This window comes from Campylobacter concisus, assembly GCF_002913865.1.
Lineage (GTDB): Bacteria > Campylobacterota > Campylobacteria > Campylobacterales > Campylobacteraceae > Campylobacter_A > Campylobacter_A concisus_AM.
In genome coordinates this window covers 1-57,671 of record NZ_POYX01000084.1, presented here as the reverse complement: position 1 = coordinate 57,671, position 57,671 = coordinate 1, and the positions used below count along the sequence as shown (strand labels likewise).

Here is a 57,671-nt window from a genome sequence, read left to right as displayed (position 1 = left end):
GCGTTGATAAGAAAGCTAGTAAGGGTTACAACAGCGACTGAAACTGGGCTAGCGATGATACCCATTTGTGAAGCTATCGAGCTTGCAGCCATAGGACGCTCTGGGCGGATGCCGTTTTTGATAGCGATGTCATAAACGATAGGAAGCACAGTATAAACAACGTGTCCAGTTCCGCATAAAATAGTAAGCGTACATGTTACAAATGGAGCTAGGATACTTACATATTTTGGATTTTTTCTAAGTATGGTTTCTGCTATTTGAAGCATAACGTCAAGACCACCACTAGCTTGAAGTGTAGCACTAGCCACAACAACGGCTAAAATGGTTAGCATAACATCGATAGCAGGCTTGCCAGGCTCGATGTTAAATCCAAAAACTAAAACTATAAGACCGATACCGCCTAGCATACCAAGCGCTATACCGCCTTTTTTAGCTCCGTAGAACAAACAGATAAGGACGATGAGAAGCTGGATAGCAAACTGCACGCCTTCACTTAAATTCATGAGAAAATCCATGAAACCTCCTAAGTTAAATGTAAATTTAATGTTGATTATATCTCTTATGAATTGAGATTAAACTTATATTTTAAGATTAATTTGACAAAAGTGAGAGTTTTGCATTAGTTGAAAGCTTGCTGATAGGTTATCTTGGTCTAAATTTTTGTATCATCGCCACTCTTTCTAAATTTATAAATTTTACTTTGTATAAACTATAAAATCTAAATTTTTCATTCTTTGTTTTTAAAAATTATTAATATAAAAATTTAAGTTTTATTTTATATACTTGTAAAAAGTTGCGGGGCGCTATCATCTGTGTTAAAATCTACGAGATAAATTTAAAAGGATAAATTTGAAAGAAAAAACTAAAGAAGCGATATCTTTATCTATAAGCAAAAGCAAATTTAGCCAAAATAAAAGAGTAATCTGGTCGGTGATCGGCATTATTATTTTGGCGATAGAAATTTATATTGCGATTTTTATTAAAGGTGGTTTTATAAGGCACTATATCGGCGATGTGTTAGCTACTGCGATGCTTTATGCGTTTGGGCGAGCTATATTTAGGGTGGCTCCTATAAATTTAGCCATTTGCGTCTTTGTCATTTCGCTTTTTATAGAAGCCGCGCAATATCTCAAAATTCTTGAAATTTTAGGTGTGAAAAGCTCAATATTGCGGATAATTTTTGGTGGGACATTTGACTTGACAGACATTATTTGTTACTTAGCTGGCTGCATTTTAGCTTATCTGTTTGAAAATTTATCTATGCAAAAAAGCAAAACATACTAAATTTATACATTTTATATATGCCGTTTAAATTACAAGATAAAAATAGGCTAGCTCATTTAAATTTAGATAGGCTAGCCAAAATTTTGCTCTATTTTAGCTCGCCACAGTTTTTCGCGATATTTAGCGATGTTTTAAGTGGCACATTTAGCGTGTAAATTTCCTCCATTGTCTTTTGTGTCGCCTTGCCAAATTCTTGCGCAAATTCGTCTTTGACCTCGAAAATTAGCTCGTCATGGATCTGAAGCAGCATTTTTGCGTTTTCATCTAAATTTGCTCTAACTTTTACCATCGCCATCTTGACAAGATCCGCCGCTGAGCCTTGAAAGACCGTATTTACCGCCTCGCGCTCAAACATAGCTATTTGCATAGGCGTGGCACTTTTAAAGTCAAAGTAGCGCCTTCTGCCAAGTAGCGTCTGCACAAAGCCATCGTTTTTAGCTGAAATTTTTATGCTCTCCAAAAACTCTTTGATCGTCGCAAACGCCTTAAAGTAGCGCTCTATATACTCTTTTGCCTCGGCTCTTGTGATATTTACTTGATTTGCCAGTTTGCTTGAGCCCATGCCATAAATGAGCCCAAAATTTATACTCTTTGCCACGGCTCTATTTTGCCCGTCACTGCTACCAAATATGCTAATAGCCGTCCTTGCGTGGATATCCTCGTCATTTTTAAACGCCTCAAGAAGTGCAGGATCACGGCTAAAGTGAGCTAGCAGCCTAAGCTCGATCTGGCTGTAGTCAAGCCCCACAAAGCTATAGCCTTCGCGCGCCTCAAAGCACTCTCTGACGTCCTTTGCGAGGCTGCCACGAGCTGGGATATTTTGCAAATTTGGATTTTTGCTTGAAAGTCTGCCAGTACTCGTGCCAGTTTGCAAAAAGCTCGTGTAAATTCGTGAGCCCTCGTCCTTTTTCGCAAGCGCTAAAAGTGGCTCGCAGTAGGTGCTTTGCAGTTTATATAGCTCTCTGTAAGCTAAAATTTTTTCAATCACCGGATGAGCGTCTATGAGCTCAGCTAGCACGCTCTCATCGGTGCTATATCCTGTTTTTGTCTTCTTTTTGCTTGGAAGCTTTAGATGCTCAAAAAGTATGACACCAAGCTGTTTTACTGAGTTTATGTTGAAATTTTCGCCGCTTAGCTCGTAAATTTCACTTGTTAGCGCCTTTAGTTTGGTGTCGTTTTCAAGGATGAGCTTTTGCATTTTGGCTTCGTTTATCTTGATGCCGTTTTGCTCCATGTCAAAAAGCGTAAGGATAAAAGGAAACTCGTGCATATCGGCAAGGGTGAGTAAATTTTTATCAAGCGTGTTTTGAAAAGTTTTATAAAATTTAAGCGTTATCCAAGCGTCCTCAGCGGCGTATTTAGCGGCATTTTCTAGAGGCACATCGCCAAAAGTCTGCCCCTTTTTGACCATATCTTCAAATTTGATCGTGTCGTAGTCATAGAGCCTCTTTGCTAGCGCGTCCATGCCCACACTCGAGTTTGGATCGCTAAGCCACGCAAGTATCATCGTGTCTTTGAAATTTGCAGGCGGATTTAGCCCAAGGTTGTTTTTTACTATCTCAAAATCATATTTTAAATTTTGTCCGATCACGCAGCCTTTATAAATTTGCCCTACCGCCCAAGTGGCAAATTTTAGGCCTATTTGCTTTGGCGCGCCTAGGTAGTTGTGAGCTACTGGCACGTAGTAGGCGTCCTCGTCGTTAAAGCAAAAGCTAAAGCCAACTATCTTTGCGCTCTTGCTATCAACGCCCGTGGTCTCGGTGTCGAAGGCGACGATGGTCTCTGGGGTGATGTCGGCAAGCAGTTTCTCAACACTGGCTTCATCAAGCAGTAAATTTGCTCTAAAGCCAAGTTTAAATTCAGCATTTTCCTCTTTTTGCAAACTCTTAAGAAGCCTGTTTAGATCGTACTCTTTTAAAATTTCTGAGATGTTTATCAAAGGATTTTGCTCTGGGAATTTAGAGTGCTCAAGATCAAGCGAAGTGATCGCGTCATCAAAGAGCGTGGTTAGTTTTTTGCTCAAAAATGCCTCGTCTCTTGCGGCTGCAAGCATATTTTTGGTGCGCTCGTTTCTAACAAGGGCTAAATTTTCATAAACTCCCTCTAAGCTGCCATACTCAGCTAAAAGCTTTTTAGCTCCCACTGCGCCGATGCCTTTGACGCCTGGGATGTTGTCTGAGCTGTCTCCTGCGATGGCTAAAAAGTCTCTCACCTGAGCTGGATAGACGCCATATTTTTCAAAGCAGCTAGCGCTATCGTGGTCGATCTTGCTTTGCGGGCTGTAGATGCTCACTTTGCCGTCCTCTATGAGCTGGTAAAGGTCCTTATCGTGCGTGACTATTCGCACAAATATATCTTTATCTTTGCAAATTTTAACCGCGCTTGCGATGATGTCATCGGCCTCGTAGCCCTCACGGCTAAGGCTGTAAAGCCCCATTTTTTCTATCATATCTATACAAACTGGCAGCTGCTCTTTTAGCTGAGCTGGCGGCTCGCTCCTATTTGCCTTGTACTCGCCCAAAATTTCATGACGCAGGGTCTTGCCCTTGCTATCAAGTGCGAAGATGAGGTAGTCGCTTTGGTACTCGTCTTTTAGGCTCGCTATGAAATTTGCAAAGCCACTTATCATGCCACTTGGTTTGCCCTCGCGATTTTTAAGCCCACTCATAGCGTAATAAAGCCTAAAAAAGAAGCCAAAAGTATCAATAATCGTAAGTGTTTTCATTCTCTATCCTTTTGCGTCATTTTATGAAATTTAGGCAAAAATTTGGCTGATTTTCTAAATTTATGATGTGGCAAGAAAAAAATAACATTTTGAATACAAAACAAATTTTAATCATTTAAAAGATATAATCCACCCTAAATTTAAAAACAAAAAATAGATAAACTTAAGGTAAAAAATGTTTATAGATAGCGTGAAATTAACCCTAAGCTCAGGCCATGGCGGAGCTGGTGCAGTAAGCTTTCGCCGCGAAAAGCACGTCATTTTAGGCGGTCCAGACGGCGGTGACGGCGGTGACGGCGGAGATGTCTATTTTGTCTGTGATAACAACACCCACACACTGGCAAACTACAAGGGCAAAAGGGCGATGAGAGCGAGCGACGGCGAGGCTGGCATGGGCAGACGCATGACTGGCAAAAAGGGCGAGAGCTTAGAGCTCATCGTGCCACCAGGAACGGCGGTCTATGACGCGCAGACAAACGAGCTACTTTGCGACATGGTAGAGGAGGGGCAAAGGACGCTATTTTTAAAAGGTGGCAAGGGCGGACTTGGAAATTTTCACTTTAAAAACTCTATCAACCAAGCTCCAGAATACGCTCAAAAGGGCATGCCAGAAGAGAGCGTAGAGGTTAGGCTCGAGCTAAAACTGATAGCTGACGTGGGACTTGTAGGCTTTCCAAATGTCGGCAAATCAACCCTAATTTCAGCCGTCTCAAACGCCAAACCACAGATCGCAAACTACGAATTTACTACGCTTACGCCAAAGCTCGGACTTGTTGAGGTCGATCAGTTTAGTGGCTTTGTCATGGCTGACATCCCTGGTATCATCGAGGGAGCTAGCGACGGACGCGGCCTTGGCGTGCAGTTTTTAAAGCACATCGAGAGAAATAAAATTTTACTTTTCATGATAGATAGTGCGAACTACAGAAGCATGAGCGAGCAGTTTAGTGTGCTAAAAGAGGAGGTCGCTAAATTTTCAAGCGTGCTTGCCAGCAGGGACTATGCTATCGCTATAACAAGAGTCGATGCGGCTGAAAATTTAGATGAAAATATAAGCGAATTTATGAAAAGTATAAATTTAGAGCCAAATCAAGTTGGTAAATTTGTCTATAAGCAAGATATTTACAGCTTTGACGCGAAAAAGCCATACTTTATTTTGCCGATCTCATCAGCGACAAATGAGAACATCGACGAGCTTAAATTTGCACTGCTTGAGCTACTAAAAAAAGAGCTTTGAGTTGCGACTTTTTAGTGCTTTGAACTTAGAAATTTAAGAGTATAAAATGAAGAAAATTTTTTGCATTATGCTATTTTGCTTTGGTGCATATAGCTGTGATCCAGCGGATCCAATATATATGTTTTTGAATTTTAATGATAATAATCGCGACGGCGCGCTAAATTTAGATGAGTGGATGACCTGCAAAGCGCCCCAAGCCCTAAAAATAGCGCCAGATCTATGCACAAGGCAGGAATTTAAGAGGCTTGATACAAACCGCGACGGCAAAGTTAGCGTTGATGAGCTAAGAAATTTAGTGTTTCAAAAGATTGATTGGAAAGAAGATCCTTGCGCCTTCTGGCCGCCGAATAGCAAAAACGTAGATCAAAATAAAAGTCGTTGAAATTTAAAGGAAAGTGATGAATGTAGTTTTTATGGGGACGCCTGATTATGCCGTTAGGATACTTAGGCACCTAAAAGAGGCTGGCTTTAATATAAAAGCGGTCTTTACCCAGCCTGATAAGCCAGTTGGCAGAAAGCAAATTTTAACCCCAAGTGAGGTCAAAATTTACGCGCAAAAAGAGCTAGTAGGCGTGCCAGTCCTTACGCCAAAGACACTAAAAGATGAGGCAGTGGTTGCCGAGCTAAAGGCATTTGAGCCTAAATTTATCGTAGTGGCAGCTTATGGCAAAATTTTGCCTAAGAGCGTGCTTGACGTGGCGACTTGTATAAATTTACACGCTTCGATCTTGCCAAAATATAGAGGTGCTAGCCCCATTCAAAGCGCGATCCTAGCAGGCGAGAAGCAAACTGGCGTCACAGCTATGCTAATGGACGCTGGCCTTGATACTGGCGATATGCTAGACTTCATCTACACGCCCTGCGAGAGCAAGATGTCAAGCGAGCTTTTTAGTGAGCTAGGCGAGCTTGGCGGTGAGCTAATCGTAAAAGTGCTTAAGAATTTTGAAAATTTAAAGCCACAAAAGCAAGACGAGAGCAAGGCCTCGCACTGCAAAAAGATAAGTAAGAGCGACGGACTTTTTAGCTTTGACGAAGAGGCGGGGCAAATTTATAATAAATTTCGTGCGCTCACACCTTGGCCAGGGCTTTATCTGGCAAGCGGACTAAAAGTTTTATCGCTTGAGCTAAGCGAAAAAAGTGGCAAAAACGGAGAAATTTTAAGCGTAGAAAAGGACCACGTTGTGGTTGCTTGCAAGGGTGGGGCGGTCAAAATTTACGAGCTTCAAGAGCCAAGCAAAAAGCCAACAAACGCAAAAGCATATATAAATGGTAAGCGCCTTAGCGTTGGCGATGAATTAAAATAAATTTAAAGGAGCGGTTATGAAAAATGCGCTAAGTATAGCAGGGGTTGATCCAAGCGGCGGAGCTGGAGTTTTAGCTGATATAAAGGTCTTTATAGCACACGGCGTATATGCGATGGGAGCGATCACAGCGGTCACTGCTCAAAATACAAAGGGCATCTTTGGCATGCAGTTAGTTGAGCCAAAGCTCATAGAGGATCAGATCAAAGCGATATTTGATGATATAAGAGTTGATGTGATAAAAATAGGCGTTGTCCCAAGCGTTGAGATCATCAAAAGCGTCTCAAAAACGCTAAGAGAGATCAAAAATTTACCGCCAGTCGTGCTAGATCCTGTCATGAGCTGTAAAAATGGTGACATCTGGCTAGAGGGCACTGCAAAAGACGCGATCGTGGAGGAGCTTTTCCCACTTGCGAGCGTGATCACGCCAAATATCTTTGAAGCGCGCGAAATTTTAAAGCGTGAGCTAAAGGGCGAGTGCGAGTTAAAAGAGGCTTGCAAGGAACTTTTGAAATTTGGCACAAAGAGCGTTTATCTAAAGTGTGGCGAGCTTGACGGCAAGTCGCTTGATATATTTTATAATGGCAAGGAATATGAAATCTTTAGCGACGAGCGCATAAATACGACTGCGACACACGGCTCAGGCTGTTCGCTCTCAAGCGCGATCGCATCAAATTTAGCAAATGGCCATAGTCTAAAAGAGAGCGTGAAAAACGCGCATGATTATATCTTTAACGCTATTAAAAACGCAGTTATTATCGGCGGCGGACAAAATCCGGTAAATCACTTCTATAAATTTAAGGTGTGATTTGAAGGTTGAGTTTATCCAAAGCATGCCTTCGACGCAGGAATTTTTGATAGACGCCCTAAAAAACGGCGAGATAAAGCCACCGCACATGGTCGTGGCGTATAATCAAACAAAAGGGGTCGGCAGCCGCGGCAACAGCTGGGAGGGACTTGGCGGAAATTTATTTATGTCATTTTGCATAAGCGAAGATGAGCTGCCAAGCGACATACCTCCGCCCTCGATCTCGATATATTTTTCTATGTTGATGCGTGAAGTCTTGAGCGAACTAGGCTCAAAGTGCTGGCTAAAATGGCCAAATGATTTTTACGTGGATGAGCGTAAAATAGGTGGCACTTTGACAAATAAAGTGGATGAAATTTACATTTGTGGCATGGGGATAAATTTAGCTAATGCGCCCGAAAATGCGGGCATTTTAGACATAAAAGCTAGCGTAGATGAGCTGGTTTGGGGCTTTGTTAGCATGCTTGATAAAAAGATTTTATGGAAGCCAATTTTTAGCAAATTTAGGATAGACTTTTGCAAGTCAAAAAGTTTTATTACGCATATTGCAAATAGAGCTGTTTCGCTTCAAGATGCTGAAATTTGCGAGGATGGAGCGATATTATTAAACGGGGAAAAGGTATATTCTTTAAGATGAGCGAGATAATAACAATAGCTAACCAAAAAGGCGGCGTTGGCAAGACCACAACGGCCGTAAATTTAGCCGCATCACTGGCGGTTGCTGAGAAAAAAGTATTATTAATAGACATCGATCCGCAGGCAAACGCGACGACAGGACTTGGTTTTAGCAGAAGCGACTACGAGTTTAACATCTATCACGTCTTAACAGATAGAAAAAAGCTCTCACAAATCGTACTAAAAACTGAGATCCCAACGCTTTTTTTAGCTCCGTCAAACATAGGACTTGTCGGCATCGAGCAAGAATTTAACGACCAAAGTAAGGACTATAAACTAATCCTTAAAAACAAAATTTCAGAAGTTGTGGGCGACTATGATTTTATCATTATCGATAGTCCTCCAGCACTTGGCAGCATCACGATAAATGCTCTTAGTGCAAGCGATAGCGTGATCATCCCGATCCAGTGCGAATTTTACGCACTTGAGGGCTTGGCGCAGATACTAAACACTGTAAAGATCATCAAAAAAACGATAAATCCAAAGCTAAATATAAAGGGCTTTTTGCCGACAATGTTTAGCTCGCAAAACAATCTCTCAAAAGAGACTATTGCAAATTTAAAGCAGCATTTTGAAAATAAGCTCTTTAAGAGTAAGGACGGAAAAGACGAATTTGTAGTCGTTCCAAGAAATGTCAAACTAGCTGAAAGCCCAAGTTTTGGCAAGCCGGTGATACTTTATGATATAAAATCACCAGGCTCGATCGCATATCAAAATTTGGCATATTGCATTTTAAACTAAAAAATAAGGAAAAAAATGGCGAAAAAAGGTGGATTAGGGCGCGGACTTAGCGCGATACTTGAAGATGTAGAGCAAGCCTACAGCAAAGAGATCGCAAATTTAAAAGACTCTGAGATAGTCGAAGAGATAAATATAGATGAAATTTTACCAAATCCTTACCAACCAAGAACGCATTTTGACGAAGAGGCTTTAAAAGAGCTAAGTGCCAGCATCAAAAGGCACGGACTAATACAACCAATAATCGTCATCAAAAAAGATGACGGTTATATGCTAATAGCTGGTGAACGTAGATACCGTGCTACAAAGATGCTTGGAGCAAGCAAGATAAAGGCGATCATCGCTGATATCAAGTCTCAAAATTTAAGAGAGCTTGCGCTTATCGAAAACATACAACGTGAAAATTTAAATCCAATCGAACTTGCAAAGTCATATAAAGAGCTTATAAACGAGTATAAGATCACACAAGATGGCCTAGCAAACATCATCCACAAGAGCAGAACTCAGATAACAAATACGATGAGACTTTTGCTACTTAGCGACTATACGCAAAGACTTTTGCAAGAAGATAAGCTCACGCAAGGCCACGCTAAAGTCATCGTAGGACTTAGTAGCGAAGAAGAAAAAATGGTTGTTGATACGATCATCGGACAGAAACTAAGTGTTAGAGATACAGAAATCTTAGTAAAAAAGATAAAAAATAAAGAAGAAGTAAAAGAGCCAAAACCTCAAATTTCAGAAGAAATGAGCAAAAAATTATCAAATTTACAAGAAATTTTTAAAAATTTAAAGATAAAGACGAAAGTAAAATCTAAAAATTTAATATTAGAATTTAGCGACATTTCGCAGGTAGAAGAATTTATCGCTAAGCTAAAATAGAATTACAAATTTATTTTTATTTTTAGTATTTTATTGTAAAATCAGACTTTGATTTGAATATTAAATAAAACTTAATAACAAAATAAGGAGAGTGGATGTTAGAAATAGATGTGCCATTGATGCTTTTAACGGCTATCGTTTTCTTTGTCTTGATCGCCATTTTAAATCCTTTGCTATATAAGCCAATGCTTAAATTTATAGATGACAGAAATGCTTCTATAAAAAATGACGAAGAGAGCACTAGCAAAAATGCAAGCGACTTAAGCGTTCATGAAAAAGAGATCGAAGAGATCATACAAAATGCAAGATCTGAGGCTAACAAAATAAGACAAGAAGCCTTAAATTTGGCAAAAGAAGAGTCTTTAAAAGATATCAATGCGGTAAAAAGTAGTTTAGAGGCTGATTATAACGAATTCCTAAATGCTCTAAGCTCTCAAAAAGATAGTCTAAAGTCAGATCTATCAGCTAAACTACCTGAGCTTAGAGCTGCTTTAAATGCTAAGCTCTCTAAAATTTAAAGGAAATTTATGAAGATAAAAATTTTATTTTTTCTAGCACTTCCATTTCTAGCATACGCTAGCGAGCATGGTGGAACAAACTACGACATAGTCGAGAGAACGCTAAACTTCTTACTTTTCTTTGGTATTTTGGTCTATTTTGCTGCTAAGCCACTAAAAGCTCTTTATCAAAGCAGGATCGATAGGATCGCAAATAAGCTTGAGAGCATCCAAGAGAAGCTTCGTGAGTCAAAAGCTAAAAAAGATGATGTTTTAAAGCGTGTAGAAGAGGCTAAGCAAAATGCAAATGCTCTAATCGAAACCGCGAAAAAAGAGGCTGTAAATTTAGCTGCAAAAGTTAAAAAAGAGGCTCAAAACGATATCGCAAATATCGAAAAAGGCTATAAAGAGCAAAAAGAATTTGAAGAGCGCAAGATGACAAAAGGCGTTGTAAATGAAATTTTGAGCGACATTTTCTCAAGCGATAGCCTAAAAGTCGATCAAAAAGAGCTTGTAAATATCATACTTAAAAAGGTTAGCTAATGAATGAAGTAGTAGCTAAAAAATACGTAAAGGCGATCTTAAACGACGTAAAGTCCAATGAACTTAATGCATTTGTTGAAAATTTATCAGAACTAGCTGCCGCTTTTGGAAGCGATAAATTTAAGAGCATTATAAGCTTGCCAACTCTAAAAGCTGCAAAAAAGGTAGAATTTATACTTTCTCTAGTAAAAAATTCAGACGCCAAATTTGCAAATTTTATAAAGCTTCTTGGTGTAAACAAAAGGCTAGAGCTTATCCCAGCGATATTAAACGAGATGAAGATAGAACAATCTTTGCTTGAAAATACATATCGCGGCGAGGTTGTTGGAAATTTTGATCTAAGCGTCGAGCAGCTAAAGGCTTTAGAAGAGAATTTCTCTAAGAAATTTGACTCTAAGATCAAGCTTGATAGCTCAAAAAGCGATTACAACGGTGTAAAAGTTGAGTTAGATGATTTAGGTGTCGAGGTAAATTTCTCTATCGACAGACTAAAAAGTCAAATGAGTGAATATATATTAAAAGCAATTTAAAAAGGAGTGAAAGCGTGAGTGCAAAAATTAAAGCTGACGAAATTAGCACGATAATCAAAGAGCGTATTGAAAATTTTGATTTAAGTGTTGATGTAGAAGAGACCGGTAAAGTCATCTCAGTCGCTGATGGCGTTGCTAACGTTTATGGTTTGAAAAACGTTATGGCTGGCGAGATGGTTGAGTTTGAAAGCGGCGAAAAAGGTATGGCTCTTAACCTTGAAGAGAGTAGTGTTGGTATAGTTATCCTTGGAAAAACTAGCGGTATCACAGAAGGCAGCTCTGTAAAAAGACTTAAAAAACTTCTACGCGTTCCAGTTGGTGACGCATTGATCGGCCGTGTTGTAAATTCACTCGGTGAGCCAATCGACGCAAAAGGTCCAATCGAAGCTACTGAATCTCGCTTCGTCGAAGAAAAAGCAAAAGGTATCATGGCTAGAAAAAGCGTTCATGAGCCACTTCAAACAGGTATCAAAGCTATCGACGCTCTTGTGCCAATCGGTAGAGGTCAAAGAGAGCTAATCATCGGTGACCGCCAAACTGGTAAAACGACAGTTGCTATCGATACTATCATCAACCAAAAAGGTCAAGATGTTATTTGTATCTATGTAGCTATTGGTCAAAAACAATCAACCGTTGCTCAAGTCGTTAAAAAGCTTGAAGAGTACGGCGCTATGGACTACACGATAGTTGTAAATGCTGGTGCTAGTGACGCAGCTGCGCTTCAATACCTTGCTCCGTACGCTGGTGTAACAATGGGTGAATACTTTAGAGATAACTCTCGCCACGCGCTAATCATCTATGATGACTTGTCAAAACACGCGGTTGCTTATCGTGAGATGTCTTTGATCCTAAGAAGACCACCAGGCCGTGAAGCTTATCCAGGCGACGTTTTCTACCTTCACTCAAGACTTTTAGAAAGAGCAAGTAAGCTAAATGACGCACTAGGTGCTGGATCTTTAACAGCTCTACCTATTATCGAGACTCAAGCTGGCGACGTTTCTGCTTATATTCCAACAAACGTTATTTCTATTACAGATGGTCAAATTTTCCTTGAGAGTGACCTATTTAACTCAGGTATCCGCCCAGCGATCAACGTTGGTCTTTCTGTTTCTCGTGTCGGTGGTGCAGCTCAGATCAAAGCTATCAAACAAGTTTCTGGTAACCTAAGACTAGACCTTGCTCAGTACCGCGAGCTACAAGCATTTGCTCAGTTTGCAAGTGACCTTGACGAGAGCTCAAGAAAACAACTAGAGCGTGGTCAAAAGATGGTTGAAGTACTAAAACAACCTCCATATTCTCCACTCCCAGTTGAGAATCAAGTAGTTATCATATTTGCTGGTGCTAAGGGCTATTTAGATGACGTTGCAACTACAAATGTAACAAAATTTGAAGCTGAGCTATATCCATATATCGAGGCAAAATACCCTGAAATTTTTGAGCAGATCAGAACTAAAAAGGTTCTTGATAAAGAAGTAGAAGAAATTTTACATAAAGCGTTGAAAGATTTTAAAGCGACTTTTGCCGCTAACTAGGGCTAAGATATGTCAAATTTAAAAGATATAAAACGAAAGATCAAGAGCGTCCAGAATACTCAAAAGACAACGCGTGCGATGAAGCTTGTCTCTACAGCAAAGCTTCGCAAAGCTGAAGAGGCTGCACGCTACTCTAGAGTTTATGCACTTAAGATCAATGAGGTTTTATCGGAGATAGCTTATAAGATCAATCAATACGCTTCAGTTATGACTGAGAGTAAATTTTTTAACACAACAAAGAGTGTAGAAAAGGTTGATATTATATTTGTTACCGCTGATAAAGGGCTTTGCGGTGGCTTTAATGTCCAGACTATAAAGACAGTTAGGCGCATGATCGATGAGCTAAAAGCCAAAAAGATTAAAGTTAGACTAAGAGCTGTTGGTAAAAAAGGCATTGAATTTTTCAATTTCCAAGGCGTTGAACTACTTGAGACTTATGTCGGAGCTAGCTCTTCTCCTACTTATGAAAAAGCTCAAAAGATCATAAAAGATGCCATTGATGACTTTACAAACGGCATAACAGATAAAGTAGTGCTAATACACAATGGCTATAAAAATATGATTTCTCAAGAGATTAGAGTAAATGATATTGTGCCTATTGAGCCGTCTAAGATAGTTGCGGTAGAGACAAATTCTTTGATGGAATTTGAACCAGAAGACAACTATACTAAGATTATGGATGAATTGCTCAATAAATATTTTGAGTATAGTATGTATTATGCTTTGGTTGATTCTTTGGCGGCTGAGCACAGCGCTAGAATGCAAGCTATGGATAATGCAACAAACAATGCTAAAGAGCGCGTAAAACAGTTAAATCTTGCTTACAACAAAGCAAGACAAGAGTCTATTACCACTGAGCTTATCGAGATCATCAGTGGTGTTGAATCAATGAAATAAAAGGAGTATGAATGAAGGGTGTTATTAGTCAAGTTATGGGCCCTGTGGTCGATGTTGACTTTAATGACTACTTGCCGAAGATCAATGAAGCTATCGAAGTTTTCTTTGAGGTTGAGGGCAAGAAACATAAACTAATATTAGAAGTTGCTGCTCACCTAGGTGATAATAGAGTTAGAACTATCGCTATGGATATGAGTGAGGGTCTAACTCGTGGCTTAGAGGCTAAAGCGCTTGGTGCACCTATAAGTGTCCCAGTTGGCGAAAAAGTTTTGGGTAGAATTTTTAACGTAGTTGGCGATTTGATCGACGAGGGTGAGGGTATAAATTTTGATAAGCACTGGTCTATCCACCGCGATCCTCCTCCATTTGAAGAGCAAAGTACAAAGAGTGAAATTTTTGAAACTGGTATCAAGGTAGTTGATCTTCTAGCTCCTTATGCGAAGGGTGGTAAAGTAGGTCTATTTGGTGGTGCTGGTGTTGGTAAAACGGTTATTATTATGGAGCTTATACACAACGTTGCGTTTAAACACAGTGGTTATTCTGTATTTGCAGGCGTTGGTGAGAGAACTCGTGAAGGAAACGACCTTTATCACGAAATGAAAGAAAGTAACGTTTTGGATAAAGTTGCCTTGTGCTACGGCCAAATGAACGAGCCACCAGGAGCAAGAAACCGTATTGCGCTAACTGGTCTTACAATGGCTGAGTACTTCCGTGATGAGATGGGACTTGACGTTTTGATGTTTATCGATAACATCTTCCGTTTCTCTCAATCAGGCGCAGAGATGTCAGCTCTACTTGGACGTATCCCATCAGCTGTTGGTTATCAGCCAACTCTTGCAAGTGAAATGGGTAAATTCCAAGAGAGAATTACATCAACTAAAAAAGGCTCAATTACGTCTGTTCAAGCTGTTTATGTTCCAGCTGACGACCTTACAGACCCGGCTCCTGCAACTGTTTTTGCTCACCTTGATGCTACGACAGTTCTTAATAGATCGATCGCAGAAAAAGGTATCTATCCGGCTGTTGATCCACTTGACTCAACATCAAGAATGCTCGATCCTCAAATTTTAGGAGCAGATCACTATAAGGTAGCTCGCGGCGTTCAAGCTGTGCTTCAAAAATATAAAGACCTTCAAGATATCATCGCTATCCTTGGTATGGACGAGCTTAGCGAAGAAGATAAGCTAACAGTTGATAGAGCAAGAAAGATAGAAAGATTCTTGTCTCAGCCATTCTTCGTTGCTGAAGTATTTACAGGCAGCCCTGGCAAATACGTAAGTCTTGACGAAAATATCGCTGGCTTTAAGGGAATTTTAGAAGGTAAATATGATCATCTACCAGAAGCGGCATTTTATATGGTCGGAAATATAGATGAGGCTTTAGCTAAAGCTGAGAAACTTAAGGCTTAAATTTAAAAAGGAAGCGTAATGGATAAATTACATTTAGAGATCGTAACTCCTCAAGGTCAGATATTTAATGATGACGTGAGTAGTGTAGTGCTTCCAGGTAGCGAGGGTGAGTTTGGTGTTTTGCCAAACCACGCCTCATTAATATCTCTTTTAAAAGCAGGTATTATAGATATAGAAGATAAGCATAAAAAGCACGATGTAGTTGCTATCAACTGGGGCTATGCAAAGATCGACGAGGGCAAAGTAGTTATACTAGCTGACGGAGCGGTCTATGTGTCTGGAAATAGCGAAAGCGAGCTTGCAAATTCATTAGAAGCTGCTAGAAATTTGATAGAGAGTATGAGTAGTGATACAAATGCTTTTGCAGCAACTATATCAAAAATGGAAAATGTAGTGAGAGCAAGATAAGTGGGCGGAATAGATATATTTTTAAATTACATTCAAAGAAGTAGTTTTATTACAATTATAGTTTTAACTTGGTTGTCAATATATTTTATAGTTAGTTTTACAATTCTCTTTTCAAGAATGGCTGGCATAGGAGCTTGGCAAAAACGCGAGCAAAATGCGCTTGAAGCACTACTTATGGGCGCTAAGAATATACCAAATGACTCGTCTTTAAAGAAATGCGCAAGCGGTAGAATTTCAAAAGAAAAGCTAAATGTTTGCATAAGCATTGCAGAAAAGAATGCTACAAGTGGGCTTACATGGCTTAGCGTAATAGCTTCTACTTCTCCTTTTATCGGTCTTTTTGGAACAGTTGTATCTATCTTGGAGACATTTTCACAGCTAGGAAATGGCGCAGGTTCATCTCTTGGAGTTATAGCCCCAGCTATCTCTGAAGCACTTGTTGCGACAGGTTGTGGAATTTTTGTTGCGATCCCAGCATATACATTTAACTTGCTTATAAAAAGAAAAGCTTACGAACTAATGAGCGTTATCGAGCGTCAAGCTGACGTTATGATAGCACTTAAAAAAGATGATGAGACGTTATAGATGGCTCTTAAATTTGACGACGAAACACCAGAGCTAAACATAACGCCTCTTGTTGATATCATGCTTGTTTTGTTGGCTATTTTAATGGTTACAATGCCAACTATAACATATCAAGAAGATATAACATTGCCAGATGGCTCAAAGGCAAAGACATCTACATCCAAACAAAAAGATCTTATAGTCTCTATAAATGCACAAGGACAAGTTAGGATAGATCAAAGTACAATGAGCCTTGCTGAACTTCCAGATAACATTGCGCTAATGAGTGCAAAATATGACAAAACCTCGCCTATATACATAAAGGCTGATAAAAATTTAAAATACGATGATGTTATGTTTGTATTAAAGACTTTAAAAGGTGCTGGTTTTAATAAAGTAGCTTTAGAGACAAACGGTTAAGATGCCAAATAAAGTTAAATTTCCAACGCTTAGTTCATTTTTTGTAGCGTTTTGTATTTACATTATCATTGTGCTTGCTTTGTTTATAAAGCTTACTTTTTTTAGCGAACCTCCTAAAAAATATACTGATGACAAAGATGCTATTATGGATGTAGTTATGGTTGATAGAGAAGTTGATCAAACCATAAAAGCACCAAAACAAGCAAAAGAAGTTGTAAAAGAGACCAAACCAGAGCCTAAAAAAGAGTCAGAAGAAGATAAACAAGAGACCACAAATAAGCCTGTTGTGCCAGATGAGCCATTGCCAACCCCAAGCTTGCCAACTCCTCCAAAAGAAGAGCCTAAACCTGAGCCTAAAAAACCAGAACCAAAGCCTGAAATCCCAAAACCTAGCGAAGAGCCTAAAGAGGATGTCAAACCAGAGCCTAAACCTACACCAAAGCCAGTTGAAAAGCCAAAACCAAAAGAGCCAAATATAAAAGATCTCTTTAGCGATATAGACTCTACTAAGCTTAAAAAAGATGATGGTATAAAAAAGGCTGAAAATAAAGTGCAAAGCCGCAAAAAAAGCGAGGCTTCTAGCTCAAAAGCTGCAAAAGAGGCTAGCGACATCATCAAGAGTTTAAAGATAGATCAAAACCCAACAGCTCCAAAGTCACAAATGACCGGCACTTATGATCCATTGATGGGAGCCATAACAAAACAAATTCAAAGAAGATGGCAAAGCTATAAAGCTGACTCTGCAAACCTTGCCAAAGTAAAAGTCATGATAGATCAAAGTGGAAATTTTAGCTATGAAATTTTAGAGCTATCATATAATGAAGAGTTTAATGCAAAGGTTAGAGAGTGCCTGGAAAAGCTTACTGCAGAGAAATTTCCATTTAATCCAGACAAAAGTACTACTTTTAATTTAAATTTAGAAGATAAAATAAACTAAAATTTATAAATTTACGGAGTAGAGATGAAGAAAATTTTTCTTTTTTTGTGCGTTGCTCTAGGGCTTTATGCTGCTGATGCGACCATATCTGTTATAAACCAAGGTGTTGCTTTGCCAAAGATTGCTTTGCAAGATGCAACTACAGCTGTTAGTGATGCAGGCTTTAAAGATAAATTCTTTAAGATCATGCTAGGCGACTTGAAAGTTAGTTCTGACTTTGAGGTTATCGAAGATCACGTGCCTTCAAGCTACGAAGGAACAGCAGCTACAAATACAATGAGCGACAAAGGTGTTGAACTTATCTTTAGATATGCTCTTGAGGGTTCTATGGGCTCACCTCTTACTTTAAGAGTAAAACTCATCGATGCAAAGACTGCAACTACAAGGTATGAGAGAGTATATAACATGCCTGATGGTGCTAAATATCCGTTTTTAGCACACAAAAGTATAGTTGAGCTAACAAATGAGCTAAATTTACCACCAGTTGGCTGGATGGAGAAATTTATCATCCTAGCAAAATACACTTCGGCTCGCCAAAGCTCTATTATAGTGGCTGATTACACGCTTACATATCAAAAGACAATCGTAAGCGGTGGTCTAAACATCTTCCCTAAATGGGCAGGCGCTGATCAAAGTAAATTTTACTATACATCTTATGTGAATAACAAACCAACTTTGTTTAGATATGACCTAAATTCAGGCACAAAAACGAAGATAATCGACAGCGTTGGTATGCTTATAGCTTCAGACGTTAGCAAAGATGGAAGCAAAATTTTATTAACTATGGCGCCAAAAGATCAGCCAGATATTTTTATCTACAACACAGGTAGTAAGAATTTAACTCAGATAACAAACTATCCAGGCATTGACGTAAATGGAAATTTTGTAGATAATGACAGCAGAATAGTTTTTGTCTCAGATAGACTTGGATATCCAAACATCTTCGCAACACCTGCAACCTCAGGCGGAAGTGTTGAGCAAATGGTATTTCATGGTAAAAACAACAACTCAGTAAGCACTTTTGAAAACTATGTAGTTTATTCAAGTAGAGAGGCTAGTGGTGGCTTTAATATCTATCTGATCTCAACTCAAACAGATTTTATTCGCCAGCTTACAGCAAATGGTAAAAATAACTATCCAAGATTTTCAAGTGATGGCCAAAGTGTTGTATTTATCAAAGAACTTGGCGGTCAAAGCTCGCTTGGCGTTGTTAGATTAAATGAGAACAGAAGTTTCCAATTTCCACTAAAAGTAGGTAAAATTCAATCTATTGATTGGTAATATTCTGATAATATTTAAAAAAAATATGTTATAATTCGACCAAATTTTTCAAAAAGGATAAGGAATGAAAAAAGTAGTTCTAGCAAGTGTTGCAGTTGCAACTTTATTGTTGAGCGGTTGTAGCTCTAAAAACCCTGAAGTTGATATGAATGCAAATTCAAATCAATCTGCAGATAACTCAGGTAGCATGAGTGATGCTGATAGATTAGCAGCTCTTATCGCTAACATCGAGAGCCAAGTTAAAAGTGTATACTTTGACTTTGATAAATTTAACATCAAAGCTGATCAACAAGGTGTTGTTAGCTCAAATGCATCAGTATTCAACCAAGCTGACGCTCAAGCTCTTTCTATAAAAGTAGAAGGTAACTGCGACGAGTGGGGTACAGATGAGTATAACTATGCTCTTGGTCTAAAACGTGCTAAAAGTGCTAAAGATGCTCTTGTAAGAAATGGCGTTAGCGCTGATAGAATCGCTGTAGTAAGCTTTGGTGAAAGCAACCCAGTTTGTACTGACAAAACAAAAGCTTGCGACGCTCAAAACAGACGTGCAGATTTCAAAGTACTTCCTTAATCTGTAAGTAAATAATGAATAAAAAAATAATCATTGCGGCTCTTCTTGGAGCCGCTTTCTCTATTGGTTCAGCTCAAGAAGTTTCAGCATTTGATGCAGGTAATATGGATAGCGCAAATCCATATGGACTAACAGATGATGAAAAGGCAACTCTAAGCAACAAAAGAAGCGTTCAAAATATTGAAGAAAACATGGATAATGTTTCAGAACAACTTCAAGGTTTGCAAAGCTTAATTGAGAGTATGAGTGCCAGGATGAATAAGCTTGAGCAAAGAATGAATGATATCGAAACCAAAGTCAATGGCGGTATAAGCGATTCTGGTGTAAGTTTGACATCATTAAAAGCTTATGTTGATGAGACTAGAGATATACAAGATAAAAACTATAAAAATATTACTGCTGCCTTAAATAAATTAGGTGCAATAATGGATAAAAATGCTGCTCAACCAAAGCAAAATGCAAATCCAAAACAACAAAATAAGCCAACTTCAAATTTCAGTGGCAAAAGCGACAAGGACATTTTAGCTGACGGCATTAAGCTTTTAAATTCTGGTAATAGCACAGAAGCAGCTGAATATTTCGAATACTTAAATAAAAAAGGCTATAAAACTGGTGCTTCAAATTATTATCTAGGCGAAGTTGCTTATAGTCAAAAATCATACAGCACAGCCATACAATACTATAAAAAAAGTATACAAAGTGAAGATAAGGCTGACTACACTCCAAAACTTTTGTATCACACAGCTATAAGCTTCGATAAGATCGGTGATACTCAAAGTGCAAATAGATTTTATAAGGCTTTAAAAGTAGGCTATCCAGATAGCAAAGAAGCCAAAGCTGCTCCCAACAGAAACTAAAATTTACTCTTTTTTAGATATAATCTCGCATTAATCAAAACTAAATTCCAAGGAGATTATTGTGAGTAAAGATCAAGTTATAACTATGTTTTATGAGCTAAAAGACGCTAATACTGGCGAAATTTTAGAGTCAAATATGCAAGAAGGTGGTCAAATTTCTTTTATTACAGGACATGGCCACATTATAGAAAAGCTTGAAGAAGAAGTTAGCAAACTAAAATCAGGCGACAAAGCTACTATAAACATTAAAGCAGCTGAGGGTTGTGGCGAATACAATAAAGACGCCATCCAATCACTTCCAAAAGAGCAATTTGCCGGTATAGACCTACATGAAGGCATGGAGCTTTTTGGTCAAAATGAAGATGGCTCAAGTGTTCGTGTCATCGTTAAAGAGATCAAAGACGACGAAGTGACAGTTGATTTTAACCACCCATACGCTGGCAAAGACTTGCTATTTAATGTTGAAATTTTAGAAGTTAGAGACGCGACTGAAGATGAAAAAGCAACTGGCATGGTAGCAGGTGCTCACACTTGCGGTTGTGGTGGACATGATCATGATCACGAGCATGAGTGCTGCGGTGGTCACGGACATGGCGAAGGTGGTTGCGGTTGTGGCGGTCACGGACATCATCACCACTAAGAAGCCAAAATGAAAAAATTTGCTTTTATTTTTGCGGGTCAAGGCTCGCAAAGTGTTGGCATGGGGAAAGACTTTTATGAAAATTTCTCTTCGGCAAAACTTCTATTAAATGATGCTTGCAACGACATAGGCATCGATTTTGAAGAGCTTTTATTTACGCAAAATGATAAGCTAGATAAGACCGAATTTACTCAGCCAGCTATCGTTTTAAACTCGCTTATGAGCTACCTGGCATTTTCAAATTTCATAAAAGCCAAGCCAGAATTTAGCTTAGGCCATTCACTCGGAGAATTTACAGCTCTTGCCGTTAGTGGTGCATTTAGCTTTGTTGAAGCGATTAGACTTGTAAATTTACGTGGTAAATTTATGCAAGAAGCCTGCATTGGCAAAGATGCTGGCATGATGGTGGTGCTTGGACTTAGCGATGAAGTCGTTGAAGAAATTTGCAAAGAAGCGCAGGATGAAGGCTTAAAAATTTACGCTGCAAACTACAACTGCGATGGTCAGATCGTTGTAGCTGGTGTGAGGTCTGACCTTGCTAAATACGAGGCAAAATTTAAAGAAGCAGGCGCAAAAAGAGCGATGCTTTTAAATATGTCAGTTGCGAGCCATTGTCCGATACTTGAGCCAGCTAGCGTTAAACTAGCAAACGAGCTTGAGGGCGTTTTGGCTGCAAATTTTGCCCCAGTCGTTTCAAATGTAAATGCAAAAATTTACACTGATAAAAAAGAGGCATTAGTTCTTTTAAAAGAGCAGCTAACGCATCCAGTTCGTTATAAACAAAGCATTAAAAACTATGAAAATGAGGTTGATTGCTTTATCGAGCTTGGTGCGGCGACACTAAAAGGCATAAACAAAAAGATCACAGAAAAACCGACATATAGCGTCACTGACATGGCGAGCCTTGAAGAGGTTGTGAAGATTTTGGAGGAGAGATGATAGCAATACTTGGAGCGATGCAAGAGGAGATCACACCTATCCTTGAGATGGTGGGAGAGTATAAAACCACAGAGTACGCAAACAATAAATTTTACGAGGCAAACTACAAAGGCAAGGACCTAGTCGTCGCCTACTCGAAGATCGGCAAGGTAAATGCGGCGATCACTGCGACCTTGATGATAGAGAAATTTAAGGCTTCAAAGCTGCTTTTTACAGGCGTTGCTGGCTCGCTTGATGAGAACTTAAAGATAGGCGATATGCTATATGCCACTAGCCTTGTGCAGCACGACCTTGACATCACGGCGTTTGGTCATCCATACGGCTTTGTGCCAGGGACAAGTATCTTTGTCAAGAGTGATGAAGGTCTAAATGAGCTAGCTAAAAATGTCGCTAGCAAAAAGGGCATGAGCCTAAATTCAGGCATCATCGCAACTGGCGATCAGTTCATCTGCGACAACGAGAAAAAAGAGTGGATCAAAAAGATATTTAACGCGAGTGCTACCGAGATGGAGGGTGCGAGCGTTGCGCTAGTTTGCGAGACACTTGGCGTGCCATTTTTCATCCTTAGAGCCATCAGCGACGGAGCTGGCAACGAGGCTGAGTTTGACTTTGATAAATTCTTGCAAGACTCAGCAAACGTGAGCGCTAAATTTATCCTAGAAATGGTGGAGAGCTTATGATAGAGCTTAGCAAAAGGCTACTAAGGCAGGTTGGTCAGACAAACGCTAGATACAAGATGATAGAGGGCGGAGATAAGATCTTACTCGGTCTTAGTGGCGGCAAAGATAGCCTCGCGCTCGCTCACGTGCTAAAACATGTGCAAAACGTCACGCCTGAGAAATTTGAGTTTAAGGCGGTGACGCTAAGCTACGGCATGGGCGAAGACTACGCTTATTTGACCGAGCACTGTAACGAGCACGGCATAGAGCACGAGGTGATAGATAGCTCGATATTTGAGATATCAAAGGAGAAGATCCGCAAAAATTCTAGCTTTTGTAGCTTTTTCTCGCGCATGAGAAGAGGCTATCTTTACACCTATGCGCTAAAGCATGGCTTTAACAAGCTTGCGATCGCTCACCACTTGGACGACGCAGCCGAGAGCTTTTTTATGAATTTTACTTATAATGGCGCGCTAAGGACGCTTGCTCCAAAATACAGAGCTAAAAATGGCATCGTCGTGATCAGGCCATTTATCTTTGTGCGCGAAAGACAACTTCGCGAAAATGCGATCAAAAATGAGCTAAGAGTTGTTGGCGATGAGGCGTGTCCTGCGATGAGATTTGACGTGAAGATGCCACACGCTAGATATGAGACCAAGCAGCTTTTGGCAAATTTAGAGAAAGAAAATCCAAAGCTCTTTACATCGCTTAAAGCAGCATTTGAAAACATCCACACAGATACATTTTTTGGTATCAACGAAGGCAGTGAAGAGTAAATTTAACTCTTCGTTTCTGCCCTTAAAGCTAAATTTACAACCAAATTTATTACAACGCATCCAAAAAGTAAAAACTCATTTTGAAGTAGGAACACTCCTTGCTTACTAAATATAAATTTGATAAGCAAGGATCGTAAATGAGCATTTTTAGTGTTAGCACGCAAAAGTATAGCTCAGTAGCTACTGAGGCAAAAGCAAGGAAACTTCAAAAAGAGCAGTCTGAAAGTGTCAAATTTCAAAACGCTCTTGCAAATAATGAAAAAACAAAAGACATTGCACAAAATTTACAAAGACTTGAACTCACAAAAGATACACAGCAAAGCATTTATAGCGTGAAATTTAAAGACAAAAACGAGCTTGGCTATCAAAGCGATAAGGCTGGCTTTATGGACGCTAGTTTTAATAAAGCAGCCGGCTTGCCACAAGACTTTAAGCTTCACAAAAGCACTATAAAAGAATTTCTAAACTTCGCAACAAAGCAAAATAATATAAATAGCGTCCTTTATAGCAACGCTAGCGGCAAGCTTTTTGACAATGATGTCTTTGAAAATATCGATATAGCAGACACGATAGGTCAGTATTACGCTATTTTTTCTCAGGTAATGGGCAAGAGTTTAAACAAAGATAGTTTTACAGATAGCGACCTAGCAAATCTACCAAAAGGCTACATCTCGCAAGGGATGAAAGGCATTGATTTTAACGCAGATTTGAGTGATAGATCAAATATTGATTTTTTAAATAGTCGCAAAAACGAGGTCGTGACAAACATCTTTAGTAGCGAAGATGAAATGAAGCTCGCATCAAATTTAAGCGAAGATCTATCAAAACTAGGCATAAAAACGAACCTCAAAAAGCTAAATTTTGCAAATTTAGAGCAGGAAAATAGTGGTGGCTTTAACCCAGACGTCTCTTACTATAAAACGGAGTCTGGTTACAAAAAAGAGGCTTTGTTTATTAGTTTTCTAAAGTCAGAAAACCCTGCGATCCTAGAAGGTGGAGAGACTGCGCTAAAGCCTGAAGTCTTGCTAAATAACGCTTTCATCGCTGCCGAGACAAAGGATCATAGAAACAAAAGCTTGAGCGATGTAGCTAGCCTTAAAAAGCTAGCAGAAGATAGAGAAAATTTTAAAAATTTAGTGCTTGAGCTACTAAAAAATAGCACCCTAAAGCCAAGCGAGGATAATATAAATTTAGCTTTTAATGAGCTAAATCAAATTTATGCCCTAGGTAGGCAAAAGTAGTTTAGACATCTCTTAAGATAGACATTTGCTCTAGCCAAAGTAGCTAAATTTACTAGGTAAATCTTTTCATAAAAAAGACGATATCTTTAGCATGAAGCTAAAAGGATATTAGATGATAAATGCACTTGGTAGCTACCCCTTGAATTTAGAGCAGAACATAAAGGTATCAACCAAAATTTCTACAAACCAAACAAGCTCTTTAGTTTTAGGCTACAAGGTAGATAAAGATGGCTACTTTATAGATGAGTTTAACAAGCAAGCTGGCATCCCAAGTGATTATAAAATTCACTCAAGCACGCTGGAGTCGTTAGTCAGATCAAACGACATAATGGATCCAGACATCAAGAATTTTAAAAGTATCGATATAGCTAAAACTGTTGGCAACGCTTATAGGTTGCTAGCTCAAGTAGTTGGCGAAGATACACTAAATTCAAAAGAAAGCTTTAGCACAGATGATATAAGAAATTTCCCTCAAGGCTTTTCTTATGATCGTCAAAGCCTACAAGTGGATAAAAAATACGCTAGTGCTAGTGAGTATTCTGCGGTAGAAGATAGCTTTGTGCATACGCCAACAAAGACCATAAGCACGCTCTTTTATAATGGCTCTTTATCTATCGGACCAGACAAGCAGATACATCCAAAAAAACGTAACATACATCTTTAACAACGCAAATGGCGGTAAAGAAAACACAGTCATTGGTATATTTATGGATCCACACGGAGAGAAATACACTAATAAAGATGGCTCTATAACCAAAGGCGGTCTTATAGCTGGTGTGCTAAATCACAACCTAGACATATACGAGGGCGAAACCACTGCGATAGGAAAATATGGCGGCTATGATAAAAATATAAACACCAAAGAATTTCAAAGATCATTTAATGCCTTTAATACTATGTGGCAAATGGCTTATGGGATAAATTTCTCAAAAGCAGATGATGGTGCTGTCTCTATGCTGCCTGATTATATGCAAGATTATGTAAGACACAGACAAAGCCTTGATAAATTTAGCGACCAAGAAGACGAACTCTCATTTAAAAAGATGATGGAGCATAATCTAAAAATGTTAAAGCTACTCTTTGGCGAGATAGACAAAGATGGCAAAAAGAGCAAAGACTTTATGGATAGCTTTTTAAAATTTAGTATGCCACCTTTAAATTTAGTAAAAGAGCTAAATGAAAACCCAGCTGGAAAATACTTAGTAGATATGCTTGGCATAAAAAGAGATGTTGATATAAAGGCGTAAGGGGAGCTGAAATGTTTATTACTACCTATAATGGATCGATGCAATATAAAGAAATTTTAGATGACTACATAGCTCATGGCAATAAAAATTTATCCGCAGAAGATGAGAAAGCTAAAGTTGATGCTTATATGCAAGGACCATTTGGTGTTGGACTAGATAAGATAATCGGTATAGAAGAAGGAACAGAAGACTGGATAACAAAAACCATAGATAAAATAGATAGTATGCTATCAAACAAATACTCTCCAGAAGAGCGAAGAGCTCTATACGGAAAATATCCAGAAACCATAGAAAAAGCGATAGATTGGGAGCTTCAAGGTTATATGGATTTTCTGAGGGATAACTCTATAGACGGCAAACCAACAATAGAAGGTAAGATGATAGGTCTTGGCAAAAAAGAAGAGGAGGCTGACCTAAGAGCATTTATGGACAGCATGTCTTCTCTATATCCAAACTATAACGATGAATCTCTTAACCTTTTAAAAAGAACTGATCTAGGCATAGATGAATTTAAGACTTTATTTGCCAAAGCAAGAGAAAAAGCTACAAAGGATGTTGAAGAGCAAAGAAAGCAGATAATCAAAGAAGAACAAGAATACAATGCAAATTTTGCTAAAGAGCAGGCTGAGAAAAAATTTAAACCTATGCAGGTTAAGAAGAAGTATGAGACCTATGATATAAACAAGGATCAGAAATTTCTCTATGCAAGAGAGCTTTTAAATTTCAAAGAAAAAAGAGGTATAGATGTCTTGGAGCTTATGCAAAAGATAGATAAGAAGCAAATTTTAAATAAGATGGCTTGATGGATAAAGCAGAACGAGCTTGTTACAGGATAACATAGCAGCGGCTTGTGCTAGATATAAAAATGAATTTAAACCTTTTTATCGACAACTTTTTTACCATTTTCTTCAAGTTTTTGCATGATACGAAGCACGTCGATACCTCGTTCTCTCTCAAGTTCTTGAAGCTTAAGTAAATATGAAAATTTCTCATCCTTAGTAATGTCATAAGTTTCAGTGTTTTTGCTTTCAGCTTGGATAGGAGTAAATTTTTTCTCTTTGGTGTCGTCTTCTTCTTCAACGCTCTCTATATCTTGAATGCCCTTTTCATTCATCTCTTTTAGTATATTGACAGTATTTTTAGCATCTTCGCCAGATAAAGTTATATTAAACCGCTCTTTTAGTGCATATTTAGCCCACTCCTCTTTAAACTCATCAACGCTCATATCACTATCAAGCAGATCAACAGTCCTTGAGTTTTGCATAAATAGTAGCTGGCTATTACCACGATATTCATTTAAAAATTCATTTACAGTGTATGGGGTATCTCTTAAAATTTTTGGCTTATCATTGTCTGGTTTTGCTTGCTGACCTTGTATATACTCTACAAACAAACCCTTGCTTTCATTTATGAAATTTTTAAGATCTGATAGCTGCTCGCTTGTAAAATCAGGATCATAGCCTCTAAGCTTTCCTATGATAGTGACTTTTGCTTCATCACCTTTTGTAAAGCCAGATAGCGGATATATATGCCTATCATAAGCCGCAGCTTGAGCTTTTCTATCAAGCCTTGCGTATTTAGGAAAGCTCATACCATATCCCATATTGTTATCAAGGATCTCGTTTATATCGTTAAATTTAAAGCCCATCTCACTAGCTATGTGTTCTCTAGACAGATAAGGATACGGCGAGCTAGAAATTTGCATTTTACTATCCTTGGTAAGTTTTAAACTACTCAACGATTTTCAAAATTTGTTTGAGTGAAAATTTCTTAGTTTGTAAATCGACCTTTCAACAATTTGGTTTATATATGACTTCTCTCGACACAAAATGCTCCCCTGTTGATAAAAATTTACGGCACAACTTTTGCTTACTCTTTGAAGCTAAATTTCAAGGAGTAAGCTATGAAAGTCTCTTATAACTCCATCTTAACAAAACAGCACTACCAAAAACAGACAAAAAACGAAGGCTTTGCAAATTTCTTGCCTAGCACTCCAAATATAAATTCGATCAACCAAACCACTATTCCTAAAAATGACTTTGTTTCATCTAGTAGTATCGACTCTCTTTATCAGGCCAAATTTACTTCACAAGAGGGCTATGGATATAGTGTAGATGCTAAAGGATTTATGGGAGCTGACTTTAACAAAGCTGCAGGTTTGCCACAGGACTTTAAAATCCACAAAAGCACGCTTGATGCGATAGTGCTACACAATCAAAAGCACCCAAACTTTACAAATATTTTAATGGATACAAGAAAGGATAATGCGCTATTTGGAGAGGATAGCTTTGCAAATATCGATCTAGCAGACACTATAAAGCAATACTATAAAATTTTTGATCAAATTTCAGCTGGAGTTATTAGTAAGGGTAAAGAATTTTACTCAAATGAAGATCTAGCAAAGATGCCAAAGGGCTACTTTTCAAAAGATAAAAAAATAGAGCATGTTGAATACCTAATGGGTAGGATGACTAGCGATGAGCTAGATGGACTAACCGATAGAAGCAATGAAAAGATAACTCATATCTTTAGAACAGCCCAAGATGCAGACGATGCACGTAAGCTAATAAATGATCTAAGTGATATAAATGTAGAAGTCAATGGAAATTTCCTTGACTTCTCTCCAGAAGTGATGACAACTGAGCATACTATCCCTTATATGTGGGTTAGTAGTGCTGGATATGACTTCAAGCCTGATATGTCTGTATATGACAATGAACAAGGCTATACAAAGGAGCAAATCTTTGTGGCATTTTTAAAAAACGAGCAAGGTCTTGTGTTGCAAGGTGGCACAACAAGGATCACTGACGAGGCTCTTAGTGTGTATAAAAACTATGAAATAATTACAAAACAAGATAGAAGTGAGATAGGCATACCAAAGGCTTATTATGATGAGATACTATCTGGTAAGAAAGATCTAAAAGATATACTAGCTAGGATTTTAAAGCTTAGAAATTTAGAGCTTAAAAAAGATCAAACGCTTGAGGGGCTAGCAAATAAAATAATGGATGTTTTAAAAGAATTTGATGAGAGGACGAAAGTAAGCCTAAAGCCCATCAAGTAAAATTTTATAAAGGCGGTTTATCTCATCGTCATTTAGCTCGATCGTGCTTTTTGTATCAAACAAATTTTTGATCTTGCTAGCGTCAAATTCGCTTCTATCAAGGCAGTGCTTGTGAGAGGGCAAAAAGCCACGAGTTAGGCAAAGCTCGCTTTCTATCTCCTCGTCGCAGATAAAGCACTCAAGCTCGCTGTGAAGCCTGCCTTCATATTCTAAAATTTTAACATAGCTTTCGATGATAAGGCGTTTTGGATTTTGCAGCTGCATCTGTTTGGCACAGCGATCAAGCTCGTTAAAGTAAATTTCATCGAGCTGCTCGACCTCTTTTAGATGATCATAAAGTAGGCGCATAAACTGCTGCCAAATGATGAGTTTGTCGCGCTCTAGCAACCATTTAAAGCCAAGGTGAAGTATGCTTCTAAGCTTTGGTAGAAATTTCGCCTCTTGCTCGAGCTCAAAGTCGATCTTGTAGCCAGTCATGATGTTTGAGTGACGAGCGCCAAAAAATCTATATGACTTTACGAGCAAATTTGGCGTTAGCACAAAGACTAAAAGGTCCTCGTCTCTGACCTTTTGCACGCGCAGGATGTAGCCTTGCATCTAGGCAAAAAACTCCCTTATGCGCTCTCTCATCACGCGGGCGTCTTTGATGAAATTTACTTCATTTCTAAAGCTCGTGGCGCCATCTATACCCTTGCTGTATTGGTGCAGATGCTTTCTAAATATGCAAAGTCCGTGCTCGCCGTAGTGCTCGATCATAGCGTCAAAGTGAGCTAAGATGATCTCTTGTTTTAGCGCTTTATCCACGCTACTTTTGGTCTTTATCTCGTGAAATATCCAAGGGTTGCCGATGCTTGCTCTGCCGATCATTAGGGCGTCGCATTTTGTGAGATTTAAAATTTCATCTGCATTTTGCGCGTTTATGTCGCCATTTGCGACGACTGGGATTTTCACGCTTGCCTTTACTCTAGCGATCGCTTCGTAATCAACCTTTGCGCTGTATCCGCCAGCTCTGGTGCGCCCATGCACTGCGATGTAGTTTGCGCCGGCTTCTTCGCAGGCCTTTGCGATTTTCTCTTCGTTTTTGTCGTTAAAGCCAAGTCTAAATTTAACGCTTAGGCTCTTCTTGTTTGAGACGCTTTTTATAGCTGAGATGATGCTTTGAAGTTTGTCAAGATCATTTAGTAAGGCCGATCCTGCACCTTGTCTAACGACCTTTGGCACAGGGCAGCCGCAGTTTAGATCAAGCCCATAAATTCCATCAAATTTATTGATTATCTGCACGGCCTTTTTTATATTTTCTATATCACTGCCAGCTATCTGGACGACGTAGGGCTCTTCGTTTGGGGATTTTTTAAGCATTTCAAGAGTTTTGTCACTGCTCTCATAGACCAGGGCATTTGCGCTGATCATCTCGCTAACAGTGGCATCGCAGCCAAATTTCTTGACGACGCTTCGTAACGGCAGGTCAGAAAAGCCAGCAAGTGGCGCTAAGAAAAGTGGCTTTTTACTAAAGTCTATCATTTAAAAAATAGCGAGCTAGGCACCATTTTACCGTTATCTCGTAAAAATAGTAAAACCTTTATCTCTTTAAACTCATCAGGGTCGCTACCCTCGATGGCTTCTCTTACTTTATCAAGCATCTGAAGCTCAAATAACGCATATACGTAGGCCTCATCAGCATCAGCATGGATGCTTTTTAGCTTTTCAAAGATACCGATAAACGCATCTGGTTTTAGTTTATTTTTAAGCATTATGGCGGCTTTGTCGTATTGTGCTTTTGTTACTTTTGCATTGTTTAGAAGACCAAAAATTTCATCGCTACTTAGGTCGATCTCATCATTTACAAAACGCGTGATAATGGTCATTATATCTTCGCTTGCTAGCTCTGGATCGATTTTTTTGATCTCGCTAAATGAAGCTGTTTTTATGAGCTTATCGAAGGCTGCCTTTTTAAGGCTATCGTTTTGCTCTTGATTTTTAAGCACATCAAGATAGTAAGTAGGCATCTGCTCGATCTTGTTTAACTCGTTTAGGATGTTTAGCTTGCTATCTTTTGCTAGCCTAAATTTCTTTAGATCGACGATCTCTTTATTTTTTATGCTTTTTATGGTTTGTAAGATATTGTTTATCTCGCCGTCATCAACACCAACATCTTTAAGCTCGCCTACTGGTGAGATAGAGCGAGTGAGCTGTGAGGCGATCTTGTAAGTGTCGGTTTTAAAGTCTTTGTTGCTTTCAAAGCCAAGAAGCGTCTCTTTTGCAAGGTCTTTGTAGAGCTGGCTATCTTTTTTTATCCATTTTTTATATCTATAAAAGGCGTATCCATGATATGCGATGTGAAGTAGGGCAAGGAGCGCCAAAAGAGCTACTGGAAGTGCCACCCAGACAGCTACTGGCAAGGTTATGGCTTGACCTAAGAGCTCAAAGGTGAAGTCTGAACTATTAAGAGAATAGGTAAGTCCTGCAACAACTGCTGTGTAGATGATGCAGTAGACGAGAAATTTTCTGGTTTTCATATTTTCTCCTTAGTTTTTTGCTGTTTTTTCTATTATCTCACGACAAGCTATGCAGTATTTTGCATGCGGTTTTACTTTTAGGCGAGGGATGCCGATCTCCTCTTCGCACATGTCACAAATTCCATAAGTCTTGTTTGCTATCTTTTCAAGCGCCTCGTCGATCTCGTGAAGCTCGGCTCTTTGCTGGGTTGAGATAGACTGCTCTATAAGCTGATCGGTATTTACTGAAGCGATGTCAAATTCATCGCTTACGCCACTATCTCTTAAACCGCTTACTTCAACTGATGAGTCATAAATATTTTTTTTGATTTGTAATTTTCGCTCTTCAAGTAGCTTTTTGAAAAAATTTAGCTCGTTTTGAGTCATTTTATATTCCTTTATTTGTGATATGGATGGTTTGCATTTATGCAAAGCCCTCTAAAAATTTGCTCAAAAAGTACGAGCTTGGCGACTTTGTGCGCCATAGTCATCTTGCTTAAGCTTACGACTTTTTGTGCCTTGTTTTTTAAATTTTGGCTAAGCCCATAAGCTCCACCTATGAAAAAATTGATCTGTGAATTTGAGTTTAAAATTTGAGCAAATTCTTGGCTGTCAAGCAGTGAGCCATTTTCATCAAGCATCACACAAAAGCCTTTTAAATTTGGCTCGTAAATTTCATCATAAGCTCTTAGCGCATCGTTTCTGCCACTGCTTTGAGCCTTTGCTATCTTTTCATTAAATATTATTTTGTCGTTTATCTTGGCAAATTTTGCACTCATTTTTATATATTCTTGTATCTCGTTTTCAAAGTTATCACGCGATGATTTTTGAATGCTAAAAACCGAAATTTCCAAACTTACCCTTTGGTTTTTAGCTTTAGCTCAAAGCCAGTTTCGCTTGGAGTTGTCACTTCGCTTTTAGAGATCATAGCTTTGTTATTTGTAAGAAATTTAACCATATCGCTTATATATTTTTTGTGCTCGCTTCTTGGCACGATGTCATCTATAAGACCATGTTCAAGCAAAAATTCAGCCCTTTGAAAGCCCTCTGGAAGATCAGCGCCTATGGTTTGTTTGATAACCCTTTGTCCTGCAAAGCCTATTAGTGCGCCAGGTTCAGCTATTATTAGATCTCCAAGCCATGCAAATGATGCACTAACGCCGCCCATCGTAGGATCTGTAAGGATAGAAATATATGGTAGTCTTGCTTCATCAAGAAGTTTTAGGGCTGCTGAAGTCTTTGACATCTGCATCAAAGAAAATGTGCTCTCTTGCATTCTAGCGCCACCAGATGCGCTTACGATGATCAAGGCTTGGCGTTTTTCGATCGCGCGTTTTATCGCTCTTACGATCTTTTCGCCCTCAACTGAAGCTAGTGAGCCGCCCATGAAGCCAAAGTCAAAAACAACTAGCTGGATCTCTTGTCCGTTACATTTGCCTTCGCCGCATATCACTGAGCTTGTGTGTCCTGTTTTTTCTTTATTTTCTGTAATTCTTTTTTTGTATGATTTTTTATCGACAAAATTTAAAGGATCTACTGGTTTTAAATTTGCGTCAAATTCTACAAAGCTACCTTCATCGCAGATCAAATTTATGCGATCATCAGCTTTTAATCTCATGTGGTAGCCGCATTTTGGGCATACATTAAAACAAGCTTCAACTTCTTTGTAATACATCAGTGAGTGGCAGTTGTCGCATTTTACCCAGTGTGTAGGTGCTTCTTCTGGACGAGGTTGAGCTTTTCTTATCTTTGAAAAAATGTCTGAGAAATTCATCTTTTTACCCACTTATATTAAAAATTGTGGGATTATATCTAATGTTAGCCTTGCTTTTTCTTATATGACTTAAAGTTTGTTTGTTTGCGGGGGATTTAAGGGGCAAACTAGCCCCTTAAAAGTATTTTATTAGAAGCGTCTTCCGATAGTAAATTCAAATGTATTTGTATCATCGCCCTCTTTAGGTTTAAGAGCTTTTGCGAAGATTAGTTGAAGTGGTCCGATAGGTGTTATCCACTCGATACCTGTACCAACTGATGATCTTTTTATCTCGTTTAGGCTATTTTCACCGATCATGCCATAGTCATAAAATACAACACCACGCATTTTGACACGTTCTATTATAGGGAAGCTCATCTCAACTGAGTTATTAAATGATGTTTCGCCGCCGTATTCATAGTAGTCGCCTTTGTATTTTACTTTTGGAGATACGGTTCTGCTTTCGTAGCCACGTAAGCTTCTTATACCACCAAGGTAAAGCCTTTCGTTGATAGGAGTATAACCTCTCTCCCAAATTTTGCCAAAGCTTGCTTTATATCTTAGGATAAGATCGTAGTCGATGTACTCTCTAAGGCCTAGATAGTAGTTGAAATTTGTGCGGTTTTTAACAAAATCCATATCACCACCAAGTCCTGCTATCTCAAATGATGTACTAGCTATGATACCGCGTCTTGGCAAGTAGTAATCATCAGTGCTGTTATATGTCAAAGCTGGAGTTATAGCGCTTTTTATAGCCTTGCCTTCTCTATAAATTTCTTTTCCTGTGTCTTTATTTATATTTCTTAGTTCGTCATCTTTTAAAGTAACTTTACTTTGCTCGATATTATAAGTAAGTGATGCGCTTAAATTTCTAGTTAATTTTCTACCAAGTGTTGTGCTAAAGCCGTAGCTTCTCTCTTTATATGTTCTCCAGTCGTAGTCGTTTGCATAGAGCGTTCCGCCAAGGCTATACTCTGAGTCAAAAATTCTTGGATTTGTAAGACTTATCTGACCAGAAAGCTCTCTATCACTCTTATCAACGCTTACTTGTCCTTGAAGGCCAGAGCCAAAGATGTTTGTGTCTGAAAGTGCAGCATTAAGCAGCAAGCCATCGCTACTTCCGTATCCGATACCGCCGCTTATTGAGCCAGTTGATGCCTCTTTTACCTTTACTTTTAGATCGACTGTGTTTTTATCAACTGGGTCTTCTTCTATCTCGACATCGTCAAAGTAGCTTGTTCTTTTTAATGCATCTTTTGAGTCTTGAAGGTCGGTTCTACTATATAAATTTCCCTCAGTTAGATATAGCTCACGTCTTACGACACGATCAACTGTTCTATCGTTTCCTGAAATTTGAACATTTCTTATATATACTTTTTCGCCAGGATCAACTTCGTAGTCGATATCAACTGTTTTATTTTCATCAAATTTGTCAGTCTTTGGATAGACTTTGACAAATGCATAGCCCTTGTCAGCGACCATATCGTCAAGCTTTTTCATATCTTGGCGAAGTCTTGCCGAGTTCATCGTATCGCCAGCTTCAAGTCTAAAGTCATCTATGATCTTTTTAGTATCAAGTCCTAGCTCTTCAGGTGCTGTGATGCTTACGTTTGAAACCTTATAAGGCTCGCCCTCGTGGATGTAGTATGTAAGATCAGCTGTATAGTTATCAAATGACGCATTTAGGTAAGGTGACGAAACAGTCGCGTCTAAATAGCCTTTTTGAAAATATTTATCTTGAATCCTTGCTGGGTCGTTTTCAAGCTCAAAAAGTTTAACTTTTCCGTCGTTTCTACCCCAAAGCCAGCCCATAAATTCTCTACTTTTGTTTGCAACTACTGGCTCGATATCATCATAGTCAAATTCTTTTGCCCCGACTAAATTTACCTTTTTGATTATCATATTTTCGCCACGGTTGATGTTTAGAGTGATGAAAAGCGAGCTGTCGTTGTCTGCAACTGGCTGTTTTTCTACGTCGACAACTGTGTCAAAATAGCCTTTTGACTCGTAATACTGGCGAATTCTCTCTTTTGTTTTTTCTATAGTTAGCTCATCATACATATTGCCAGGTTTGATGTTGATTAGCGATTCGATCGCAGTTTTGTCATTTGTCACAACACCCTTTAGATCGACTCTAGCTACGCTTGGCTTCTCTTTTACTTTTACTAAAAGATTGCCACTACCTGTATCCTCTATGTAGATATCATCAAAATAATTTTGCTTGTATAAATTTGTGATGGCCTTATCGCTAAGCTTTGGAGTTAGCTCTTGACCGACTTTTAGCCCCATTATCTGAGTGGCTACATCAGGTGAAAGGTGGATTAGACCTTTGAAATTTATTGACTGAATCGTTTGCGCATTTAGACCGCTTAAAGCTAGTGCTAGTAAAAATAATTTCTTTTTCATTAAATTTAACCTAGAGTTTTAGTATAAGTGCGTATAATATCATATTTTATTTTTAAAAAATTTAAATTTTATAATTTTAAAGGTTTTTTATGAAAATAGGTATCATCGGACTTGGTCTTATGGGTGGCTCGCTTGGTCTTGCACTAAAAGATGAGAAGCTGATCTCTTGTGTCAGCGGATATGACAAAGATGAAAATCACAGCAAAAAAGCACTCGAGCTTGGACTGGTACATGAAATTTTAAGCATTGATGAGATGAAAAAGAAGTGTGACATCATCTTTTTAGCTGTTCCAGTTGAGGCTATCGTAAGCATCGTGCAAAATTTAACTGACATTAGTGAAGATACGACGATCATCGACTTTGGCTCGACAAAGCAAAAGATAATAGAAGCTGTGCCAGAGAAAATTCGTAAAAATTTCATCCCAGCTCACCCGATGGCAGGTACTGAGTACTCTGGTCCAGAAGCTGCCTTTAAGTCACTTTACACAGGGGCTACTGTCATAGTTTGCGACTTTGCTGAGAGCGCAGAAAAGCACGTAAAAAGAAGCGTTGAGCTATTTTCTTGTCTTGGCATGAAGATCATTTTCATGAGTGCAAAAGAGCATGATCATCACGTGGGTCTCATCTCACATTTACCTCACGCTATTGCATTTTCGCTTGCTAGCGGGATCTTAAAAGAAGAGGATAAAAGGCACATCGTTGCACTTGGCGGACCGACATTTAAGGGTATGATACGTGTTGCAAAGAGTTCGCCATTTATGTGGAGTGATATCTTTAAGCAAAATAAAAATAATGTCGTTGCTGCGATAAATATGTTTGAAAAAGAGCTAAATTTATGCAAAGATCTTATAAAAGACGAGCGCTGGGATGAGCTTTTTGATTGGATGGGCGAAGCTAGAGCTGTAAGAGAAATTTTGTAATTAACTAAAAATTTATTGATTATATGTAAAATTTCGCAAATAAAATTTAAGGTAATAATATATGTATAGACGTGGAATAGGTGGTTTTGGCATTGTTGTGGTTTTACTTGTTTTGATATTAGCTGGTGGCTTTGGTTATGCTTTAATGTCGAAAGACTTTGAGCGAAACGAGCCAATCATCGGCGTTGCTGATAAGGTTTATTGGAACCTTCGCTCGCCTATGAATATCAAATTTAAAGATGACAGCGGCATAAAATTTGTGCGTATCAGCATAAATGACGGCAAAAATGACCTAAATTTACTAAATCAAATCATACAAAATCCAAGCACTGAGCTTGATGTAAATTTGACCTTCCCAAAGACTGGATTTTTTGCTCAAAAAGACACTTATGAGATGAGTATAGAAGCGGTCGATACTAGCAAATGGGGCTTTTTTACTGGCAATAAAGCAAGCAAAAAAGTTGAGGTTGTGCTCGACACCTCAAAGCCTGATCTTTACGTACTTTCTCAGTCTTACTCTATCTCAAAAGGCGGTAGCGCAGTTGTCGTCTTTAGAGCTACTGATAATCAGCTAAAAGAGGTTTATGTTCAGACAAATTTTGGTAAGAAATTTAAGGCTGTGCCATTTTACAAAGAGGGCTTTTATGCAGCACTTGTTGCTTGGCCAGTGCAAGTTGAAAACTTTAGCGCTGAGGTCATCGCAAGAGACTTTGCGGGCAATGAGAGCAAATCTCACGTGAGATATTTTTATGAAAATGTAAAATACAAAACTTCAACCATTGCTTTAAATGATAGATTTTTAGACGGAAAGATCGTTGATCTAACAGATCAATACGCCAAAGATCCAAACGCTCTTTCAAGGCTTGATAAGATGAAATTTGTCAATGAAACGCTAAGAAACTCAAACGAAGAGAAGATAACAGCACTCACTTCAAACGTCGATACTGACATCACAAACGGCTTTAATATAATTCCATTTTACCCGCTTAGAAATGGCAAGAAAGTGGCTGATTTTGCTGACCACCGCTTCTATACATATAATAATGAGCAAGTAAGTGAGTCGTGGCACATGGGTATAGATTTTGCAAGCGTGGCATCAGCTCCGATAATAGCTAGCAATGCAGGTCGCGTTGTGCTAGCATCTGAGAATGGAATTTATGGTTTAAACATTGTGATCGATCATGGATTTGGACTTTACTCACTTTACGGACACTGCTCAAGTGCGAAGGTAAAAGAGGGCGACATGGTTGCTGCTGGCGATCAAATAGGCACAACTGGAACGAGCGGCCTTGCACTTGGAGATCACCTTCACTTTGGAATTTTGGTCCAAGGCGAAGAGGTAAGACCTCAGCAATGGATGGATAAAAAGTGGATAAAAGACAATGTGACAAGTGTCTTAGATGCCGCAAAGGCGATGATAGATAAGAATTAAATTTGCAAATTTGATTTTTTAGTGCTATCATAAGCGAACAAAAAAATATAAGGAAAATTTTTGAAACAAACTACTATCGCAAGACGCGTTGAGACCGTTGGTATAGGGCTTCACAAGGGTGAGCCGATAAGACTTATACTAGAACCTCTTGATGCAAATTCAGGCATTATTTTGCACCGCGAAGATCTTGGTATTAGTTTTAAAGCTGAGCCTAAAAACGTTATAAATACGCAAATGGCAACCGTCGTTGGCAACGAAAAGGGCTTTATCAGCACGATAGAACACCTAATGGCAGCTGTAAATGGATACGGCATTGATAATATTAGAATTTCAGTTGATGCAAACGAAATTCCTGTCATGGACGGCAGTGCGATAAGCTTTTGTATGCTACTTGACGAAGCTGGTATAAGGCATCTTGATGCTGGTAAAAAAGTCATCCTTGTCCGCCGCGAAGTCGAGGTGGTTGAGGGGTCAAAATTTGTGCGAACTTCGCCTTCAAGAAATCCAAAATTTGACTATACAATCAAATTTGACCACCCAGTTATCGGCGAACAAAGATATGTTTTTGAATTTAGCAAGAGCTCATTTGTAAAAAATATAGCTCGTGCTAGAACTTTTGGTTTTTTAAAAGATTTGCAGCGCTTGCAAGCTCAAAATTTAGCCCTTGGCGCATCTCTTGATAACGCCGTGGCTATCGATGATACGCATATTTTAAATCCAGAGGGTTTGAGATTTGAAAATGAGTTTGTAAGACATAAAATTTTAGACGCAGTTGGCGATTTGAGCTTGCTTGGAGCACCTTTGCTAGGGGATTATACAGCATTTGCGGGTAGCCACGATCTAAATCACAAACTAACGCTTGCTTTAATGGCAGATGAGAAAAATTATGAGATCGCAACACTTAGTGGCGAGCTTTTAAAAGAGTATCAAAAGGTATTTGCATAAAAAATATTGAAATTTTAGTAGTCTCTTTATCGACTCCACTTTTAGTTGGAGTCTATAAAGATGGCGTAAAATTTGATGAGATCACAACTGACGAGCATGTCAGCGAAGCTCTGATAAAAATCCTAGAAAATTTATCCTCTAAATTTAACATCACAAAGATCATCTACGCAAACACACCAGGTAGCTTTATGGGACTAAAGGTGGCCTATGTTATATTAAAAACTTTCTCTTTGGCAAAGGGCTGTGAGTTTTACGCAGTTAGCGGCTTTAGTCTGAATGGTGGCCAAGCGATCAGGGCAAATAAAAATTTAAGCTTTGTCTTGAAAAATGGCGAAATTTCACTTGAAAAAGTTGAGCCAGTGAGATTTGTGTTGCCTTTAAATTTAGATGAATTAAAACTAAATTCAGATACACTTCCAAATTATATCATCCAAGCTGTTTAGGAGAAAATTTGAATATCTTAATCCCTGCTACGAGTGCAAATTTAGGACCAGGTTTTGACGCTTTGGGGCTTAGTTTAAAGCTTTTTAATAGCGTAAAGATCGAACCATCTAAATTTAGCTCGGTCTCGATAAATGGCGAGGGAAGCGATAGTGCAAATTTAAAAAGAAACAACATTTTTCTAAGTATTTTTAATGAAATTTTTCTCGAGCTAACTGGCAAAAATGAAAATTTTAGAGTAGTTTTTGAAAACAATATCCCATTTTCAAGAGGACTTGGCAGTAGCTCTGCAGTGATCGTTGGAGCTATAGCTTCAGCTTACGAGATGGCTGGATTTAAGGCCAGTAAAAGCGTCATTTTAAATAAAGCGATCATCTATGAAACCCATCCAGACAATATCTCGCCAGCAGTTCACGGCGGATTTATCAGTGCGATCGTAAAAAACGGCAATGTTTATGCAAATAAAATAAATTTAAGCGATGATATAAAAGCTATCGTCGTTATCCCAAATAAGCCGATGAGTACGGCATCATCAAGACAAATTTTACCAAAAAACTACACCATGAAAGAGTGCGTAAATAACCTCTCTCACGCTGCATTTTTAACATCTTGTTTTTACGAAAAAAGATACGATCTTTTGAGGATAGCAAGTGAAGATATGATGCACGAAGAGCGCAGAATGAGCGCGTTAAAAGAGCTTTTTGAGGTGCGAAAAGTAGCTTATGAAAATGGAGCGCTAATGAGCACACTTTCAGGCTCAGGCTCAAGCTTTTTAAACATCGCTTATAAAGACGACGCTAAAAATTTACAAGATATTTTAAAGAGTAAATTTAATGATTTTAGAGTGGAAATTTTTTCATTTGATAACGATGGATACGAAATCACGCAAAGCTAGAAACAAGTTTAAAAAGGTATAATGAATAAAAATAATCCAGTAAGGACATGCGTCGCTTGCAAAGTCAAATTTTCTCAAAACTTGCTAAAAAGATACCGCTTGGTAGGCAAGAATTTGGAGTGCGGCAAAGGAAATGGTCGCAGTTTCTATCTGTGTGATGGCTGTTTGCAAAAAGACGACAAAATTTTAAAAAAAATAATTGATAAACAAACTAAAGGTGCCCTCGGACTTGACGCACCGAAGTTAAAGGAGATACTCTTAAATGAGCAATGTTAGGATTTCAGAGATCGCAAATGAGCTTGGCTACCCAAGTAAAGAGATAGTCGAAAAAGCTCAAGAACTAGGCCTAAAGGTCAAAACTCACTCAAATGCTGTGAGCCTTGAAGAGGCTGAAGCAATATATGAATACGTTCAAACTGGCGTCATACCAGATAAATTTAAAAAGAAAAAGAGCGAGCCAAAAGCAAAAAAAGAGCCTAAAAAAGAGGCAGAAAAAGAGCCAGCTAAAAAAGGAGAAAAGCCTAAAACTGAGCCTAAAAAGGCAGCTGCTAAGGCTGAGTCAAAGCCTGAAAAGGCGAAGACTGAGCCTAAAAAAGAGGTGCAAATTTCAGAGGTAAAACCTAAAGCCGAGCCTAAAAAAGAAGAGCCTGTAAAGGTTGAGCAAAAGCCAGCAGAAGCGCCAAAACCAAAAGAGAGCTTGGCTGATGTAACTCAAAAAAGACGAGGCCTTGTGATAGTTAAAAAGAAAAAAGATTATGAGGCGCCAGCTCCTGTAAAAGAGGAGAAAAAGGCTGAGGCGGCTGTTACTAACATTAGTGATTTTAAGAGTATGTTCTCTGCTAGCGATGAAAATTTGGCTAGAAAAAAGAAAAAAGAGAAAAAAGTAACGGTTGTAAGCAAAAAAGATAGTGCCGAGAAGATGGACTTGCTTGGCGGAAGCGACTTTGGCGACATCGTGCTTGAAGATGAAGATGTGGTTGTGTTACCTGATTTTAGCTTTAAAACCCCAGCTCCAGCTCCTATGCAAAGGACAAAACAGCCAAATGCGATGAAAACAACCGTCAATAACACGATAAATTCATTTGGCGAAGGTGGCATACAAAGAAGAGCTAGAAAAAAACACAAAAAGCCTGAAAATAAACAAAATAGTGAAGCTGTAACATCGATAAATATCCCAAAAGAAATTCGCGTTTATGAATTTGCTGAAAAGCTAAACAAACAGCCTAGCGAAGTCATAGGCAAGCTATTTATGCTTGGTATGATGACAACTAAAAACGACTTTTTGGACGAAGATGCGATAGAAATTTTGGCTGATGAGTTTAATGTCGAGGTAAATATCATCGATGATCAAAAAGAATTTGACTATGTAGCAGCCTATGAAGAGGAGATAAAAGATGATAAAAATCTCCAGCCAAGAGCGCCAGTTATAACCATCATGGGCCACGTTGACCACGGCAAAACCTCGCTACTTGACTACATAAGAAAGTCTCGCGTAGCTGCTGGCGAAGCTGGTGGTATCACGCAGCACGTTGGTGCTTATATGGTAAATAAAAACGGCAAAAACATCACATTTATCGACACTCCAGGCCACGAAGCATTTACGGCTATGCGTGCAAGGGGTGCTGGCGTAACTGACATAGTTATCATCGTAGTTGCGGCAGATGACGGCGTAAAACCACAGACAAAAGAGGCGATTAGCCACGCAAAAGCCGCTGGCGTGCCAATAATCATCGCAATAAATAAAATGGATAAAGAGTCAGCAAATCCTGATCTAGTAAAAACCGGTCTTGCTGAGCTTGACATCATGCCAACAGAGTGGGGTGGCAAGTATGAATTTGTGCCGATCTCTGCAAAAACAGGAATGGGCATAGATGATCTACTTGAGATCGTGCTTTTGCAAGCTGATCTTTTGGAGCTAAAGGCAAATCCAAAGGCAAATGCAAAGGCTACTGTCATCGAGAGCTCACTTCAAAAAGGCCGTGGTCCAGTAGCTACCATCATCGTTGAAAACGGTACGCTTCATGTCGGAGACACCGTCGTAGCTGGCGTTGCATACGGTAAGATAAGAAGCTTGCTTGATGATCAGGGTAGGCCATTAAAAGAGATAAAACCAGGCGAATGTGGCGTGATAGTAGGCCTTAGCGAGATAGCAGAGGCTGGCGAGACATTAATAGGCGTAAAAACTGATAAAGAGGCTCGCGAATACGCACAGAAAAAGGCTGAATATATCCGTCAAAAAGAGCTTAGCAAGAGCACGAAAGTTAGTATCGATGAGCTTAGCGCTAAGATCGCTGAGGGCGAGCTAAAAACACTTCCAGTCATCATCAAAGCTGACGTTGGTGGCTCACTTGAGGCGCTAAAAGCGAGCCTAGAAAAACTAGCAAACGACGAGATCAGAGTAAATGTGATCCACTCAGGCGTTGGCGGTATCACGCAAAGCGACGTTGCGCTCGCAAGCGCAAGCAACGACTGTATCATCCTTGGCTTTAATATAAGGCCAACTGGCGAGATCAAAGAGAAGGCAAAAGAGAGCGGTGTTGAAATAAAAACTTATAATGTTATTTATAATCTAATCGACGATGTGAAGGCTATTTTGGGCGGACTAATGTCACCTATCATAAGAGAAGAGCAGCTTGGTCAAGCTCAGGTTCGCCAAGTGATCCATGTGCCAAAAGTAGGTGCAATCGCTGGATGTATAGTCACTGAGGGTACGATAAACAGAGGGGCAAAAATTCGTCTTATTAGAGAAGGTGTGGTCGTTTATGAGGGCTTAGTTAGCTCACTAAAACGCTTCAAAGATGACGTTAAAGAGGTCGCTAAAGGCTACGAGTGCGGCGTTGGTATCGAGAATTTCAACGACATCAGAGAAAATGACTACATCGAAAGCTTCAAAGAAGTCAAGGAGAAAGCTACTCTATGAACGCTAACGAAATAAAGCGTATGAGAACAGAGAGCGTGCTAAAAGAGCTCATACCAGAGGCTTTAGCCACTCTTGAAGATAGCATTTTAAAGGGTCTTTGCGTCACTGACGTCGAGTGCAAAAAGGGCAGATACGACGCCTTTGTCTATCTTGACAAGATGATGTTTGACGAGCGCGAGCAAGAGTATATTTTGGGGCATCTAAAGCGTGTTTGCAGGCATTTGCAAAACCACTGCATGGCTGCTGAGGGCTGGTATAGATGTCCAAATTTTCACTTTAAATTTGACGATAGATTAGAATATCAAAACCATATGGATAAGTTGTTTGATAAAATTTCAAAGGATTTAAACAAAAATGGATAATTTAGACAAACTAGTACGCGAATGCGGCGTTGAGCTTTACGACAGCGAGATAGCAAATGAAAATGGCAGGGCTATTTTTAGAGTTTATATCACAAAAGATGGCGGAGTGAGCCTTGATGACTGCGAAAAAGTGAGCCGTCTGCTCTCACCTATCTTTGACGTGACACCGCCAGTTGGCGGGGATTATAACCTTGAGGTTAGCTCGCCTGGCCTTGAGAGAAAGCTTAGTAAGCCATCTCATTTTAAAGCGAGCGTTGGCGAGCTAGTTAAAGTTCAAACCGAGGCTGAGAAATTTGCAGGAAGGCTTGTAAAAGCTGACGAAGAGAGCATCGCAGTAGAAAATGAAGAGGGAATTTTTGAGATCAACATCAGTGAGATAAAAAAAGCAAAAACATATTTGGAGTGGTAAAATGCTAAGCGACATCGAGATAACTCACCAAACGAAACTAGAACACATCAGTAAAGTTGCCGCAAGATTAGGCTTAAACGAAGATGAGCTTGAGCTTTACGGCAAATTTAAGGCTAAAATTTCCCCTAGACTTGAGCCATCAAACTCAAAGCTCATCTTAGTCACCGCGACTAATCCAACCCCATACGGCGAAGGCAAAACGACTATGTCGATCGGTCTAGCTGACGCACTAAATTTACTTAATAAAAAGGTCTGCCTAGCACTTCGCGAGCCATCTCTTGGGCCAGTTTTTGGCATAAAGGGCGGAGCAGCAGGTGGCGGCTACTCGCAGCTTGCGCCGATGGAGGATCTAAATTTACACTTTACTGGCGATTTTCACGCGATAACATCGGCAAATAACCTCATTTCAGCGATGATAGATAATAGTCTTTATCAAGAAAACCCACTAAAAATCGAGAAAATTTTATGGAAGCGCTGTATGGATATGAACGATCGCGCGCTAAGATTTATCACCGTTGGTCAGGGTGGCAGGACTGATGGCGTGCCAAGAGAAGATGGCTTTAACATCACCGCCGCAAGCGAGATCATGGCCGTGCTTTGTCTAGCAACAAGCCTTTCTGATCTAAAAGAGCGCGTGGCAAACATCATGGTCGCATATGATAGCGATAAAAAGCCTATCTATGTGCGTGATCTAGGCTGCGAGGACGCTGTTTGCATACTCTTAAAAGATGCGATCAAGCCAAATTTATTTCAAACACTTGAACACACACCTACGCTCGTGCATGGCGGCCCATTTGCAAACATCGCACACGGCTGCAACTCAGTTATCGCAACAAAAACAGCTCTAAATTTAGCTGACTACGTCATAACAGAAGCTGGCTTTGGCTCGGAGCTTGGTGCGGAGAAATTTTTAGATATAAAGTGCAGGATTGCCGACATTAAGCCAAGCGCTGTGGTGCTTGTAAGCACTATCAGATCGCTAAAATATAACGGTGAAGCAAATAAAGAGGAGATCACAAAACCAGATATGAATGCACTTAAAAAAGGTATCGAAAATCTTGGCGGACACATCGAAAATTTAAAAGGTAAATTTGGTCAAAACGTAGTTGTGGCGCTTAATAAATTTGGCTTTGACACTGATGAAGAGATAAATTTTGTAAAAGAGTACTGCCAAAAGCTTGGCGTAGAAGTGGCAGTTTGTGAGAATTTTGTAAAAGGTGGCAAAGGCGCGCTTGAGCTTGCCCAGCTAGTTTTAAAGGCGTGCGACAAGCCAAGCAAGATAAATTTCACCTACGAGATGAGCGATGATACGAAAACTAAAATAGAAAAGGTCGCTAAGGAAATTTATGGAGCTGGTGAGGTGGTCTTTGAAGAGGCTGCTCTTAAAAAGCTTGCAATGATAAAAGAGCTAAATTTGAGCCATTTGCCAGTTTGTATCGCAAAAACTCAGTACTCATTTAGCGACGATGCGAAGCTTTTGGGCAGAGCAAAGGGCTTTATATTTAGTGTAAAAGACCTTGACATTAGAACGGGAGCTGGCTTTATAGTCGCTGTTTGCGGCAAGATCATGCTTATGCCAGGACTTCCAAAAGTGCCAGCTGCGGTCAATATGAAGATAGACGCAGACGGCAAGATCGACGGCTTGTCGTAAATTTATGAAAACACACTGGCAAACGCTGGTGTGTTTTAAATTTAAAGGGCATGGATGAACGACGAATTTTACATGGATCTTGCTTTAAGCGAGGCTTGGAAATTTCAGATCCTAACCTATCCAAATCCAGCCGTTGGATGCCTTATCCTTGATGAAAGTGGGCAAATTTTATCTTGCAAGGCTCATGAAAAGGCTGGATATTTACACGCTGAACCGACAGCGATACTCTTTGCGCTTTGCAAAAAAAGTGAAAAATTTAAAGATGATTTTATAAAAGCATATAACGCCAAATTTGGCTCTAATATAAAAGAGGGTGAATTTGGTCTTTTAGAGCCAAAATTCAGCTACGAATTTATACTAAATAATCACTCAAATTTACTAAAAAATGCAAAAGCTTATGTCACTCTTGAGCCTTGCTCGCACCATGGCAAAACGCCACCTTGTGCAAATTTGCTAAAAGAGCTTGGCTTTGGTGAGGTAATAATTGGCAGCCATGATGAAAATAAAATAGCAAGTGGTGGCGGAAATTTACTTCAAAGTGCTGGTGTGAGAGTTAAATTTGGTATTTTAAAAGAGCGCTGCGATAAGCTGCTTGAGCCATTTTTGGCATATCAAAATGGTGGATTTAGCTTTTTAAAAATAGCCATTAGTAAAAACGGCGTGGCAAGTGGCGGCATCATCACAAATGAGCTTAGCCGCATGCATGTGCATAAACTTAGAAGCGTCATAGATGCATTGGTGATCGGTGGCAACACGGTGCGGACGGACCGCCCAAAGCTTGATAGTAGGCTAGTAAGCGGTAGCAAAAATCCAGACGTCATAATCTACTCAAGAAGTGATAAATTTGATGAAACATTGCCGCTTTTTAGCGTGCCAGGTCGCAAAGTCAGCATTCAAAAAGAGCTTGATCTAAAAGGTCTTACCATGTTTGAAGGAGCTGGTGAGTTTTTAAAGCTCGCAAAAGAGGGCAAGCTAGCAAATGTAAAGTGGCTACTTATCTATCAAAGCTCAAATTTTAAAAATGGTGAAAATTTAAGGCTTGATCTAAATCTAAAACCGCTTTTTAGTGGAAATTTCGGAGATGATAGCTACACTTGGTATGAAATTTTGGATTAAATATCTAGTCCAAAATAGTGTTTAACTAAAAAGCCGATGCCAAAAGATATGATCGCAACGCCAAAAGTTATCATGCACATCTCAACCACTCTTGGTAAAAATTTAAGCTCCTTTGCCACGCTTATGTAAAAGTTGTAAGTGATGATGGCAACTAAAGCAAAGAAAAACATCGACAAAACGGCGTAAAGACTGCTTGAAAAGATGAAAAATGGAAGTATCAAAAATGCCGTTGTTATGATGTATGAACCGCCTGTGTAGAGCGAGTAAGTAAGCGGTTTGATCTCGTCGCTTGGATTTTCTTTTGACTCAAGATATGCTGAGCCAGCCATAGAGAGTGCAGCTGCCACGCCCATGATAAGGCCTGTTGCGCCAACTGATTTTGTATTCGAAAATGCAAGCGCGATGCCGCTAAGTGTGCCTGTTAGCTCAACTAAAGCATCATTCATACCAAGCACGATGCCACCAGCATTTATAAGTTTTGTGTCTTTTAACATGGAGATTAGACTGTTTTCGTGATTCATCTCCTCTTCATAAATATCACGAGCTTCAGGATATTCATCTACGATGTCAAGATAAAATTTCTCTGCATTTTCTTCGCGTGACTCCATAAATTTTAGGGTAAAAGATGTGCCAAAAATTTTAACAAGTATCGTATAGAAAATGACTTTAAATAAATTTGCACTTCTGCTTTCACCAGTTATCTTTTGACAAAAAGCATAGTGGCGTCTCTCTTCGGTGATTAATTTGCGAAGTATTTTTTTATTCTCATTGTCTTTTTCGCTAGCTTCAAGAAGTGAGTATATAGCAGTATCGTCTGCTTCATTTTGCAATTGTTTTAAAGCACGTTTTTTGTCTAACATAAAATTTTCCTTTTTATAGCTTAGAAATTTAAGATTTTGATTTAGAAAGAGAGAAAAATGGTGCGATCAGCGAGACTCGAACTCGCACACCTAGCGGCACTACCCCCTCAAGATAGCGTGTCTACCAATTCCACCATGATCGCAAAAAGAACAAAAGCCCCAAAAAAGGGGCTAAATTTAAGCTTTACGCTTAGCCAAGCATTGGGTTTGCGTAAAGAACGATAAGTGTAATAACAAGTGCGTAGATAACTTGTGCTTCGATCATCGCAAGTGCGATAAACATTGTAGTCATAAGTTTGCTACCAACGCCAGGGTTTCTAGCTGTTCCGCTGATAGTTGCAGCAGCTGTGTTACCCATACCAATAGCACCGCCAAGAGCTGCAAGGCCAAGGCCGATACCGCCAGCGATAACTGAATATGATCTGATCATCTCGCCGTCAGCACCAAATGCGAATGCAGCAAGACCAAGAATTAAAAACACGATCTTTTTCATCGTTGCTCCTTTAAAATTTTAAAGTTCTTTCGGATCTGTCCCCTACTTAAACTTCATGAGCCGTAATATTACAAAAACAAAACTTTGTTTCAAATAAAAACACTAAAAATTTAAATTGCCTATAAAAAATTCTTGGCTTAGAAAAATGAAAGTTTTTTTATGCTATCTTTGAAAGAATTTAATTTATTCTTAATCTTAGGTTTTTAATGAACGAAAAATTTTCAAAGATAGGCTTTGTTCTTGCGATGGCTGGTTCTGCTGTGGGTCTTGGCAATGCCTGGAAATTTCCTACAATGGTGGGAAATAACGGCGGTTCGGCATTTATAATTTTATACTTGCTTCTTACTTTTGCTATCGCGTTTGTGGCATTTTTAGCGGAGCTTAGCATTGGCAAACTTGGCGAAAGCGACATCGTAAGCTCTCTTTACAAGCTCGCACCAAAGCATAAAAAAGCGTGGTCGCTCTCTGGCTTTTTCATGATTGGCGCGATACTTATAGCTTCATTTTATATGGTTGTTATTGGCTGGATATTAAAGTATATCTATCTTAGTTTTTCGCCGCTTTTAGCAGACTCAAAAGCGGCAGGCGAGCAGTTTAACACACTTTTATCAAATGATTTAAGCAGTGCCGTGCTTTGTTTTAGCTTGGTTTTTTTAATGGTATTTTTTGCCGTTTCAAAAGGTGTAAAAAGTGGCATCGAAAAGCTAAATATATGGATGATGCCAAGCCTTTTTGTCTTGCTGGTTTGCATGCTTTTTTACGCGCTTAGCATGGGAGATGGTTTTGTTAAGGCGGCTAAATTTTTATTTGTACCAAATTTTAGTGCGATCACGCCAGATGTTATCTTGCAGGCTCTAGGCCTTGCGTTTTTCTCGCTATCTATGGGCGTTGGCGTCATACCGACATATGCTGCAAATTTACCTGAGAAGACAAATTTAATAAAATCAACCCTCTCTATCATCTTTATAAACATATTAATAGGCATTATGATGGGCCTTGTCGTATTTACATTTATATTTGCTTATGGGGCTGATAGCACGGCAAGTGGTCCAGGCCTTATCTTTATCTCGCTTGTCACGCTTTTTGCAAAGCTTGGCGTCGTTGGCAACTTCATGGCGGTAGCATTTTTCGTGTCGCTATTGTTTGCTGGCATCACAAGCGCGGTTTCGATGATCGAGCCTTTTGCTTATTATTTGGTTAGGAAATTTGAAATTTCAAGAAAGACGGCGCTTCTTTACATCGGCGCCTTTGTATATATCTTGGGCATCTTTTGCATACTTTCATATTATTCAGAAACATCAAGTGCTTTTAGCGTTTGTGGCAAGCCATTTTTTGACGCGCTTGACTTTCTCACATCAAATATCATGATGCCAATAGGCGCTATCGTATTTAGCTTTTTTGTTGGCTATAAGCTTAAAAAAGAGAGTTTGTATCTGCTTTTTGGCGATTTTATGGGAAGAGCATTTTTTGAAATTTGGTACTTTTTCTTAAGATATGTCGTGCCAGTTGCCATTTGTGCGATAATGATCTACCAGATGGCAGGTAAATAATGGCAGAGAGATTTAGTAAAATTGGCTTTATCCTTTCTATAATTGGAGCGGCTATCGGCCTTGGTAATGCGTGGAAATTTCCATACATGGTCGGCAGTAACGGCGGTTCGGCATTTATCCTTGTATATCTATTTTTTGCCTTTGCTGTTGGTCTTAGCATATTTTTTGCTGAGATGGCGATGGGTAAAATTTCACGCCTTGATACGGTTGGAGCGTTTAAATCTCTAGCTACAAAAGGGGCAGGCTTTTGGAAATTTGCTGGTATTATCATGGTGACTGGGCTATTCATCGCATCTTTTTACACACTCATCATTGGCTGGGTTTTAAAATACGTCATTTTAAGTCTTAGTGAGCTACCTAAAGATATCGCAAGTTCAGAGACGTTTTTTGTAAATTTCATCTCAAATGGCATAAATGAACAAATTTTATACTTTAGTATCGCATTTTTTGCCTACTTTTTCATCCTTACAAAAGGCGTAAAAAGTGGCATAGAGCGCATAAATGTCTATCTCATACCAGCTCTTTTTATCTTGCTTTTGCTTATGCTTGGCTACTCTTTTGGCATGGAGGGCTTTGACAAAGCGGCTAAATTTCTACTAGTGCCTGACTTTTCAAAGATAGATCAAGCAGCTGTTTTAAACGCTCTTGGACTTGCTTTTTTTACGATGTGCGTTGGCATTGGCTGCATACTTACTTACTCATCAAGTCTAAGTGATGATACAAATTTATTTACCTCATCGCTCTATGTCGTTTTTGCAAATATCATAATAAGCGTCATCATCGGCCTTATCGTCTTTACATTTACATTTGAGTTTGGCTCAGAGCCATCAAAAGGCGCAGGGCTTGCTTTCATATCGCTACCAACGCTATTTGCTAAGCTTGGCTTGCTTGGAAATTTCTTGGCATTTACATTTTTTATATCGCTATTTTTTGCTGGCATCACCTCGGTTATATCTATGGTTGAACCGTTTATATTTTTCTTAAGCAAAAGCCTAAAATTTAGTAGAAACAAATCGATCTTTATCGTTGCTTGCGTGGTTTATGTTTTAGGAATTTTATGCGCATTAAGTGGCACAAGCGAATTTAAAGATGCGCTTACATTTTTTGGTAAGAGCTTTTTTGACCTGCTTGATTATCTTAGCTCAAACATCATGCTTCCACTTGGTGGTATCTTGTTTGCTATCTTTGTTGGCTACTTTATGAAATTTGAGCTTTTAAAAGAGTTATTTGTGCCTTATATGGGCAAGGTTGTATTTAAAATTTGGTATTTTTTAATAAGGTTTGTAGCACCTATTTTAGTCTTAGTGGTGTTAATAAGGGAGATCTCATAATGGCAAAAGAACAATTTTCTAAAATAGGCTACGTCCTAGCAGTCGCTGGATCGGCTGTCGGACTTGGCAATGCATGGAAATTTCCATACATGGTTGGTGAAAACGGCGGTTCGGCGTTTATTATCCTATATCTTTTGATAACTTTTCTAGTTGGTGTGCCTATCTTTATGGCAGAGCTTAGTATCGGCAAGCTTAGCGAGAGCGACAGTGTAAATGCTTTTAGAAAGCTAGCAGCTAAAAATAAAAATTTATGGCAACTAGTTGGAATTTTAGCCATGGTGACAGCGGCTATCATCTCATCATACTATATCGTGATCATCGGCTGGGTCTTTAAATATTTCACGCTCTCATTTACTGGCCTCCCAAGCGATATAGATAGCTCAAAGGCTATATTTAACGAGTTACTCACACATGGTCTTGGCGAGCAGACACTTTACTTTGTTATAGCATTTGCAGCTTGCTTTTTCATCCTATCAAAAGGTGTAAAAAGTGGCATAGAGAAGCTAAATGTTTGGATGATGCCAAGCCTATTTATCATGGTTTTGATCATGCTTTTTTACTCTATGACTATGGATGGCTTTGTGAAATCAGCCGAGTTTTTACTCATCCCAGACTTTAGTAAAATTTCGTTTAACTCACTCTTGCTAGCTCTTGGACTTGCATTTTGGACACTATCTCTTGGTATGGCAGCGATCATTACTTATTCAGCTAGCCTAAGCGATGATACAAATTTAGCCACTTCAACGCTTAGTATCGTCTTCATAAATATCGCGCTTGCTATTATGATAGGTCTTGTTATTTTTACCTTTATATTTGAATTTGGCGCTACTCCGTCTCAAGGACCAGGTCTTGTCTTTATCTCGCTACCAACGCTATTTGCAAAGCTTGGCGCGATCGGTCAAATTTTGGCTGTAGCATTTTTTGCTGCACTTATCTTTGCTGGCATCACTTCAGCCATCTCCATCGTTGAGCCATTTGTCTTTTTCTTGATCAGAGAGTATGGCATGAGTAGAAAAAAAGCGCTTTGTATAGTTGGAGCTGGGATTTTTATAGTGGGATTTTTATGTCTTTTATCAAACATAGAAAATGTTGGCGATAAATTTATGATATTTGGTAAAAATTTCTTTGACTTCCTAGACTTTACTGCTTCAAATATCTTGCTACCAATTAGCGGTATCGGCGGAGCGATATTTGTAGGATATTTTATGAAAAGAGATGCGCTTTATGTGCTATTTAGCCCATATATGAGTGATTTTGTATTTAATACATGGTATTTTTTACTAAGATATGTAGCACCAGTTTGTGTGCTCATCATCATGATAAATGAACTTTTAAAGGTTTTTAATGGATAAGATTGAGAGGTTTTTTGACAAAGCTGGTGATATAGTCGGCTATATTTGTATGTTTATTATGGCTTTGATGATAATAGACGTATTTTTTAACGTTGTGGCAAGATACTTTTTCTCTTACGGCAACGTTGCATTTCAGGAGCTTGAGTGGCACTTTTTTGCTGTGATATTTCTACTTGGCATGAGCTATGCTCTAAAAGAGGACGCACATGTTAGAGTTGATATCTTTTATGCTAAATTTTCAGAAAGAAATAAAGCCCTTGTAAATATGCTTGGCACTGTATTTTTTATCATACCATTTGCGCTTTTGGTTTCAAATTTATCATTTGGGTTTGTAGGAGATGCTTACAGCTCGGCAGAGGCCAGCGCAGATCCAGGCGGTCTTACCCATAGATGGATCATAAAAGCGATGATCCCTGTTTCATTTTACATACTTGTATTTTTTGCGATCGGCTTTTTTATAAAAAATTTAAATCGCTATAAGAAAGCTAGTAAGGAGAAAATATGGCGGGATTAATAATGTTTATAGCCGCGCTATTGATGCTTGGCATTGGCTTTCCAGTGGCATTTACCTTTGGTGCGGTCGCGATGATATTTGGCATGGTTGGCAGCGTCGTAGAGAGCCTTGGCGATGGCGATGGGCTACTTGGCAGTATAGAAGTATTTAAAGATATGTTTAACTTCATGCCTTATAGGATTTTCTCTATCATGGAGAGTAGAATTTTCATAGCAGTTCCACTCTTTGTATTTATGGGCGTCGTGCTTCAAAAGTCAAAGCTAGCCGAGAGACTACTTGAGAGCATGGGTATGCTATTTGGAGAAATCAGAGGCGGTATCGCGATAAGCACTATCTTAGTTGGCGCGCTTCTTGCTGCATCAACTGGCGTCGTAGGTGCAAGTGTTGTTGCTATGGGCGTTATAAGCTTGCCTGTAATGCTAAAGTATAAATACGACCAATCCCTAGGATGTGGCACGATATGCGCTGCTGGCACGCTTGGTCAGATCATCCCACCTTCTATCGTGCTTATCATCTTGGGCGACATCTTCTCAGTGCCAGTTGGCGAGCTTTTTCACCAAGCCATTGTGCCAGGATTCACGCTAGTCGGGGTTTATATAGTTTATATTTTGATAGCTGCTTATCTTAAGCCAGAGGTCGCTCCTGTGGTAAAAGATGAGAGCGGAGTTAGTAAATTTAGACAGGTGATAAGAGCGCTTGTGGCTATCTTCCCGCCACTTTTGCTAGTTATTTGTGTGCTAGGGTCCATTTTTGCAGGTATCGCTACACCGACTGAAAGCTCAGCATTTGGCTGCGTTGGTGCTATCATCTTGGCAATATTTTATAGGACATTTTCATTTTCTATGATGAAAGAGGCTTTGGCTGAGAGCGTAAAAACTACAGCTCTAGTCTTTGCTATACTTGTTGGTGCGACTGCCTTTTCTATGGTCTTTAGCTACACTGGAGGCGATGAGATAGTTGAAAATTTCATGACAAATTTACCAGGCGAGAAGTGGGGCTTTATCATCTTTAGTATGGCTGTTATCTTTGTGCTTGGCTTTTTTATAGATTTTGTTGAAATTTCATATATCGTGCTTCCTATCTTGGTGCCAATCGCCGCAAAACTAGGCATAAACCCAGTCTATCTAGCGATCCTAGTTGCTATGAATTTACAAACTTCATTCTTGACACCGCCATTTGGATTTAGTCTATTTTTCTTAAGATCAGTCGCACCTGCTGAGATAAAAACAGCTGCTATTTATAAAGGCGTGGTGCCTTACATCATCATTCAAGTGGCAGTTTTAGTCTTTTTCTGCGTCTTTTTGATGGAGATAAAGCCGATGCTTGATGCGAGCCACGGCGGATTATTTAACTTCTTACTCTCACTTTTTAAATGATATAAAAGTTTTTGGTTGTAAAATACCAAAAACAAGCAAAATGGCTAATTTGAGTTTCTGTCAAATTTAGCCATTTTTTATGACCGCTTTTTAGTAAATTTATAAATTTAATGAGGTGAAATATGGCAAAGAAATTTATCGATGTTATGGATACGACCTTTAGAGATGGCTTTCAGTCGGTTTATGGCGCTAGAGTGCTTATGAACGACTTTTTGCCCGCGCTTGAAGCAGCCAAAGAGGCTGGCATAGAGCATTTTGAATTTGGCGGAGGAGCGAGATTTCAAAGCCTTTATTTTTACCTAAATGAAGACGCTTTTGCGATGATGGATAAATTTAGAAGCATCGTAGGACCAAAAGCAAACCTTCAAACCCTAAGCAGGGGCGTAAATACCGTTACACTTGATACTGGTAGCCGCGAGCTAATCGACCTTCACGCAAAACTTTTCAAAAAACATGGAACCACTACTATTAGAAATTTTGACGCATTAAATGATGTTGAAAATTTAAAATATTCAGGCGAGAGGATCGCTCATCACGGGCTAAAACACGAAGTCGTAGTTACTATGATGGATCTGCCTAGTGGCTGTGTGGGAGCACATGATGTTAAATTTTATGAGAAAATTTTAAGAGAAATTTTAGATGCAAATATCCCTTATCACAGCGTTTGCTTTAAAGACGCAAGCGGCACAAGTAGCCCACAAAAGGTCTATGAGACCATAAAAATGGCTAGAAAGCTACTCCCAGAAAAAACCCACATCAGACTTCACACGCATGAAACTGCAGGCGTAAGCGTGGCTTGCTATCTTGCAGCGCTTGAAGCTGGCGTTGATGGTATAGATCTAGCTGCAAGCCCAGTAAGTGGTGGTACAAGTCAGCCAGATATCTTAACTATGCTTCACGCAGTAAAAGGCAAAAACTACGATCTTGGCGGACTTGACGTGGAGAAAATTTTAAAATATGAAAGTGTTTTGAATGATTGTTTAAAAGAGTATTTCTTACCGCCTGAAGCTGTGCAAGTAAGCCCACTCATACCGTTTTCACCGATGCCAGGTGGCGCACTCACTGCAAATACCCAGATGATGAGAGATAACAACATCTTAGATAAATTTCCAGAGGTCATCCTTGCGATGCGCGAGGTGGTGCAAAAGGGCGGATACGGCACTTCAGTGACTCCTGTTAGCCAGTTTTACTTCCAACAAGCCTTTAACAACGTAATGTTTGGCAAGTGGAAAAAGATCGCTGAGGGATACGGCAAAATGGTGCTTGGCTACTTTGGCAAGACCCCAGTTACGCCTGATAAAGAGATCATTAAGCTTGCTAGCGAGCAGTTAGGACTAAAACCAACTACAAAACACGCAGTTGATATAGCTGATAAAGATGAGAGCAAGTCACTTGCACATGTAAAAGAAATTTTAAAACAAAACAAGATCAAAGTTACCGAAGAAAACGTATTTATAGCAGCAGCTTGTAAAGAAAAGGGCATCGCGTTCTTAAAAGGCGAAGCCAAAGTAAATGTAAGAAAAGTAGATCCAAATGCTAAAGCAAATGAAGGCAGACAAACTCAAAGCGGCAGATATAGCGTCGTCGTAAATGGCAGCCGCTACAATGTCGAAGTAAGCGAAGGCTTTAACGACAGCATCCAAGTAAAATCGATCACTGAAGTTGAAGGCAAGAGCGTAAAAAATGCCAAAAGTGCAGCAGCAGGCGCAACAGAAAATGACATCGTTGCAAGCTTGCCAGGCGCTGTGCATAAAATTTTAGTTAGCGCAGGAGACCATGTCAAAAAAGGTCAGGCCATAATCGTGCTTGAAGCGATGAAGATGGAGATAGAGGTCAAAGCCCCAAAAGATGGCATCATAGGCTCTATCGAGGTTAGCAAAGGTCAAAGTGTCGCGAACAATCAAGTGGTGGCTAAATTTAAATAAATTTGCCCATTTTAAAAAGATAGTGTTAAGCGAAATTTGATTAACATTTTGATGACTTTTAGGTCAAATTTATAAAGAAACGAAATTTAAAGGAAACAACATGATAAATAAGCTAGACGAGCTAGGTCTAAAAGAGATCAAAAAGATAAATCACAATCTAAGCTACGACGAGCTTTTTGAGCTTGAAAAGGCAAACAACGAGGGCAGAGTCTCAAGTAACGGCACATTTATGGTTGATACTGGAATTTTTACTGGCAGAAGCCCAAAAGATAAGTACTTTGTCAAGCAAGATCCAAGCCAAAAATATATCGCTTGGGGTAAGATAAATCAGCCTATCACAAAAGAACTATTTGATAAGCTTCTTAAAAAAGCAAAAGATCAGCTAAGTGGTAAAGAAATTTTTATCCAAGATGCATTTTGTGGAGCTAGCAAAAAGAGCAAAAAATCAGTCCGCTTCGTCACTGAAGTAGCGTGGCAAGCGCACTTTGTAAAAAATATGTTTATCCGCCCAAGTGAAGCGGAGCTGGCTAAATTTGAGCCTGATTTTGTAGTGTATAACGCTTGCAAGACAAAAAATGAGGATTACAAGGCTGACGGACTACATTCAGAGGTTTTTGTCATATTTAACGTCGAAGAAAATGTCGCGGTAATCGGTGGCACATGGTATGGCGGCGAGATGAAAAAGGGCATTTTTTCTATGATGAACTACTGGTTGCCACTTGAAGGCAAGCTAAGCATGCACTGCTCTGCAAACGTAGGCGAAAAGGGCGATACGGCGCTATTTTTTGGTCTATCTGGCACTGGTAAAACGACACTTTCAACCGATCCAAAACGCAAACTAATAGGCGATGACGAGCACGGCTGGGACGATGATGGCGTGTTTAACTTTGAGGGCGGCTGCTACGCAAAATGTATCAACCTTGATCCAAGTAGCGAGCCAGAAATTTACGCAGCGATCAGGCGTGACGCGCTACTTGAAAACGTAGTGGCTGACGAAAACGGCGTGGTTGATTATAAAGATGGCTCAAAAACTGAAAACACACGCGTGAGCTATCCGATCTATCACATCGACAACTACGAGCCAAGTTCAAGCGCTGGCCATCCAAAAAATATCATCTTTTTAAGCGCTGACGCTTTTGGCGTGCTTCCTCCAGTCGCAAAGCTCACAAAAGAGCAGGCGATGTATTATTTCTTAAGTGGCTACACAGCAAAAGTTGCTGGCACAGAGCGCGGTATCACCGAGCCAGTCGCTACTTTTAGTGCTTGCTTTGGCGAACCATTTATGCCACTTCACCCAACTGTATATGCAAAACTGCTTGGCGAGAAGATCGATAAACACGGCGTTAATGTCTATCTTGTAAATACAGGCTGGAGTGGCGGTGTTTACGGCGTTGGCAAGCGTATGAGCATAAAAGCAACACGTGCTTGCATAAATGCGATCCTTGATGGTAGCATCACAAAATGCGAATTTGAAAATTTTGATAAATTTAACTTCGCTATCCCAAAAGAGCTTGATGGTGTCGAGACAAAACTGCTAAATCCTATAAACACATGGGCAAATCCAGCTCAGTACAACGCTTCACGCGACAAGCTCGCTAAAATGTTTGTTGAAAATTTCAAACGCTACGAAGATGTAAAAGAGGGCGTTGAATACGCCAAAGCTGGTCCAAAAGCTTAAATTTATAGCCTTGCGGGTAAATCCCTGCAAGGCTTTTTAAATTTAAACTATCAAATGGCAAAAATTTTAGAGCTGTAAAATATAGCTCTTTTTCAAATTTCTAATATAAAATTTAAAACATTTTGCGAAATAGCTCGGTTAAATTTAACGAGACGTTTTAAAATTTCTAACCAAAAGTCACACTATATAAG

At 39.3% G+C, this 57,671-nt stretch carries 57 protein-coding genes, 1 tRNA gene and 1 pseudogene (1 of these 59 running past the window's edge); 46 read left to right on the top strand and 13 right to left on the bottom strand.

Features of this window, described 5'->3' with window-relative positions; genetic code table 11:
* Positions 1-515 carry the start of an anaerobic C4-dicarboxylate transporter gene (locus CYP77_RS05765; RefSeq protein WP_103567612.1) on the bottom strand. The gene continues 1,153 nt to the left of window position 1, outside the view, so 515 of the gene's 1,668 nt are visible here — the first part of the coding sequence; the start codon lies at positions 513-515; its stop codon lies off the left edge, out of view.
* Between the two features lie 334 nt (positions 516-849).
* On the opposite strand from CYP77_RS05765, the gene CYP77_RS05760 reads away from it, so the two are divergent.
* On the top strand, positions 850-1,284 hold the full coding sequence (locus CYP77_RS05760; protein WP_258032414.1) for a DUF2809 domain-containing protein: 435 nt from the start codon (positions 850-852) through the stop codon (positions 1,282-1,284).
* Positions 1,285-1,372: 88 nt separating this feature from the next.
* Here CYP77_RS05760 and polA read toward each other — a convergent pair whose 3' ends face one another.
* Entirely contained in the window at positions 1,373-4,009 is a 2,637-nt protein-coding gene (gene polA, locus CYP77_RS05755; protein WP_103567611.1) for a DNA polymerase I, read from the bottom strand.
* Positions 4,010-4,184: 175 nt separating this feature from the next.
* Between polA and obgE the strand changes: the two genes are divergently transcribed.
* The 27 genes and pseudogenes from obgE (at position 4,185) to CYP77_RS05620 (ending at position 26,395) form a co-directional block, all read left to right on the top strand.
* The gene (obgE, locus tag CYP77_RS05750; RefSeq protein WP_103567610.1) at positions 4,185-5,243 is read left to right on the top strand and encodes a GTPase ObgE; all 1,059 of its coding nucleotides are present in this window, start codon (positions 4,185-4,187) and stop codon (positions 5,241-5,243) included.
* Positions 5,244-5,289: 46 nt separating this feature from the next.
* The gene (locus tag CYP77_RS05745; protein WP_103567609.1) at positions 5,290-5,625 is read left to right on the top strand and encodes a GDP-mannose dehydrogenase; all 336 of its coding nucleotides are present in this window, start codon (positions 5,290-5,292) and stop codon (positions 5,623-5,625) included.
* Positions 5,626-5,641: 16 nt separating this feature from the next.
* Entirely contained in the window at positions 5,642-6,547 is a 906-nt protein-coding gene (gene fmt, locus CYP77_RS05740; RefSeq protein WP_103567608.1) for a methionyl-tRNA formyltransferase, read from the top strand.
* Between the two features lie 16 nt (positions 6,548-6,563).
* Positions 6,564-7,352 (top strand): bifunctional hydroxymethylpyrimidine kinase/phosphomethylpyrimidine kinase, encoded by a 789-nt coding sequence (gene thiD, locus CYP77_RS05735; protein WP_103567607.1) that lies wholly within the window; start codon positions 6,564-6,566, stop codon positions 7,350-7,352.
* A gap of 1 nt (position 7,353) precedes the next feature.
* Positions 7,354-7,989 (top strand): biotin--[acetyl-CoA-carboxylase] ligase, encoded by a 636-nt coding sequence (locus CYP77_RS05730; RefSeq protein ID WP_103567606.1) that lies wholly within the window; start codon positions 7,354-7,356, stop codon positions 7,987-7,989.
* Positions 7,986-8,768 (top strand): ParA family protein, encoded by a 783-nt coding sequence (locus CYP77_RS05725; RefSeq protein WP_087582696.1) that lies wholly within the window; start codon positions 7,986-7,988, stop codon positions 8,766-8,768. Before CYP77_RS05730 ends, CYP77_RS05725 begins: the two co-directional genes overlap by 4 nt.
* 15 nt (positions 8,769-8,783) lie before the next feature.
* Positions 8,784-9,644: a ParB/RepB/Spo0J family partition protein gene (locus CYP77_RS05720; RefSeq protein ID WP_103567605.1), complete on the top strand. Its 861-nt coding sequence runs from the start codon at positions 8,784-8,786 to the stop codon at positions 9,642-9,644.
* 95 nt (positions 9,645-9,739) lie between these two features.
* On the top strand, positions 9,740-10,162 hold the full coding sequence (locus tag CYP77_RS05715) for a FoF1 ATP synthase subunit B' (protein WP_103567604.1): 423 nt from the start codon (positions 9,740-9,742) through the stop codon (positions 10,160-10,162).
* A gap of 9 nt (positions 10,163-10,171) precedes the next feature.
* A complete protein-coding gene (locus CYP77_RS05710) occupies positions 10,172-10,684 on the top strand; it encodes a F0F1 ATP synthase subunit B (RefSeq protein ID WP_103567603.1) in 513 nt (170 codons plus the stop codon).
* A complete protein-coding gene (locus tag CYP77_RS05705) occupies positions 10,684-11,214 on the top strand; it encodes a F0F1 ATP synthase subunit delta (protein ID WP_103567602.1) in 531 nt (176 codons plus the stop codon). Before CYP77_RS05710 ends, CYP77_RS05705 begins: the two co-directional genes overlap by 1 nt.
* A gap of 14 nt (positions 11,215-11,228) precedes the next feature.
* Positions 11,229-12,746 carry a F0F1 ATP synthase subunit alpha gene (atpA, locus tag CYP77_RS05700; protein WP_103567601.1) on the top strand — a complete coding sequence of 506 codons (1,518 nt, stop codon included), beginning with the start codon at positions 11,229-11,231 and terminating at the stop codon, positions 12,744-12,746.
* A gap of 9 nt (positions 12,747-12,755) precedes the next feature.
* Positions 12,756-13,643, top strand: coding sequence for an ATP synthase F1 subunit gamma (gene atpG, locus CYP77_RS05695; protein ID WP_103567600.1), 888 nt, complete (start codon positions 12,756-12,758; stop codon positions 13,641-13,643).
* 11 nt (positions 13,644-13,654) lie between these two features.
* Positions 13,655-15,052: a F0F1 ATP synthase subunit beta gene (gene atpD / locus CYP77_RS05690; protein ID WP_002939420.1), complete on the top strand. Its 1,398-nt coding sequence runs from the start codon at positions 13,655-13,657 to the stop codon at positions 15,050-15,052.
* Between the two features lie 18 nt (positions 15,053-15,070).
* Positions 15,071-15,460 carry an ATP synthase F1 subunit epsilon gene (atpC, locus tag CYP77_RS05685; RefSeq protein WP_002939398.1) on the top strand — a complete coding sequence of 130 codons (390 nt, stop codon included), beginning with the start codon at positions 15,071-15,073 and terminating at the stop codon, positions 15,458-15,460.
* Positions 15,461-16,045: a MotA/TolQ/ExbB proton channel family protein gene (locus tag CYP77_RS05680; RefSeq protein ID WP_009294341.1), complete on the top strand. Its 585-nt coding sequence runs from the start codon at positions 15,461-15,463 to the stop codon at positions 16,043-16,045.
* On the top strand, positions 16,046-16,444 hold the full coding sequence (locus tag CYP77_RS05675; protein WP_002939405.1) for a biopolymer transporter ExbD: 399 nt from the start codon (positions 16,046-16,048) through the stop codon (positions 16,442-16,444).
* Between the two features lies 1 nt (position 16,445).
* Positions 16,446-17,381, top strand: a complete 936-nt coding sequence (locus tag CYP77_RS05670) for a TonB C-terminal domain-containing protein (protein ID WP_103567599.1) — start codon at positions 16,446-16,448, stop codon at positions 17,379-17,381.
* Positions 17,382-17,405: 24 nt separating this feature from the next.
* Positions 17,406-18,662, top strand: a complete 1,257-nt coding sequence (tolB, locus tag CYP77_RS05665) for a Tol-Pal system protein TolB (RefSeq protein ID WP_103567598.1) — start codon at positions 17,406-17,408, stop codon at positions 18,660-18,662.
* Between the two features lie 64 nt (positions 18,663-18,726).
* Positions 18,727-19,233 (top strand): OmpA family protein, encoded by a 507-nt coding sequence (locus tag CYP77_RS05660; protein WP_002939415.1) that lies wholly within the window; start codon positions 18,727-18,729, stop codon positions 19,231-19,233.
* A 14-nt stretch (positions 19,234-19,247) separates the two neighbouring features.
* Entirely contained in the window at positions 19,248-20,090 is an 843-nt protein-coding gene (locus CYP77_RS05655) for a tetratricopeptide repeat protein (protein WP_002939416.1), read from the top strand.
* A gap of 55 nt (positions 20,091-20,145) precedes the next feature.
* Complete coding sequence (locus CYP77_RS05650) at positions 20,146-20,730, top strand: FKBP-type peptidyl-prolyl cis-trans isomerase (RefSeq protein ID WP_223154902.1); 585 nt, start codon at positions 20,146-20,148, stop codon at positions 20,728-20,730.
* A gap of 9 nt (positions 20,731-20,739) precedes the next feature.
* Positions 20,740-21,669: an ACP S-malonyltransferase gene (gene fabD, locus CYP77_RS05645; RefSeq protein ID WP_103567597.1), complete on the top strand. Its 930-nt coding sequence runs from the start codon at positions 20,740-20,742 to the stop codon at positions 21,667-21,669.
* A complete protein-coding gene (locus CYP77_RS05640) occupies positions 21,666-22,349 on the top strand; it encodes a 5'-methylthioadenosine/adenosylhomocysteine nucleosidase (RefSeq protein WP_103567596.1) in 684 nt (227 codons plus the stop codon). Before fabD ends, CYP77_RS05640 begins: the two co-directional genes overlap by 4 nt.
* Positions 22,346-23,104, top strand: coding sequence for a tRNA 2-thiocytidine biosynthesis TtcA family protein (locus CYP77_RS05635; RefSeq protein WP_103567595.1), 759 nt, complete (start codon positions 22,346-22,348; stop codon positions 23,102-23,104). The genes CYP77_RS05640 and CYP77_RS05635 overlap by 4 nt, the downstream gene beginning before the upstream one ends.
* Before the next feature lie 137 nt (positions 23,105-23,241).
* On the top strand, positions 23,242-24,345 hold the full coding sequence (locus CYP77_RS05630) for a Cj0814 family flagellar-dependent secreted protein (RefSeq protein WP_103567594.1): 1,104 nt from the start codon (positions 23,242-23,244) through the stop codon (positions 24,343-24,345).
* Positions 24,346-24,457: 112 nt separating this feature from the next.
* Positions 24,458-25,592 (top strand): annotated as a pseudogene (locus CYP77_RS10375) (Cj0814 family flagellar-dependent secreted protein).
* An 11-nt stretch (positions 25,593-25,603) separates the two neighbouring features.
* A complete protein-coding gene (locus tag CYP77_RS05620; protein WP_410002965.1) occupies positions 25,604-26,395 on the top strand; it encodes a cell surface protein in 792 nt (263 codons plus the stop codon).
* A 68-nt stretch (positions 26,396-26,463) separates the two neighbouring features.
* Here the strand turns inward: CYP77_RS05620 and CYP77_RS05615 are convergent, their stop codons facing one another.
* Positions 26,464-27,297, bottom strand: a complete 834-nt coding sequence (locus CYP77_RS05615; RefSeq protein WP_103567593.1) for a polyribonucleotide nucleotidyltransferase — start codon at positions 27,295-27,297, stop codon at positions 26,464-26,466.
* Positions 27,298-27,495: 198 nt separating this feature from the next.
* Here CYP77_RS05615 and CYP77_RS05610 point away from each other — a divergent pair, with 198 nt between their 5' ends.
* Positions 27,496-28,656 carry a Cj0814 family flagellar-dependent secreted protein gene (locus CYP77_RS05610; RefSeq protein WP_103567592.1) on the top strand — a complete coding sequence of 387 codons (1,161 nt, stop codon included), beginning with the start codon at positions 27,496-27,498 and terminating at the stop codon, positions 28,654-28,656.
* Here CYP77_RS05610 and recO read toward each other — a convergent pair.
* From recO to bamA, 7 genes are all read right to left on the bottom strand, one after another.
* Entirely contained in the window at positions 28,639-29,253 is a 615-nt protein-coding gene (gene recO, locus CYP77_RS05605) for a recombination protein RecO (protein WP_021087592.1), read from the bottom strand. The genes CYP77_RS05610 and recO overlap by 18 nt on opposite strands.
* Positions 29,254-30,177, bottom strand: coding sequence for a tRNA dihydrouridine synthase (locus CYP77_RS05600; protein WP_103567591.1), 924 nt, complete (start codon positions 30,175-30,177; stop codon positions 29,254-29,256). It lies immediately after the preceding gene.
* Positions 30,174-31,172, bottom strand: coding sequence for a uroporphyrinogen III synthase HEM4 (locus CYP77_RS05595; RefSeq protein ID WP_103567590.1), 999 nt, complete (start codon positions 31,170-31,172; stop codon positions 30,174-30,176). The genes CYP77_RS05600 and CYP77_RS05595 overlap by 4 nt, the downstream gene beginning before the upstream one ends.
* 9 nt (positions 31,173-31,181) lie before the next feature.
* The gene (dksA, locus tag CYP77_RS05590) at positions 31,182-31,538 is read right to left on the bottom strand and encodes an RNA polymerase-binding protein DksA (protein WP_009294329.1); all 357 of its coding nucleotides are present in this window, start codon (positions 31,536-31,538) and stop codon (positions 31,182-31,184) included.
* Positions 31,539-31,549: 11 nt separating this feature from the next.
* Positions 31,550-32,005, bottom strand: coding sequence for a 23S rRNA (pseudouridine(1915)-N(3))-methyltransferase RlmH (locus CYP77_RS05585; RefSeq protein WP_103567589.1), 456 nt, complete (start codon positions 32,003-32,005; stop codon positions 31,550-31,552).
* Positions 32,006-32,007: 2 nt separating this feature from the next.
* Complete coding sequence (gene accD, locus CYP77_RS05580) at positions 32,008-32,925, bottom strand: acetyl-CoA carboxylase, carboxyltransferase subunit beta (protein ID WP_103567638.1); 918 nt, start codon at positions 32,923-32,925, stop codon at positions 32,008-32,010.
* A 129-nt stretch (positions 32,926-33,054) separates the two neighbouring features.
* The gene (bamA, locus tag CYP77_RS05575) at positions 33,055-35,310 is read right to left on the bottom strand and encodes an outer membrane protein assembly factor BamA (RefSeq protein ID WP_103567588.1); all 2,256 of its coding nucleotides are present in this window, start codon (positions 35,308-35,310) and stop codon (positions 33,055-33,057) included.
* An 89-nt stretch (positions 35,311-35,399) separates the two neighbouring features.
* Here bamA and CYP77_RS05570 point away from each other — a divergent pair, with 89 nt between their 5' ends.
* The 10 genes from CYP77_RS05570 (at position 35,400) to ribD (ending at position 46,401) form a co-directional block, all read left to right on the top strand.
* The gene (locus CYP77_RS05570; RefSeq protein WP_103567587.1) at positions 35,400-36,230 is read left to right on the top strand and encodes a prephenate dehydrogenase; all 831 of its coding nucleotides are present in this window, start codon (positions 35,400-35,402) and stop codon (positions 36,228-36,230) included.
* Positions 36,231-36,291: 61 nt separating this feature from the next.
* The gene (locus tag CYP77_RS05565) at positions 36,292-37,662 is read left to right on the top strand and encodes a M23 family metallopeptidase (RefSeq protein ID WP_103567586.1); all 1,371 of its coding nucleotides are present in this window, start codon (positions 36,292-36,294) and stop codon (positions 37,660-37,662) included.
* A 60-nt stretch (positions 37,663-37,722) separates the two neighbouring features.
* On the top strand, positions 37,723-38,607 hold the full coding sequence (lpxC, locus tag CYP77_RS05560; protein WP_004317248.1) for a UDP-3-O-acyl-N-acetylglucosamine deacetylase: 885 nt from the start codon (positions 37,723-37,725) through the stop codon (positions 38,605-38,607).
* A gap of 80 nt (positions 38,608-38,687) precedes the next feature.
* Positions 38,688-39,050 (top strand): glycoprotease, encoded by a 363-nt coding sequence (locus CYP77_RS05555; protein WP_087582679.1) that lies wholly within the window; start codon positions 38,688-38,690, stop codon positions 39,048-39,050.
* An 8-nt stretch (positions 39,051-39,058) separates the two neighbouring features.
* Positions 39,059-39,943 (top strand): homoserine kinase, encoded by an 885-nt coding sequence (gene thrB, locus CYP77_RS05550; protein ID WP_103567585.1) that lies wholly within the window; start codon positions 39,059-39,061, stop codon positions 39,941-39,943.
* A 262-nt stretch (positions 39,944-40,205) separates the two neighbouring features.
* Positions 40,206-42,863 (top strand): translation initiation factor IF-2, encoded by a 2,658-nt coding sequence (gene infB / locus CYP77_RS05540; protein WP_103567584.1) that lies wholly within the window; start codon positions 40,206-40,208, stop codon positions 42,861-42,863.
* Positions 42,860-43,225, top strand: a complete 366-nt coding sequence (gene rbfA, locus CYP77_RS05535) for a 30S ribosome-binding factor RbfA (protein WP_004317240.1) — start codon at positions 42,860-42,862, stop codon at positions 43,223-43,225. The genes infB and rbfA overlap by 4 nt, the downstream gene beginning before the upstream one ends.
* The gene (rimP, locus tag CYP77_RS05530; protein WP_103567583.1) at positions 43,218-43,634 is read left to right on the top strand and encodes a ribosome maturation factor RimP; all 417 of its coding nucleotides are present in this window, start codon (positions 43,218-43,220) and stop codon (positions 43,632-43,634) included. The genes rbfA and rimP overlap by 8 nt, the downstream gene beginning before the upstream one ends.
* Position 43,635: 1 nt before the next feature.
* Positions 43,636-45,285: a formate--tetrahydrofolate ligase gene (locus CYP77_RS05525; RefSeq protein ID WP_103567582.1), complete on the top strand. Its 1,650-nt coding sequence runs from the start codon at positions 43,636-43,638 to the stop codon at positions 45,283-45,285.
* Between the two features lie 54 nt (positions 45,286-45,339).
* Positions 45,340-46,401 (top strand): bifunctional diaminohydroxyphosphoribosylaminopyrimidine deaminase/5-amino-6-(5-phosphoribosylamino)uracil reductase RibD, encoded by a 1,062-nt coding sequence (gene ribD, locus CYP77_RS05520; protein WP_103567581.1) that lies wholly within the window; start codon positions 45,340-45,342, stop codon positions 46,399-46,401.
* Here ribD and CYP77_RS05515 read toward each other — a convergent pair.
* From CYP77_RS05515 to CYP77_RS05505, 3 genes are all read right to left on the bottom strand, one after another.
* Positions 46,398-47,261, bottom strand: a complete 864-nt coding sequence (locus CYP77_RS05515) for a VIT1/CCC1 transporter family protein (RefSeq protein ID WP_103567580.1) — start codon at positions 47,259-47,261, stop codon at positions 46,398-46,400. The two genes, ribD and CYP77_RS05515, sit on opposite strands and share 4 nt — an antisense overlap.
* A gap of 58 nt (positions 47,262-47,319) precedes the next feature.
* Positions 47,320-47,404, bottom strand: a tRNA-Leu gene (locus tag CYP77_RS05510).
* A 47-nt stretch (positions 47,405-47,451) separates the two neighbouring features.
* Positions 47,452-47,754 carry a F0F1 ATP synthase subunit C gene (locus CYP77_RS05505; RefSeq protein ID WP_004317263.1) on the bottom strand — a complete coding sequence of 101 codons (303 nt, stop codon included), beginning with the start codon at positions 47,752-47,754 and terminating at the stop codon, positions 47,452-47,454.
* Positions 47,755-47,960: 206 nt separating this feature from the next.
* Here CYP77_RS05505 and CYP77_RS05500 point away from each other — a divergent pair, with 206 nt between their 5' ends.
* From CYP77_RS05500 to pckA, 7 genes are all read left to right on the top strand, one after another.
* Positions 47,961-49,304 carry a sodium-dependent transporter gene (locus CYP77_RS05500; protein WP_103567579.1) on the top strand — a complete coding sequence of 448 codons (1,344 nt, stop codon included), beginning with the start codon at positions 47,961-47,963 and terminating at the stop codon, positions 49,302-49,304.
* Positions 49,304-50,635, top strand: coding sequence for a sodium-dependent transporter (locus CYP77_RS05495; RefSeq protein WP_103567578.1), 1,332 nt, complete (start codon positions 49,304-49,306; stop codon positions 50,633-50,635). The genes CYP77_RS05500 and CYP77_RS05495 overlap by 1 nt, the downstream gene beginning before the upstream one ends.
* A complete protein-coding gene (locus tag CYP77_RS05490) occupies positions 50,635-51,987 on the top strand; it encodes a sodium-dependent transporter (RefSeq protein ID WP_103567577.1) in 1,353 nt (450 codons plus the stop codon). The genes CYP77_RS05495 and CYP77_RS05490 overlap by 1 nt, the downstream gene beginning before the upstream one ends.
* A complete protein-coding gene (locus CYP77_RS05485) occupies positions 51,980-52,501 on the top strand; it encodes a TRAP transporter small permease subunit (protein WP_103567576.1) in 522 nt (173 codons plus the stop codon). The genes CYP77_RS05490 and CYP77_RS05485 overlap by 8 nt, the downstream gene beginning before the upstream one ends.
* Positions 52,489-53,877, top strand: coding sequence for a TRAP transporter large permease (locus CYP77_RS05480; RefSeq protein ID WP_103567575.1), 1,389 nt, complete (start codon positions 52,489-52,491; stop codon positions 53,875-53,877). The genes CYP77_RS05485 and CYP77_RS05480 overlap by 13 nt, the downstream gene beginning before the upstream one ends.
* 122 nt (positions 53,878-53,999) lie before the next feature.
* Positions 54,000-55,802: a biotin/lipoyl-containing protein gene (locus CYP77_RS05475; protein ID WP_103567574.1), complete on the top strand. Its 1,803-nt coding sequence runs from the start codon at positions 54,000-54,002 to the stop codon at positions 55,800-55,802.
* A gap of 103 nt (positions 55,803-55,905) precedes the next feature.
* Positions 55,906-57,480, top strand: coding sequence for a phosphoenolpyruvate carboxykinase (ATP) (gene pckA, locus CYP77_RS05470; RefSeq protein ID WP_181001459.1), 1,575 nt, complete (start codon positions 55,906-55,908; stop codon positions 57,478-57,480).
* Positions 57,481-57,671: the final 191 nt, after the last annotated feature.

What these genes read in the sequence shown, in the direction of transcription:
- rimP (WP_103567583.1), top strand. Translation starts at nt 43,218, where the DNA reads ATGGATAATTTAGACAAACTAGTACGCGAATGCGGCGTTGAGCTTTAC.
- CYP77_RS05670 (WP_103567599.1), top strand. Translation starts at nt 16,446, where the DNA reads ATGCCAAATAAAGTTAAATTTCCAACGCTTAGTTCATTTTTTGTAGCG.
- infB (WP_103567584.1), top strand. Translation starts at nt 40,206, where the DNA reads ATGAGCAATGTTAGGATTTCAGAGATCGCAAATGAGCTTGGCTACCCA.
- accD (WP_103567638.1), bottom strand. Translation starts at nt 32,925, where the DNA reads ATGAATTTCTCAGACATTTTTTCAAAGATAAGAAAAGCTCAACCTCGT.
- CYP77_RS05635 (WP_103567595.1), top strand. Translation starts at nt 22,346, where the DNA reads ATGATAGAGCTTAGCAAAAGGCTACTAAGGCAGGTTGGTCAGACAAAC.
- CYP77_RS05630 (WP_103567594.1), top strand. Translation starts at nt 23,242, where the DNA reads ATGAGCATTTTTAGTGTTAGCACGCAAAAGTATAGCTCAGTAGCTACT.
- CYP77_RS05710 (WP_103567603.1), top strand. Translation starts at nt 10,172, where the DNA reads ATGAAGATAAAAATTTTATTTTTTCTAGCACTTCCATTTCTAGCATAC.
- CYP77_RS05565 (WP_103567586.1), top strand. Translation starts at nt 36,292, where the DNA reads ATGTATAGACGTGGAATAGGTGGTTTTGGCATTGTTGTGGTTTTACTT.
- CYP77_RS05525 (WP_103567582.1), top strand. Translation starts at nt 43,636, where the DNA reads ATGCTAAGCGACATCGAGATAACTCACCAAACGAAACTAGAACACATC.
- CYP77_RS05720 (WP_103567605.1), top strand. Translation starts at nt 8,784, where the DNA reads ATGGCGAAAAAAGGTGGATTAGGGCGCGGACTTAGCGCGATACTTGAA.
- CYP77_RS05480 (WP_103567575.1), top strand. Translation starts at nt 52,489, where the DNA reads ATGGCGGGATTAATAATGTTTATAGCCGCGCTATTGATGCTTGGCATT.
- ribD (WP_103567581.1), top strand. Translation starts at nt 45,340, where the DNA reads ATGAACGACGAATTTTACATGGATCTTGCTTTAAGCGAGGCTTGGAAA.
- atpD (WP_002939420.1), top strand. Translation starts at nt 13,655, where the DNA reads ATGAAGGGTGTTATTAGTCAAGTTATGGGCCCTGTGGTCGATGTTGAC.
- CYP77_RS05485 (WP_103567576.1), top strand. Translation starts at nt 51,980, where the DNA reads ATGGATAAGATTGAGAGGTTTTTTGACAAAGCTGGTGATATAGTCGGC.
- CYP77_RS05660 (WP_002939415.1), top strand. Translation starts at nt 18,727, where the DNA reads ATGAAAAAAGTAGTTCTAGCAAGTGTTGCAGTTGCAACTTTATTGTTG.
- CYP77_RS05655 (WP_002939416.1), top strand. Translation starts at nt 19,248, where the DNA reads ATGAATAAAAAAATAATCATTGCGGCTCTTCTTGGAGCCGCTTTCTCT.
- atpC (WP_002939398.1), top strand. Translation starts at nt 15,071, where the DNA reads ATGGATAAATTACATTTAGAGATCGTAACTCCTCAAGGTCAGATATTT.
- CYP77_RS05610 (WP_103567592.1), top strand. Translation starts at nt 27,496, where the DNA reads ATGAAAGTCTCTTATAACTCCATCTTAACAAAACAGCACTACCAAAAA.
- CYP77_RS05600 (WP_103567591.1), bottom strand. Translation starts at nt 30,177, where the DNA reads ATGATAGACTTTAGTAAAAAGCCACTTTTCTTAGCGCCACTTGCTGGC.
- CYP77_RS05475 (WP_103567574.1), top strand. Translation starts at nt 54,000, where the DNA reads ATGGCAAAGAAATTTATCGATGTTATGGATACGACCTTTAGAGATGGC.
- polA (WP_103567611.1), bottom strand. Translation starts at nt 4,009, where the DNA reads ATGAAAACACTTACGATTATTGATACTTTTGGCTTCTTTTTTAGGCTT.
- CYP77_RS05490 (WP_103567577.1), top strand. Translation starts at nt 50,635, where the DNA reads ATGGCAAAAGAACAATTTTCTAAAATAGGCTACGTCCTAGCAGTCGCT.
- rbfA (WP_004317240.1), top strand. Translation starts at nt 42,860, where the DNA reads ATGAACGCTAACGAAATAAAGCGTATGAGAACAGAGAGCGTGCTAAAA.
- CYP77_RS05500 (WP_103567579.1), top strand. Translation starts at nt 47,961, where the DNA reads ATGAACGAAAAATTTTCAAAGATAGGCTTTGTTCTTGCGATGGCTGGT.
- atpG (WP_103567600.1), top strand. Translation starts at nt 12,756, where the DNA reads ATGTCAAATTTAAAAGATATAAAACGAAAGATCAAGAGCGTCCAGAAT.
- dksA (WP_009294329.1), bottom strand. Translation starts at nt 31,538, where the DNA reads ATGACTCAAAACGAGCTAAATTTTTTCAAAAAGCTACTTGAAGAGCGA.
- CYP77_RS05705 (WP_103567602.1), top strand. Translation starts at nt 10,684, where the DNA reads ATGAATGAAGTAGTAGCTAAAAAATACGTAAAGGCGATCTTAAACGAC.
- tolB (WP_103567598.1), top strand. Translation starts at nt 17,406, where the DNA reads ATGAAGAAAATTTTTCTTTTTTTGTGCGTTGCTCTAGGGCTTTATGCT.
- CYP77_RS05615 (WP_103567593.1), bottom strand. Translation starts at nt 27,297, where the DNA reads ATGCAAATTTCTAGCTCGCCGTATCCTTATCTGTCTAGAGAACACATA.
- CYP77_RS05620 (WP_410002965.1), top strand. Translation starts at nt 25,604, where the DNA reads ATGTTTATTACTACCTATAATGGATCGATGCAATATAAAGAAATTTTA.
- CYP77_RS05515 (WP_103567580.1), bottom strand. Translation starts at nt 47,261, where the DNA reads ATGTTAGACAAAAAACGTGCTTTAAAACAATTGCAAAATGAAGCAGAC.
- CYP77_RS05495 (WP_103567578.1), top strand. Translation starts at nt 49,304, where the DNA reads ATGGCAGAGAGATTTAGTAAAATTGGCTTTATCCTTTCTATAATTGGA.
- CYP77_RS05640 (WP_103567596.1), top strand. Translation starts at nt 21,666, where the DNA reads ATGATAGCAATACTTGGAGCGATGCAAGAGGAGATCACACCTATCCTT.
- CYP77_RS05675 (WP_002939405.1), top strand. Translation starts at nt 16,046, where the DNA reads ATGGCTCTTAAATTTGACGACGAAACACCAGAGCTAAACATAACGCCT.
- recO (WP_021087592.1), bottom strand. Translation starts at nt 29,253, where the DNA reads ATGCAAGGCTACATCCTGCGCGTGCAAAAGGTCAGAGACGAGGACCTT.
- CYP77_RS05595 (WP_103567590.1), bottom strand. Translation starts at nt 31,172, where the DNA reads ATGAAAACCAGAAAATTTCTCGTCTACTGCATCATCTACACAGCAGTT.
- CYP77_RS05725 (WP_087582696.1), top strand. Translation starts at nt 7,986, where the DNA reads ATGAGCGAGATAATAACAATAGCTAACCAAAAAGGCGGCGTTGGCAAG.
- CYP77_RS05505 (WP_004317263.1), bottom strand. Translation starts at nt 47,754, where the DNA reads ATGAAAAAGATCGTGTTTTTAATTCTTGGTCTTGCTGCATTCGCATTT.
- CYP77_RS05745 (WP_103567609.1), top strand. Translation starts at nt 5,290, where the DNA reads ATGAAGAAAATTTTTTGCATTATGCTATTTTGCTTTGGTGCATATAGC.
- fmt (WP_103567608.1), top strand. Translation starts at nt 5,642, where the DNA reads ATGAATGTAGTTTTTATGGGGACGCCTGATTATGCCGTTAGGATACTT.
- fabD (WP_103567597.1), top strand. Translation starts at nt 20,740, where the DNA reads ATGAAAAAATTTGCTTTTATTTTTGCGGGTCAAGGCTCGCAAAGTGTT.
- CYP77_RS05570 (WP_103567587.1), top strand. Translation starts at nt 35,400, where the DNA reads ATGAAAATAGGTATCATCGGACTTGGTCTTATGGGTGGCTCGCTTGGT.
- CYP77_RS05715 (WP_103567604.1), top strand. Translation starts at nt 9,740, where the DNA reads ATGTTAGAAATAGATGTGCCATTGATGCTTTTAACGGCTATCGTTTTC.
- bamA (WP_103567588.1), bottom strand. Translation starts at nt 35,310, where the DNA reads ATGAAAAAGAAATTATTTTTACTAGCACTAGCTTTAAGCGGTCTAAAT.
- thiD (WP_103567607.1), top strand. Translation starts at nt 6,564, where the DNA reads ATGAAAAATGCGCTAAGTATAGCAGGGGTTGATCCAAGCGGCGGAGCT.
- obgE (WP_103567610.1), top strand. Translation starts at nt 4,185, where the DNA reads ATGTTTATAGATAGCGTGAAATTAACCCTAAGCTCAGGCCATGGCGGA.